This window comes from Geomonas anaerohicana (assembly GCF_016458305.1).
Taxonomy (GTDB): domain Bacteria; phylum Desulfobacterota; class Desulfuromonadia; order Geobacterales; family Geobacteraceae; genus Geomonas; species Geomonas anaerohicana.
Window position 1 is genome coordinate 1 of sequence record NZ_JAEMHL010000012.1, and the last position, 55,451, is coordinate 55,451.

Consider the following 55,451-nt stretch of genomic DNA (forward strand, 5'->3'; position numbering starts at 1 on the left):
CTCTCCAGTTTAAAATGAAACCGGAAAATCCGATTCTAGTTTGAAACAACTGACTTGTTACATTTTGAAACTCGCAAATGCTGTTTCGTCTACTATTTAGTTTTCAAAGACCAAGCCGCCGTTTGCGACAGACTCAGCACCCTACCTGAACCGTTGCCGCCTGTCAAGATTTTCTTTCAAAAATTTTTCGAGGCATTTTGCAGTGGCCTGATCCAGTGATCGTGCCCGAAGGACTGTCATAGCACCTCAAGGTGCTACTGTGGCCCTTCTTCCTGCCGGCTCATCTATTCGGTTGCAAAGAACGTCGTTGCTGCGGAGTCCAGCTTTATAGCAAAGCACATCCCGAGCGTCAAACAATTAATGAATAAATTTCTCTAACCTTGCCGAACTCCACACAACTACTAACGGAAAATCTGAAAGCAGTAGCAGCCTGCCAGAGAAGAGTCAAAAGGAGACGACACACCATTCAGTTTGGATGAGGGAGCGATGCGGGAAGTATCAAGTTGTCACAGGTGGATGGGGAGACTGGATCAAAGGATAGCCGCCGGATGTGGCATTGTCAAACTTAAAAAAGCGTAACCTCAAGCGCCAGCGTCGAAAAGTGAAACGGGCCGGCTATTGCGGTTACGCTTTTTCTTTGTCCCAAAAGGGACAGCCCAGTACCTAGCTCTTGGTATAAAGAACGGCTACCGCGCGGGCCCGAATCTCACCGACCGAGACATAGCCGTGCGGCTCGGAAGATTCATAGTAAATGCTGTCCCCCGGGTAGAGTCGCATGACTTCGTCGGCGTAGTGGAATTCCAGCTCGCCATCGAGCAGGTAGAGGAACTCGACCCCTTCATGACTATAGAATAGACTGGTATCCCATTCGCGCTGCTCGAACTCGATCAGGAAGGGCTCCACCTTCTTCTGGCGCATGCCCGGCGCGAGGGGCTTATACATATACCCTTGCTGCACGGCGTCCTTGCCGGGGCGGCGCTGGCTGCCCAGCGGAGACTGATCACCGCGGGTCAGCATGAACTTCTGCCGGTCGCCCGCCTCTTCGAAGAAGTAATGGATGCCGACCTTGAGCCCCTTGGCGATCTTCAGCAGCGTGGCAATGGGAGGGGTGACCTGGTCGTTCTCGATCTGCGACAGGAGCGGCTTGGACAGTCCGGTCATGTCAGCCAGGGCCTGGAGGGTGAGCCGTTGTTCCTGGCGCAGTCCACGCACCTTCTCACCCAGCTTCATCTCTCTTATTTCCTGCTTGATCTTCTCTTGCACGCGGCACCCCCGTTTCTGCATATATATTCAAATACCCATCAGCCGTCAAGGGGTATTTACATAACAGTGACAGAGTTGCTGAATCTGCCGAAGGGGTTGACATCAATCCGGTTTTTGGCTACGCTTTTTCCTTCCTTCTAAGCCTTTCATTTAAAGGAGCGACAAATGAAAAGCGTCCGACTGCTCGTTGTCTTCCTGATCCTTTCCACAATACTTTCTGCCTGCAAAAAGAAAGAAGGCGCTCTTCTCTATGAATCGGACCGTAAAGAATCTGTACCAGCTCCGGTCCAGGAAGTCCCCAAAGACATATTGAACACCCAGCAAGCCTTCACAAGCCTGGTGAAGAAGGTCACTCCTTCAGTAGTGAACATATCCACCATCGGCAAGAAGAAACTGGTCCGTCCGTTCTTCGAGGGCTCGCCCTTCTTCGAAGACTTCTTCGGGGACATGGGGCGCCCGCAGTACCGCAGGGAGAGCAGCCTCGGCTCCGGCTTCATCCTGAACAAGGAAGGGTATATCGTCACCAACGACCACGTGGTCAGGGACGCGGAGACGATCCAGGTGAAGCTTTCCAACGAAAGCGTCTACACCGGCAAGGTGATCGGCTCCGACCCCAAGACGGACATCGCCGTGATCAAGATCAGCGCCAAGGAGCCGCTACCGGCGGCGGTCCTTGGTGATTCCAGCAAGCTGCAGGTGGGACAGTGGGCGGTGGCCATCGGCAACCCCTTCGGTCTGGACCGCACCGTCACCGTCGGCGTCGTCTCCGCGACCGGCAGGTCCAACATGGGCATCGAGACCTACGAGGACTTCATCCAGACCGACGCGTCCATCAACCCCGGCAACTCCGGCGGTCCTCTGCTCAACATCTACGGCGAGGTGATCGGCATCAACACCGCCATCGTCGCCGCCGGACAGGGGATCGGTTTTGCCATCCCGGTCAATATGGCCAAGCAGGTGGTCACCCAATTGATTACCAAGGGGAACGTAAGCCGCGGCTGGCTCGGCGTCTCGATCCAGTCGGTGACCGAGGAGATGGCAAAATCGTTCGGCCTCCCCAAGACGGGCGGCGCCCTGGTCAACGACGTGGTCCCCGGCGGTCCGGCCGCCAAGGCCGGCATCATGCAGGGGGACATCATCACCGGCTTCAACGGCGAGAGCGTGAAGGACGTGCGACAACTGCAGCGCCTGGTCGGCGAGACCCCCATCGGCAAGAAGGTCGACATCACCCTGTACCGTGACGGCAAAGAGGTCAAGGCGTCGGTCACCACCGCCCCGGCAGACAGCGCCCCCGCACAGTCACAGATGCAGCGGCCGGAGCGCGAAGCAGGGATGCTCGGCCTTTCCGTCGAGGAAGTCGGCCCGGAAATGCGCCGGCGCGGCATCACCGGCGTCGTGGTCAGCGACCTCGAGCCGGGTGGCATCGCGGAGGAGAGCGGCATCCAGCGCGGCGACGTCATCGTGTCGGTGAACCAGAGGAAGGTGCGTAACCTCGCGGAGTACCAAAAGGCGATGAAGGACGCCAACAACCGGGGGGCGGTGGCACTCCTGGTGCGACGCGGAAACGCCAACATCTATTTCGCCTTAAAATTAAGATAGAATCTTGAGGCAAAACTGCGTATAGTGTGCCCTGATATTTGACCGCCAGGGAGATTTCGATGAGTCTCATAGAAAACCAGGATCAGGCTAGACGGCTGGCCAGGGCCATCGTATCGGACGTAGCCCTTTACAACCGCGAGAAGGTCGAGCAGGGGATCAAGGAAGACAACATCTTCGAACTGCTCAACGAGCAACTGGCAGAAGGACGGGAGCATTTCCAGTCCCGGGTCAGCAAAGAGCTGGCGGAATCAAACATCTTCGACATCGCCGTGGTCGATGTACTGATCAAGCGGGCGGGGAAGATAGAATCCAATATCTGGTAGGCAGTACAACTTCAACACTGACAGGTCCCGGGCGCGCTTCCATTCAGAAACGCGCCCGCGCTTTTTTACGGGAGTCATTCTCCCAGGAGAAACTAAACGAAGATGGAACCGATTGAACTCACCTTCCCCTGCGACGCTGATCCCGAACGACTGGACAGCTTCATCGCCCGCAGCGTCCCCGAAATCACCCGCTCCGCCGCGCTGAGGCTCATCGAGACCGGACAGGCCACGGTGAACGGCCAGCCGCAAAAGCCCTCCCTCAAGCTAAAGGGTGGCGAAGCGGTGACGGTAACCATCCCGCCGCCGGCGCCGGCCCAACCGCAACCGGAGGAGATCCCGCTCGAGATCCTGTACGAAGACAGCGACGTGGTGGTGGTCAACAAGGGAGCGGGCATGGTGGTACACCCCGGGGCGGGCAACGCCGAGGGAACCCTGGTGAACGCGCTCCTCGCCCACTGCAAGGATCTGTCCGGCATCGGCGGGGAATTGCGGCCGGGCATCGTGCACCGCATCGACAAGGACACCTCGGGAACCCTGGTGATCGCCAAGAGCGACCGTGCCCACAACGGGCTTGCCGAGCAGTTCAAGGTGCACTCCATCAAGCGGATCTACCTCGCGCTGGTGTACGGCAGCCCCAAGGAGGACCGGGGACGCATCGAGTCCGTGATCGGGCGCCATCCGGTGGAGCGCAAGAAAATGTCGGGCAAGGCGCGGCACGGCAAGAACGCCATCACCCACTGGCGCGTCGAGGCACGCTACCCGGGCATCTCCCTGGTGCGCCTGAAGCTTGAGACGGGGCGCACGCACCAGATCAGGGTGCACCTCTCCGAGGCGGGACACCCGCTTTTGGCGGATGAGGTCTACGGCGGCGGCAGCCGGCTGGCCCAGTTGAAGGACCCGGTCCTCAAGCAGATGATCAAGACCATGGGGCGCCAGGCGCTGCACGCCAAGACCCTCGGCTTCCTGCACCCGGTCAGCGGCGAGTACCTGGAGTTCGACACGGAACTGCCCGCCGACATGGCCGGCATCATCGCCTACCTGGAAGAGAAAAACAGGGGCTAGGGGCCGGGGACTAGGGGCTGGCAAAACCAGTCTTCTCCTCCCCCGCTCGCTTAGGCTTGGTCCTTATACAAATAACAAGAGGTGTCATACATGGAAATGCAGAAAGCAGGAAAAATCCAGTACCTGAAGCCGCGGCTCGCCGCCGGCGCCGTTGCCGGCTTCACCACGCGCCACGAAGGGGTATCGCGCCCCCCGTACAACTCGCTGAACCTGGGGAGCAACACCCTGGACTCCTCGCACAACGTCGAGGGGAACCGCAGCCTGCTCGCCCGCAGCCTGGGCGCGACCTTGGACCGCTTCCTTACCGTGAGCCAGGTGCACGGCACCGACCTCCTGGTGATCGACGCGCCCAACCCGGAACTGTCCCATTTCCTGAAACTCGAGTGCGACGGCATCGTCACCAACCAGCCCGGCATCATGATCGCCGTCTGCGTCGCCGACTGCGTTCCCGTCCTCTTGCACGATCCGGTGCAGAAGGTGGTGGCCGCGCTGCATGCCGGCTGGCAGGGGACCGCGGGCAACATCGCAGCCAAAGGGGTGGAGGCACTGGTGAACCTGTTCGGCTGCGCCAAGAAGGACATCCGTGCCGCCATCGGCCCCCACATCGGCGCCTGCTGCTACGAGGTGGACGCCCCGGTGCGTGACGCCTTCAAACAGGCGGGCATGGCCTGGGACCTCTGCGCCACCGCGCAGGGCGAAGGGAAATGGATGCTCGACCTGGGCAAGGCCAACCGCCAGCTGCTTCTGGACGCCGGCCTTGCCGCCGACCAGGTCCAGGTCAGCGAGCACTGCGTCAGTTGCAACCAGGAACTCTTCTTCTCCTACCGCCGTGACGAAGGTGACACCGGCAGGCAGGTGGGCTTCATCATGCTGGAAGGCGAGCAATAAGCTGTAGCGCTCCGGCTAAGCTTCTGATATAAGACGGCGGAGAGTTAGAATCCTTTACAGGAGGCGTCATCAGATGAGGATCTTGTTCAGATTTGCCCTGCTCATGGTGGTCACCGGCGCGCTGTTCGGCTGCGCCCACAACTACTACAACATCCCCCAGGAAACCCTGGAGAAGAAGGTACGCACCATCGGCGTGGCTCCGTTTTTCACCGACGCCGATAGCGACATCAAGCACCCGGAGAAGGCTGCCATCCTCTCCATCGTGCGCGGCTACAACCTCAGGAACGAAAAGGAACTGGTGGCGAGGATCAGGAACACCGGCATCTTTTACGCTGTGCGCCCGGTAACCGCTGATCCTGACCGGCTCTTCAGCAGCCTGGTCTGGAATCGCGAGAAACGCGATGACGCCCGCATCGTCTACAACAAGTACTTCTTCAAGAAGGACGACCTGAAACAGCTCATGACCGAAAACGGCCTCGATGCGGTCCTCTTCGTGACGGTGGGCGGCCTGACCCAGCCGGGCAAGGTCTATTCCAGCAACTTCCTTTCCTACCTGGAAACCGACTACAACTACCTCGCCATGTCCGCGGTGATGCTGGACCGCGAGGGGAACACCATCTGGGAGTACCCGAACTTCCGCCGCGACAAGCCGTCGTACCCGATGTTCTTCTCGCTGCAGTACCCCGACTTCGACGAGGCGGCGGCGAACCTGACCGAGAAGGTCGACGTGAAGTTCAAGACGGTGGCGGGGGTCAACGCCGCCTTCGCCAAGAGCGAACCGTCCACGGTCGCCAACGGTCCCGAGGTTTCCACCCTTTACGTGAAGCAGTTCGACGAGATGCTCGCGCTGATGAAGACCTACAAGCCGCTCTTCGCCAAGGAGAAGGAAAAGGAGGCGCAGCCGGCCCCGGCGAGCGCCCCGGTCTACTACACACCGCCTGCGGCACCGGCGACCCCGGCGGCACCTGCACCGGCGGCACCAGCCCCGGCAACTCCCCAGGCCGTGGCACCGGCGGCTCCGGCTCCCCAGCCCGCCGCGGCAGCGGCAGCGGCACCGGCGGGTCCGGCCCCGATCACCTCGGTGGACATCGTACCGGAACAGCCGGCGGCGAAGTAGTGGCGGCAGCTTACCCCACCCCCTAGCCCCCTCCCGCAAGGGGCGGGGGGATTTGCCTCTCCGACCACAAGCAAATCCCCCTAAATCCCCCTTTGCGAAAGGGGGACTTTTACCAGCGGGAGGTAGTTACTAATCGGTAAAACAAAAGGCGGCGCCGAGATCAGTTCTCGGCGCCGCCTTCTTTATTCAACAGCCGCACGGTTTTAGTTACAACTCCTCGAACTCCTCAGGATCCTCCGGAGTCTCCTCCTCGCCGTCCGCCTCATCCTCGTCGTCGTAATCCTCCTCGACCACGCGCTTTAGAAATTCCTTGTTGCTTTCGATGAGCCTCCGGATCTCACCGGCCAGTTCGTCGAGATCTTCGTGTTCCACAGCTTACGCCTCCCCTCCCTTGCGCAGCAAGGCCTTGCGATACAACTCCAGATACTTGTGCACCGAGTTCTGCCAGGAATAATCACTGCTCATGCCGCGGCGCATCAGCTTCTTCCAGAACGCCTTGTCCTGGTAGGCGGTCAGGGCACGGTCGATGGCCTCCCAGAGCGCCTCGGCGCTGTACTCGTCGAAGACGATGCCGTTGGGCGTCTTGTCGTTGTCCCGGGGGTCGAAGACGCTGTCGGCGAGCCCGCCGGTCCTGCGCACCACGGGGACCGTGCCGTAGCGCATGGCGATCAGCTGTCCCAGCCCGCACGGCTCGAAGAAGGACGGCATCAGGAACATGTCGCTGCCGGCGTAGATCTTGGGCGCCAGGGAATGGTCAAACCCGCTGGCGAAGGCGATGTTGCGCGCACCGGCGGCCTTGATGTCGTTGAAGGCTTTGAGGTAGCGCTCCTCGCCGTTGCCCAGCAGCACCAGCTGCATGGGGGCCTTGGCGATCATGGGCAGGAGCTCCGCGATCAGGTCGAACCCTTTCTGGGCCACCATGCGCGAGACCATGCCGAAGACCGGGATCTCCGGGGCGCTGGCCAGCCCCATCAGCCGCTGCAGCCCGATCTTGTCCACCATCTTGCCGGACAGGGAGGCATGGCTGTAGTTCTTCATGATCTCCCGGTCCATGGCCGGGTTCCATTCTTCGTAGTCGAGCCCGTTCAGTATGCCGACCAGGTCGTCCTTCCTGGTCTGCAGCACCCCGTGCAGTCCGCATCCCATCTCGGGGGTGCGGATCTCGCGGCAGTAGGCCTCGGAGACGGTGGTCACCAGGTCGGCGGTGAGGATGCCTCCCTTGAGGAGGTTCACCTTGCCGTAGAATTCCAGCCCGTCGATGGTGAAGCACTCCTTGGAGAGCCCCATCGTGGCCAGCTCCTCTTTCGGGAACAGCCCCTGGTAGGCGAGGTTATGAATGGTGAAGATGACACCGGTTTTGGCGAAGAAGGGATCGTTTTTGCGTTCGTGCTTCAGGTAATGCGGGATCAGCGCGGTCTGCCAGTCGTGGCAGTGGATGATGTCCGGCCTGAAGTCCATCTTCTTCAAGAGCTCCAGGACGCAGCGGCAGAAGAAGGAGAAACGCTGGGCGTTGTCGGGGTAGTCGCCGCTGGGGGTGCCGTAGAGCTCTTCGCGGGCGAAGTATTCCTTGTTCTCGATGAGGTAAACCGGGATCTCCCCGAGCGAAGCCTGGCGCAGGAACCCTTTCTTCTCGACGCCGTCCACCATGACCGAGGCGCTCTTGCGTCCTTTGCGGACCGCCATCCCCCCCCTCTCGACCACGGAGTAGAAAGGCATCATGATCCTCACGTCGTGACCGAGCGTCTTGAGGGTCTTCGGGAGCGCGCTGGCAACATCCGCCAGACCTCCGGTCTTGGCGAAGGGAGTGACCTCCGACGCAACAAACAAAATCTTCATGTAAAACCTCTAACACCCTGGAATTATAGGCATATTCTAGATTAAGACTGCCCACGGGTAAAGTTTTTTTGTAAAAGAAAAATTTAAGATGAACCCGGCTCCAGGGGGGTGAGTTCCTTGAGCGCCCCCGGCTCCACCCCCAGGCATGGCCCCGCGTAGGCGAGGGCGAGCGGCGCCTCGGTGGGCCAGCGGCCGAGCAGGTTCGCCCCACGGGAGTGGGTCAGGTAGCAGCAGAGCCGGTCCCCTGCGTCGAGCCGCAGCGCCGGGAGCGGGATGCGCAGCTGTGCGCTGCGGCCGACCCAGTAGCGCGCCACCCCGCCGGAGGGCTGCCACCTCCCCTCCTGCAGGAGTTGCAACTCCCCCTCCCCGTCGCCGGGCTGCATCTCGATGCGGTACTCGCCCCCTCCCATGAGGTGCAGCGACAGGAGGTCCCCCGGCTGCAGCAGCTTTTCCAGCGGCTGGGCCCCGTCGATCCTGAAGTAGAAATAGTCCAGGTCGTAGCCGTAGAAAAAGGACTGCAGCCCCGTCTCCGCGGCATGCATCGCCGCCCCCTGCCTGGTCAGGTCGTACAATCCCGCGGCCAGCCACTCGAAGTAGTCCTCCCCCGCGGCACCCAGGGAAGGGGTGATCAGCCGCGCCGGCCCACGGACGAAGCCGGCGGGGCGCTGCTTCTTGATCGGCTCGTGCAGCTCCCCCGGGACCTCCAGCGCCAGCAGCCGGTATACGTTGATCAGGTGGCTGCGGAACAACAGGTCGAAACTGCCGGAATGGGGGGAGAAGTGGTCGTCGCCGTACCACCAGAACCAGTCGCTCCCCTGGGCGGCGTAGAGGGCCTTGCAGGCACGCCGGGCGGCTTCGTCGCTGCTGCTCCCCCCCGAGAGGAGCTGGGCCACCTCGGAACTGTTGTGCACCGCGGCCTGGCGCGCCTTGGCCAGGTACTCCCACCCCAGGTTCTCCTCGGGATGGCCGATCCAGATGCCGTAGTCGGCGTTGATCCAGGAGCCCGGGTGCACGTGGCGCAGCACACGGCGCTCCGGGACCCGCTCCAGCACCTCCGAGAAGGTGGCCGGCTCCACACCCGGCATCTGCGCCAGCGCGGCGTAGAGCCTGGAAAGGAAGGGGAGCCCGTTGTCGTGGTAGTGCTCCCAGGCGTTCTCCCCGTCCAGGATCACGGGGATCACCCGGGGGGCGCGGCACTGCTGCCGGATCTCCTTGACCCGCCCGACGAAGTCCGCGACGGCCCGCTCCGCCTCCCACTGGGAATAGGTGAAGCCGATCTGGTCCGAAAGCACCTGGTCCCGGAAGAAGAGGGCGATCTCCTCCCCCCCCTGCTGGAACAGGTAGGGGTGGTAGAGCGCCTCCCGCTCGTGGTCGAGCCCGCCGGGCAGGGTCTGGGCCAGCACCCGCTCGTCGGAGGCGGTCCAGCGCAGCCCCTCCCCGGCCATGATGGCGAGCGCCTCGTCGCTCACCGACCCCTCGGCGGGCCACATGCCGTGCGGCCTGAAGCCGAACAGCTTCTCGAAGCTCTCGATGCCGTGCGCCACCTGCCCCCGCGCGTCCTCCGGGTAGCGGATGTCGACCTTGGGGAGGCTTGCGCCGGGAAGCGCCACCCGCGCGATGCGCGAGTCGCACAAAAGCGGCAGGATCGGGTGGAAGTAGGGGGTCACCGAAAGCTCGACCTTCCCCTCCAGGTGCAGGCGGCGGTACAGCGGGATGATCTCGGAGATCAGCTCGCGCTGGGTGTCGAAGAGCAGCGCCTTGTCCGCAGCGTCGAAGCCCCGTCCCTTGCGGATCAACTCGCCGAAGACCGGGAAGCGCCGCCTGGCCGCCTCACCGGTCCAGGCCAGGTAGAACCAGACCTGCAGGTCGAGCAGGTCGCGCTCCGTGAAGAGCGGCGCCCGCGACGCGGCCGTCCCGGGTACGCCGTCACCCGCCATCCGGTACAGCTCCAGGTAGCGCGGGTAGGGTTCGATCATGCGCCGCTTGTTGGCGGAGAAAAAGTTCTCCAGGAGAAAGAGCCGCTCCGACTGGTCCAGCTCGGCCGGTGCCTTGCGCGCGAGGCTCAGGTAGGGGTCCACCGCCTCGCCGGAGGCGTAGTCGAGGATCTGCTCCAAAAGCGAGGGGACCAGGTTGAAGACCACCTTGGCGCCGGGGCTCTCAGCGACGATGGCGGGCATGTCGTAGTAGTCCTTCACCGCATGGAGGTAGACCCAGGGGAGCAGGTACTCCCCCCGGACCGGATCCTTGTAGAAGGGCTGGTGCATGTGCCAAAGCAGCGTGAGGTACAGTGGTTCGCTCATCCTATCCCCTTGATGCGGCGCAGGCCGCGCCGCCCTTTACTGGGCGAGCTCCTTTTTCCAGCGTTCCACCTTCTGGATGTACTCCTCCAGCAGCCGCTGCGCCGTCTTGGGATCCTTGGCCTCGGCCACCACGTGGATCACGGGCTGGTACTGGTCGGGGAGCACCAGTACCCAGTCGTTGCCGAAGGAGACCTTGATGCCGTCGATGAAGGAGGCCTCTTTGTCCAGACTGTCCTCGCTCATCTTGCGCATGATGCCACCCTTCTTCTCCCAGACGCAGGGGACCTTCCCCTGCAGGAAGGAACTCTTGGCCACCTCTTTCAAGACGCGCGACAGCGGCACCCCGGCCGCGCTGCAAAGCTCGATGGTCTTGGCGATGGTGAACATGCCGTCGAAGGCGGCCTGGAACTTCGGGAAGGCGAAACGCCCGGACATGGAGCCGGCCATGACCACCTCCGGCGAGATGGCCGCCTCGATCATGGCGCGGTCCGCGCTCTTGGTACGGCGCACCGAGGAGCCGTTCTCCTGGGCGATCTCCTCGATCACCGACGGGGCCGACACCGGGACCGCGAAAGCGCCCCTGGCACCGCTTTTCAGCATGAGCGTGGTCATGAGCGCGAGGAACTCCTCGGGCTGATAGATCCTGCCGGTCTCGTCCACCAGCACCACCTCCTCGACCGTGGGGTCGAGCCAGAAGCCCGCGCGCGCCTCCAGCGTCATCACGATCTTGGAGAGCTGCTGCAGGGAGTTGGGCTTCTCGTCCACCGTCTTCGAGCCGCGCTGTTCGTCCAGGTAGGTGTTGAGGCCGATCACCTCGCAGCCGAGGTCGTTCAGGATCTGCGGGAGGATCTGGCCGGCCGGGGAGTGGTTGAAGTCGACCACCACCTTGGTCTTGGAGTTCCTGATCAGCTGTTGGTCCAGCCCCCTGAAGAACCCCTCGCGGTAGAAGTCCATCACCTGCGGCAGCTCGGTGATCCCACCCGGCTCCATGTGGTGCGCGCGCCGGAAGTTCTCCTTGTAAAAGATGCGCTCGATGTTCTTGCCCATGGAGGAGGAGAAGTCGAGGCCGTCGGCGTCGAGAAAGACGATCTCCGTGGTGGCCGGGTCCTCGAGCGACTGGCGGAAATGCACGCCCCCCACCTCGCCGAAGGTGCGCAGCTTGTAGCGCAGGACCGGCAGCGACACCATCCTGATGTCGCGCACGTTGACGCCGGCGGAGAGGATCCCCCCCAGGAAGCTTCGCTTCAGCATGCGCGAGGAGAGGGTCGTGTCGCGCCCGACCAGGACGTGGCTCCCCTTGGGGAGCGAGGTGCCGTAGGCGCAGCCCAGCTTGGCCACGAACTCAGGCGTGAGCTCGATGTTGGTGAGCCCCTTGATCATCTCCCCCTCGAACAGGGATTTCTTCCAGCGCTCGCCCCAGATCAGGTTGCCGGTGACCGTGGAACCCGCCTCGATCAACTTCCGGGGCCAGATCTTCACGTCCCGCTTGATGTAGCTCTCCTCGCCGATGGCGGTGTCGTCGGCCACCACCCCCCCCTCTTCCATCACGGTCGCGGCCCCCACGCTCACGTTGTTGCAGATGACGCAGTCGTTGATCTTGGCGCTCTTCTTGATATAGACGTTGTCCCAGACCACGGCCCGGGTCAGCTTCACCCCCGGCTCGATGATGCAGTTGCGGCCGATCACCGAGTCCTTGATCTCCGCCCCCCCCTGGACCTGGGAGTTGTCCCCCACCACGACCGTCCCTTCCACCACGGTTCCCTCGCCCAGCCGTACGTCCACGCCGACCCTCAGGTCGACGCCGGCCATCTCGCGGCGCGGCTCGTCCACCTTGACCCCGACCTTCCCTTTGAGGATGTCGTGGTGCGCCTCGCGGTAGGAATCGGTGTTGCCGATGTCCCGCCAGTACCCCTTGACCGGGAAGCCGAACAGCGCCGACTTCTTCTTCAAAAGAAGCGGGAAGAGATCCTGGGAGAAGTCGAAGTTCTCCCCCTCCGGGATGAACTTGAAGATCTCCGGCTCCAGGACGTAGATGCCGGTATTGATGGTGTCGGAGATCACCTCGCCCCAGCCGGGCTTCTCCAGGAACTGGGTGATGCGCTTCTCCTTGTCGGTGATCACGACGCCGAACTGGAGCGGGTCCTTGACCGAGGTGAGGGTGATGGTGGCCAGCGCCTTGTTGGACTCGTGAAAGTCGATCACCTTCTGCAGGTTGAAATCGGTCAGGAGGTCACCGCTGATGATCAGGAAGCGCTCGTCCAGGTACTTCTCGGCGCACTTCACCGCCCCGGCGGTGCCCATGTCCTCCAGCGGCGTCACGTAGGTGATGCGTACCCCCAGGTCGGCGCCGTCGCGGAAGAAATTCTTGATCACGCTGGGCTGATGGTACAGCAGCATGACCAGGTCGGTGACGCCGTGCTTCTTCAAGAGTTCGACGATGTGCAGCATGATGGGACGGTTCATGAGCGGAACCATCGGCTTGGGGATGTTGCAGGTGAGCGGTTGCATCCGGGTACCAAAGCCACCTGCCATAATTACTGCCTTCATAGGTGCAAGCCTCCGAGAATCAGATTTAGATTAAGATTAAGAGTTAGATTAAGAGCAAGGAAAGACGAAGGTTAAGACGGAGTTTCGACTGCAAAACTTAGTCTTAATCTTTATCTTTATCTGCTTCTCACACGTACGCCCCCCGCTGCCTCTTGGCGAGGACGCGGGCGATCTCGTCTTTGAGCTCCTGCAGGTCGCTCGACTTGACCACGTAGCCGTCGGCGAGCCAGGCCGAGAAGTCGTCCTTGTAACAGGAGAAGGCAGTGCACAGGATCACCGGGATGGTGTGGCGCTCCTTGACGATGCGCTGCAACAACTCGATGCCGCTCTCGTTCTTCAGCTTTATGTCGATCACGGCCAGGTCGAAGCTCTCCGACTCGAGCTTCTCCACCGCCTCCAGGGCGCTCCCCGCCGTCACCACCTGGTACCCCTCGTCGCTCAACTCCTGCGAGTACAAAAGCCTGATATTCGCCTCGTCGTCTACCACCAACAGTTTCGCCATCTCAGATGTTCTCCTTTCGGGTCAAAAGCCTGATGCTGTACGTGTTGCCACCGCCGGGGCGGCTGATTATGGTCAAAGAGTTCCCCTGCCGCTCCAGGATCGACTTGCACAGCGAAAGCCCCACCCCCTCGCCGAGTTCCTGGGTCTGGAAGAAGGGGGCGATGAGCGCCTCCTGCGCGGTCTGGGTGAGCGACTTGCCGTCGTCGCTGATGCGCAACAGCACCCCGTCCCCGTCCAGGACACTCTCGATGCGCAACTCCCCGCCGGGTTCCATGGTGGCCAGCGCCGTGGCGGTGATGGTCTTCAGGCAGTAGCTGATCTGCTTGTAGTCGATGCGCACCATGGGGAGCTCCGGGGCCAGTTCCAGGCGGCAGTGCACCCCCGCCTGCTCCAGCGCCCCCTCCAATTCCCCCATCGCCTTCCCCACCAGTTCGTTCAGATCCCAGAAATCGGTGACCGGGAAGAGCGATTCCGAGTAGTCCAGCACCTCGCTCAGCACGTCCTCGAGCTGCCGGGTCTCGCGCACGATGGATTCCAAGTAGCCCCGTTTGTCGTCATCGTCCGGGGCCCCCTTGAGCAGGGTCCGGGCAAAGCCGCCGATCACCATGAGCGGGTTGCGGATGGAGTGGGCGATGCTGGAGGTGATCTTCCCCACCAGCGCCATCTTCTCCATCTTCACGATCAACTCCTGCTGTTCGCGCAGCTTCACGTTGGCCGACTTCTGCTTGGCCACCTCCTCCTGCAGGCGCTCGTACAGCGAGGCGCGCTCCAGGGCGAAGGCAACCGGGAAGGCGAAGGTCTCCAGCGACTGCATGTCCTGCAGGGTGATCGGCTTATGGGTGATGCAGTTGTCGGCGATGATGACGCCGATGCGGCGGTTCCTGGAGATGAGCGGCATGACCAGGAAGGTGTCGACGCCGAGGATGCGGGCCAGCCCCCGGTCCAGGTCCGGGTTGTTGAGCGCGTTTTCCACCAGGATCGGCTTCTTGCCGGTGAGGGCCCGGTTGAAGATGTGCCCCTGGTCGGCCAGCGGGACGGTGAGCTGGTTCAGGATGTCGTGAAACTTCACCTTCTCCGAGGTCAGCTTGGTCTTCTGGAAATCCCGGGCCAGCTGCCTCAGGGTGAAGTTGCTGCGCCCGATGTCCTCCCAGGTGCGCCACGCCTCCTCGTAATCCCTGGGGCCGACGCCGAGGTAGCCGCGGATGTGGCGCCGGTCCTTGTCGGTCATGAGCAGGAAGGCCCGGTTCATGCCGAAACCCTTGCCGGCGGTGATGGCGGTCATGGCGATGGAGAGGACCTCGTCCAGGTCCAGCGAGGTCTGCAGCACGAGGCCCACCTCGCGCAGGAACTTGATCTCGCGCGTCTTGCTGTTCAAGAAGCTCAGCATGGCGCCCATCTGGGCCTTTTGTTCCTGGAACTCGGTCAGTATGTACGGGAGTACGTCCGAAAGCGGGTAACCCGCCCCCTTCATCCGGGCCAGGTCGTTCTTGAAGCGGGGACACTCAACGCACTTCTCGACGATTCTGCGGCGCTGGGAGACCAGAAGGTCCTCTTCTCCCTCGCCTATGTACGGGCAACTCTCGGGCTCGATCTGCTCCCTACTCCAACAGCATTCCCAATCCAAGCTCCCTCCGGGTGCGGCACAGTAAATGACAGGACGAAACGTGCCAAAGTATAGCAGCCACTTCTGCCATAGCAAGTGCAAATTAAGTTTTTAAATGAAAATATTAATTAATAATTTAGTTTCAAACGGTTGCGCGGCCCGACAGCCCCGGCTAAAGTACAGGCGCTGCAAGGCTTGGCGTGATGCGATGCCCAAAGGGGTGGGAAAAAGGGAAACGAGGCAGGGGAAAAACGAGGTAAAACGACATTAACGCAAAGGGCCCCACGGTTCTAACCGGGGGCCCTTCCAGTACCATCCATCTGTGCGCCGGGCGCACTACTTGCCGGCGATCATCTTCAGCTTTTCCATCTGCATGATGGTTATCTTGTTGCCATCCAGTTCGATGACCCCCTCGTCCTTCATCTTCTTGAAGGTGCGGGACAGGGTCTCGCTGACCGTGCCCAGGCGCGAGGCGAGCTCACCCTTGCGCATGTCGAGCTCCAGGTAGGTCTTGCCCTGGTAGCTGGTGCTCTTACGCGCGGCCAGGTCCAGGAGGTACGAGGCGAGCCGGGACGGTGCATCGGCGAAGGAGAGCTCCTCGATCTGCCGGGCGAAGCGGCGCAGCAACAAGGACAGCGAGGCGATCAGGTTCATGGAGAAGCGCGGGTTGCGCTCCAAAAGCCCCATGAAGGCGCCGCGCGGGAAGAAGAGCACCTCTCCCCGCTCCACCCCGCGCGCCTCGGCGGGGTACTTGCCGTCCCCGAAGAAGGCGGCCTCGGCGAAGGTCTCCACCGGGTGCACCATGTGCAGCACCTTCTCGCGGCCGTCCGGGGAGATCTTGCACAGCTTGAGCGCCCCGGCGGCGAGCAGGTAGAAGCCTTCCGCCTTCTCCCCCTCGGTAAACAGGGTCTCCCCCTTGGCGAAGGGGCGCCGCACCGCGATCTCGGCGAGTTCGACCAGGTATTCGTCTTCCAGGCCCGAAAACAGCAGGGCTTTCCTGATGATGTCCTTGTTTTCCATGCCCACCTTTTTACCCAAAATGAAAACCGAGGTCAAGGAGTAGTTGAACCGTGTCCCTCCTTTACTTCCCCGGCCATCTCATGTAAGATCGGCAGTTCATGAAAAAGACCCTGTACCGCTACATTTTCAACGAGATACCGCCCCCTTTCCTGGTAGGCATGGTCACCTTCACCTTCGTCCTGCTCATGGGGCGCTTCCTGAAGCTGGCCGAGATGGTGGTCGAGAAGGGGGTGCCTTTCGGCGACGTCGTGCGCATGGTCTCCTACCTGCTCCCCTCGTTCTGGCTCTTCACCATCCCCATGGCGCTGCTGCTCTCCATACTGCTCGCCTTCGGGCGCCTCTCCGGCGACAGCGAGGTGACCGCCATGAAAAGCTGCGGCATCAGCCTGTACGGGCTGTTCCCTCCGCCGCTGCTCTTCTCGGTGCTGGCCGCCCTGGCCTGCCTGTGGGTCCAGGTGTACGCGGTCCCCTGGGGCAACAGTTCCTTCAAGAAGCTGATGCTGGACATCGCCCAGAGCAGCGCCGGCGTCTCCATCAAGGAGAAGGTGTTCAACAACGCCTTTCCCGACATGGTGATCTACGCCGACGGCCTTACCCCCAAGGGGGAAAGCATGACCGGGGTGATCGTCCACGACGAGCGCGACCCCAAGGCACCCACCACCATCTTCGCGGCCGCCGGCACGCTCTTCTCCGACCCGCGCAGCCACTCCATGGAGTTCCAGCTCAAAAACGGTTCCATCCACCGCAACGAGGCCGGCGCCGGCTACCGGATGGTCCAGTTCCAGGAGTACATCCTGCGGGTGGCACTGACCGACCCCACGCCCAAGGGGCCCAAAAAGACCAGCGAAATGACCATGGACGAACTGCGCCACCCGCCTGCCGGCACCCCCAAGAAGGAGGTGAAGTTGCGCCGCCAGGAGCTGCACAGCAGGCTCGCCCTCCCCTTCTCCTGCATCGTGTTCGCCTTCGTGGGGGTGCCGCTGGGGATCCAGAACCGCCGTTCGGGCAAGGCCTCCGGTTTCTCGCTCAGCATCGCCGTCATCCTCTGCTACTACATCGCCCTCTCCGGCTTCGACACGCTCGGCGAGAAAGGTATCCTGCCGCCGCTACTCTCCGCGTGGGGGCCCAACCTGCTGTTCCTGCTGGGCGGGGGCTACCTGTTCATGAAGACTGCGGCGGAGGAGCCCCTGCCGCTCACCGCGCTGTACCAGCGCGTTAAGGAAGCGGTGCGGACCCGCACCCGGAAGGGGGCCAAGGCATGAGGATCCTGACCCGCTACGTGGCCAAGGCGTACCTGAGGATGCTGGGGCTGTGCCTTGGTTCCTTCGTCACCATCTACCTCGTGGTCGACTTCATGGAGAAGATCGGCCGCTTCAGCCGCACGGGCGCCTCCTGGAAGTACGTGGCCCTGTTCTTCATCACCAAGATCCCGGAGATGATCAACGATTCCGCGCCGCTGGCCGTGCTCATGGCGACCCTGCTCACCCTGGGTGCCTTCTCGCTCAGCTCGGAGCTCACCGCCATGCGCAGCTGCGGCGTCAGCCTGGTCCGCATCAGCGCCCCCATCCTTGCCATCTCGCTCATGATGAGCCTGGTGGTCCTGATGCTGGGGGAGTTCGTCATCCCGAAGAGCTACGCCCAGCGCCTGTACATCCAGGAGGTGCTGATCCAGAAGAAGAGCCCGTCCATGTACTTCCGGCAGCACAACATCTGGTATCGGGAGGGGGAGACCGTGCTGCGGGCGAGCCTGTTCGAGCCGAGCCAGAACCAGCTCAAGGGGGTGACGCTCTGGGAGGTGCAGCCGAAAACGGGCCTGCCGCTTAGGCGTTCGGACGCAAGCCTCGGGGAGCTGGGGAGCGGCGGCTGGGTCTTCAAGGATGTGGCGGTGCGGGACTTCCAGAACGGCGAGGTGGTAGCAACCAGGAAGTACCCGCTCCTGGCGCTCCCCCTGAAACTGAAGCCGGCCGACCTGAAGGTGCTGGGCAAATACTCGGACAGCATGACCCTCAGGCAGCTCAACAGCTACTGCAAGAAGATCCAGGCCGGGGGGTACGACGCCACCCGCTACATCACCCAGTTCCACAGCAGGATCTCGCTCCCCTTCGGTTGCGCCGTCATGGCCTTCCTGGGGATCCCCTTCGCGCTGCGCGGCGGGAGGTCGAGCGGCATCGCCTTCGGGGTGGGCCTTTCCATCGGGGTGGGCTTTCTCTACGTCATCATCAACTCGGTGATCATCTCGGTGGGGCAGGTCGGCCTGCTCCCCCCCATGGTCGCCGCCTGGGCCACCAACTTCATCTTCCTGGCCGCAGGGGGATGGCTCGCTCTTACCATTGACAATTGACCGGCGCGGGCCGAAAATGGCCGGGCCTGCAGGTACTGATATCACATCGAGATTTACGGAGGGACAGCCATGATCCGCAACTTGACCATAACCGTACTGCTTCTGCTCATCTGCGCCGCGGTCGCACCCGCGCAGCAGACGCCCCCGCCGCCGGCCGACACCGCCCGACAGGCGCAACTGGGTGTACTCAGCATCCTGCCCGCCCAGGGGGAGCCGGGAACGACCATTACCCTCAACGGCACCGGGTTCACCACCGCCACTACCGTCATGCTGGGGAGCCGGGAACTCCCGGCCCAGGTCGTAGGTGGGCGCATCATGACCTTCGAGCTCCCGGAACTGCCGCCGGGCGCCTACGCCCTCACCCTCAAACGCGAGGACGGCGCCACCACCCGCCCCTTCAACTTCGTAGTCCAGGCGCAGAAGCCGGTCGCCTCCTCCCTCATCCCCGATACGGTCACCAGCTGCGCCACCGGAAGGGAGCGCGAGGTGCTGGTCAACGGGGCCAACTTCCGCACCGGCACCCGCATCCTCCTGGACGGCGCCGTGGTCACCACCCGCTTCATCTCGCCGGTCATGCTGGCCTTCACCGCGCCGGCCCTTGCCGCCGGGGTGCACCAGGTGCAGGTGAAAAACCCCTCAGACGCTTCCTCTACCGTGCTGGCGCTCTTCATCGACGCCAAGCCCGAGATCGCCAACGTATCGGTGGGCAGGGAATTCGTGAACTACTACGAACTGATCGTGACCGGAAGGAACTTCCACCAGAATTCGGTGCTGGTCGTGGACGGCAAGAGGCTGGCGACAGGGAAGCAGTTGGTGGGCGAGCGGGAGCAACTCGTGTACGGCGGGTGCAACCAGATGACCTACCTGAGGTTCCCCTACGACCCGACCCCGAAGGAGATCACCTTGCAGGTGGTGAACCAAAACGGCGAGGAGAGCAGCCTGTTCACCATCAGCGCCCCCTGACCGGTCAATCGACCGGCTCTTCCAGAACGATCAGATAGCCGTCGGGATCGAAGCACCACAGCTCGTAGGTCCCGTACGGCTTGCGCTCCAAGGGATAGAGGATCTCCAGATCCTCTTCCTGCAGTTCCTGGTAGATATCCTCGATCCCCTCCACCACGAGATGCAGCGTCATACCCACCCCGCGCGGGAACCCCTCCAGGCGCGCCTGCAGGATGGGATGCAGCTGCGCCACCGCCGCATCCTCCACGAAGATGATCTGAATCTCCTCCGTTTCCAGAAGCAGGTGTTCCGGCGCCCCCGGCGTCGTGACCGGGCGTTGCACCGGCAGGCCCAGTATCCCCGCGTAGAAGGCCTCGGTGGTGTCGAGGTCCGACACGCAGAGCTGGATGGCAAGAGCCGCCGTCACTCGCCGAACCAGGCGCTCGTGTACCTGCTGATCAGCACCATCGAGTTGGTGAAGATCAGGATGCCGACCACCACCATGAACGCCCCGGTGATGATCTCGAAGAGCCGTATGTGCCGCTTGAAGCGGCGGAAGAAGATCAGGAACTGGTGCAGAGCGAGCGCCGCGATGAAGAACGGGATGGCGAGCCCCATGGAGTAGGACAACAAGAGCCAGACGCCGCGCCCTTCCGTGGCCGCGACCGCCAGGATGGTGGCCAGGATCGGTCCGATGCAGGGGGTCCAGCCGGCGGCGAACACGACCCCCACCACGAAGCTCCCCAGGTAGCCGGCAGGCTTTCTGTGCAGGGTCAGCTTCTTCTCGCCCAGGAGCATGGTGATGTCGAACAGTCCCGAGACGTGGATGCCGAAGATGACGATGAGGATCCCGCCCACGCGCCGGATGGCGGTTTTGTGCTCGTGCAGGAAGTCCCCGACCAGGGTCGCCGACGCACCCAGCAGCACGAAGACGCAGGTGAAGCCGGCGATGAAGAGCAGGGAGTGGATGATGGTCTGCTGCCGGACCTTGTGGCTTGGGTGCTCGGCGTTCAAGTCGGCGAAGGAAAGCCCGGTGATGTAGGTGATATAGGACGGGATAAGCGGCAGGACGCAGGGGGTGAGAAACGACAGCAGCCCCGCCACGAAAGCGCCGATCATGCTGATGTTGTTCGTTTCCATACCTTCCTCCTGGCCTTTAGCGGTTGTGCCCCCGCAAGTCGCGGGGGCGGGCTATGGTCGTTACTTGCCGTTCATCAGGTCCTGCAGTGCCTGGATCACCTCGGGGTGGCTCCAGTCCAGCCCGCCCACCACCTTCTTCCTGATCACGCCCTTGGGGTCGACCACGAAGGTCTCGGGGACGCCGGTGGTGCCGTAGCGCCTGGAGACCTGGCCGTCGGTGTCGAGCAGGGCGGGGAGCGTCACGCCGCCGCGCTTGAAGAAGTCTTCGACGGCCCCCTTGCCCCCTTCGTCGATGGAGATGGCGAGCATCTGGAAGTTCTTACCCTGCATGGCCTGGTTCAGCTTGACCATGGACGGGATCTCCTCACGACAGGGAGGGCACCAGGTGGCCCAGAAGTTGACCAGCACCAGCTTGCCCTTCAAGGTGGAGAGCTGCACCGGCTTGCCGGAGAGATCCTTCAAGGTGAAATCCGGGGCGGCGTTCCCCTCGACGGCAGGCAGTTCAGCCTGTTTCTTGGCGCACCCCGCGGCGGCCAGCGCGGCTAACAGCAGCACGGCGGCGATCAAGCGTTTCATCATTTCCTCCCCGGTTGAGTGATGTTGTACTTTTCCATCCGATAGATCAGCGTGTGGCGCGGGATGCGCAGAAAGCGCGCCGCGGCGGTCTGGTTCCAGTCGCAGCGGTTGAGTGCCTCCAGAACCACCTCCATCTCGAGCTGCTCCAGCGAGTACCCGCCGGCCGGCAGCCTGAGCACGCCGCCTTCGGGAGGAGGCGCCGCCGCGGATATCTTGGCGGGAAGCTCGTCCACCCCGATCTGGTCCCCCTCGCGCATGATGAGAAGCCGCTCCACCGTGTTCTCCAGCTCGCGCACGTTCCCCGGCCAGGCGTATTCCTTGAGCCTCGCCAGCGCCTCCTTGGTGAAGGTCACCCCTTCGGCACCGAACTTGGTGCAGAAGTAGCGGATCAATAGCGGCACGTCCTCGACCCTTTCCCGCAGCGGCGGGAGCTGGACCGGGATCACCGAAAGCCGGTAGTAGAGGTCCTCGCGGAACTTACCCTCGGCGATCCAGCGCTCGAGGTCGGCGTTGGTCGCCGCCACCACCCTGAGGTCGATCTTTTGCAGCGAGGTCCCCCCGACCGGCTCCACCACGCGCTCCTGCAGGACCCGCAACAGCTTGGGCTGCAGTTCCAGGGGAAGATCCCCCACCTCGTCCAGGAAGATGGTACCGCCGTCGGCCATCTGGAACTTCCCTTCCTTGTCCCGGATGGCGCCGGTGAAGGCACCCTTGACGTGACCGAACAGCTCGCTTTCCAGGAGGTCACGGGGGATGGCGGCGCAGTTGACCGCCACGAAGGGGGCGGCCCGGCGCGAGCTCCCGGAATGGATGGCGCGAGCCACCAGCTCCTTGCCGGTGCCGGATTCGCCGGTGATGAGGACGGTGGCCTCGGTGTCGGCCACCTTGCGCACCACGGAGAAGACGCCTTCCATGGCGCGGGAGGTCCCGACGATGCTCTTGAACTCGGTGCGGCCGGAGAGCTCCTCCTTGAGCAGGCGGTTCTCCTCGGAGAGCCCCTGCAGCTGGAGTCCCTTGAGCACGGTCACCTTCAACTCTTCCCTGTTGAAAGGTTTGGTGAGGTAATGGAAGGCGCCCAGTTTCATGGCCTCGACGGCGGTGTCGATGGCGCCGAAGGCGGTCAGGACGATGACCACGGTGGAGGGGGCGCGCTCCTTGATGGCGGAAAGCACCTCGAACCCGGTCATGCCCGGCATCTTGAGGTCGGTGATCACCAGCTGCGGCGACTTCTCCTCGAAGTACTGCAGCCCGGTCGAACCGTCAGCGGCGGTGTACACGTCGTACCCTTCCTGCTGCAGGTTGTACTCGAGCACGCGCCTGAGCGAGCTGTCATCGTCTATGATCAGTATCTTTGGGGGCATGGTTTCCCGGATGAGGATAAAAGGGGTCGTAAAGGAGACAGCTCAATTTTTAACCGATTTGCCCCCTCAGGGCAACCCTTTTTATAATGAACCTAAGCTCGCGCCAGCGCTCGCGCTGGGGCGGGGCAGCCGAAGCCACGAAGGATGCGGGGTGCGGGGACGACCGGTCAAGAAGCTGCGGCGGAAGTCACATGAGAAGTGGGATTCGATACAACGGGAACCGGTGCGGATGGGGCAAGGGGGATGCGAGGGAAAAAGAGGACGGCGACACCGCTCGAGCGAGCGGCACCAGGGTCAGCGCCCGGCTCTGTGCGGGCGGGGCAGCTACGCCACGGGACCGGGCAACGCTAGGGGCGGCGCCCCCGGGGTCTGCGTGGTCCACCGAAGTAGCTTTGGGTCAGTTCACGGGTGCCCACCGCCAGCGGCAGCAGGTCTTCGTGCCGTTTCAGCGTCTCCGGCAGCGAGGGTCCATCGGTGATGATGAAGTCGTCCTCGCCCAGACAGGTCTTGGCGAAGAAGCGCCCGGCGGCGCTGCAGAAGATGTTTATGCTAAAAACCTCTCCGTTCACTTCCAGTTCAGACGAGTGCAACAGCATCTCTTCGTCCACATCTCCCCCCCGGAACATAACATTGAATAAGAAGACAGGGATGAAACAGCAAGAACTGGACCAAGGAAAGGACTGGCGGGGCGAGCGGAGCTTCGCGCTGCGGAAAGGCGCAATCAGGCTTGAAGAAAACAAATGAGCGCCGAATAACTGGCGCTCATTAAGAGTAGGACAAAGCGACAAAACTCTGTCCTTTTCCGAAATTTTGACGTCTAAACCGCTAAATGACGGCGGGCGACGAAACTACTTGGAGCGGGTCACCACGTAGTCGGCCAACTCGGCGAGGGCGTCCCTCGCGGCCGAGGCGGGGAACTTCTCCAGGTGCTTTTTGCAGAGGGCGACGTGTTCGCCGGCGGAGGCGACGGTGTGCTCGATGCCCCCGTAGCGCTGCACCAGGGCCAGCACCTGGCCGAAGTCCTCGTCCGAGAGCAGGTCCTTCTCCACCACCGACGCGATGAAGTCGCGTTCCGCCTCGCTGCACAGCTTCAGGGTATGGATCAGCGGCAGGGTGATCTTCCCCTCCTCGAGGTCATGCCCGATGCTCTTGCCGAACTGCTCTTCGCTGGCGGTGTAGTCGAGGGTGTCGTCCATGAGCTGGAAGGCGATGCCGAGGTCCATGCCGTAGTCGGCGACCGCCTGCCGGAGCTCCGGTGCCGCGCCCCCGAGGATGGCGCCCACCTCGCAGGCCGCCGAGAGCAGGATGGCGGTCTTGCTGCGCACCACCTCGATGTAGCGCTCCACGGTGATTTCCAGATCGCTGGTGCAAACGAGCTGCAGCACCTCGCCTTCGGCGATCATGGTGGTGGCGTCAGCGAGGACTTTGAGGATGCCCAGGTCGCCGTCGGCCACCATGAGCGAGAAGGACTTGGAAAAGAGGAAGTCGCCGACGAGTACCGAGGCTTCGTTGCCCCAGAGGGTGTTGGCGGAGGCGAGGCCACGGCGCAGGTTGGCGTTGTCCACCACGTCGTCATGCAACAAGGTGGCGGTATGGATGAACTCGACCACGCTGGCCAGCGGCACGCTGCGGCTGCCGTGGTAACCGCACAGCTTGGCCGCCAGCAGCACCAGCGCGGGACGGATCCTCTTGCCGCCGCTGGAAAGCACGTACTCGCCCACCTTGCGAATCAGCGGGACATCCGACTGCAGATCCTTCTTGAACTGCAGTTCCACGTTTTTGAGATCTTCCCCGATCAGGGCAAGCGCTGCATCCATAATAAGGCCTCGGTTCTGCGACTCGCACTAGGGCAGTGTTACGCTTAGAAATTATTAACGGCACGAAATCGCGCCGTTTTTTGCACCAGCTGGAGCTGGGAATTTTAATGGGAAACGACGGAGCACTCTAGCAAATCCGTATTCATTATTCAAGGCATTTCGTCTACGCAGATGGGGGCGGCAGCGGGGGAAAGAGGGGGGACGGGGTGCTCGGAAGAGCGAGAAAAGGGCGGGGCCGCGCGGCCCCGCCCCCGGTATCAGGCGGCACACTGCTCCTGGGTTACCAGGCCGCAGAGCTTCAGTTCCTTTTCCAGCTTCGCCTTGGTCAGCCCCAAGGCACGGCACATTCTTTCGCGGTTGCAGTCGTAGCGCTCCATCGCCATGAGCAGCAACGCCTTTCGGAGCGAGACCGAGAGCTTGTCCATGACGTGCTCCTTGGAGGTCGCGGAGATCAGGGTGAAAAACGGTTGCAGGCTTTTTTCGAAAAGCTGTGCGCTCTCTTCCACGTGTATCTTGCGGTCCTTGTTCATATCCCTCACCCTCATCACGTTGGCTGCTATCTGGTCCATCTCCTCGTTCACCAGTTGCCAGACATCCGGATCGTAGGCCACGGTCAACACCACGGCTATCCGTTCAGCGCTGGGAGGCTGTTGCCGTTTGACCAGCACCACCTCCATCGCCCCGAACCCGTCCTTCGCCGTACAAGCCCCTCTATGATTGGTTACCATGCCCCACCTCCCAGTTGCGGTACGAACCAAGCGGCCAACGCGCCCCCTGTTCTTTTTGATGGCACCTTTTCCAATACAACTGCCGTACCAACTCCGCGCACCAGCCGCCACCCGCTGCAAGTCGCCGTTTTACCGCAGGTTTCCCACCAACCCGCCCGCGCCCGCGCCCTGTTGACGACGGCCGTTTTTGTTCACAAGTTGCACAGTGCGCGCCCGACTGTGCACATCACACCCAGGGAGGCTATTTTACTGCGCCGGCAGCGGGCCTGACCTAAAGACCAGGGCTTGTGCCGCCTCATACTTGAATAAAAACTAATCTATGGTATCATGCCCCGACGCACATGAGAACGAAGCGGGCAACGCCCTAATCAACGCAGGAGGCAACATGCAAAAGCTGCAGCTTTGGGAGCGCTACAAAAACCGGCTCTACCACCATGCCGAACTGGAGCTTAGCGTCGACACCAGCCGGATGAACTTTCCCGACTCCTACCTCGACCAGATGGAACCGCGTCTGCAGAAGGCCTTCGAGGAAATGGCCGAACTGGAAGCCGGAGCGATAGCGAACCCCGATGAGCAGCGCATGGTTGGGCACTACTGGCTGCGTGCGCCGGAACTGGCGCCGACGGCGGAGCTTGCCGAGCAGATCAAGGCGGCGCTCGCCTCGGTGAAGGCCTTCGCCTCGTCGGTCCACCAGGGCAACATTGCGGCACCCGACGGGCACCGCTTCGAGAACCTGCTGGTCGTGGGCATCGGCGGCTCAGCTTTGGGACCGCAATTCGTCGCGGACAGCCTGGGGAGCGCGCAGGACCGCATGAAAGTCTTCTTCTTCGACAACACCGACCCCGACGGCATGGACAAGGTGCTCGCCGAAATCGGCTCCGGGCTCAAGCGGACACTGACCGTCGTCATCTCCAAAAGCGGCGGCACCAAGGAAACCCGCAACGGGATGCTAGAGGCCCGTCAGGCCTTCGAAAAAGCGGGGCTCCACTTCGCCGCCCACGCGGTCGCCGTGACCGGCAGCGACAGCGAACTGGACCGCACCGCCTCGCAGGAGGGGTGGCTGGGAACCCTCCCCATGTGGGACTGGGTCGGCGGTCGCACCTCGGTCACCTCCGCGGTGGGCCTGCTCCCGGCAGCACTCCAGGGGATCGACGTCGACCGGCTGCTGGCCGGCGCCAGGATCTGCGACCAGGCGACCCGCAGCCGCAGCACCCGGGACAACCCCGCGGCGCTGCTAGCCCTGTCCTGGTTTCACGCCACCGCCGGCAAGGGTGAGCGCGACATGGTGCTGCTCCCCTACAAGGACCGCCTGCTCCTCTTTTCCCGCTACCTGCAGCAGCTCATCATGGAGTCGTTGGGCAAAGAACTGGACCGGGACGGCAAGAAGGTGCTGCAGGGGATCACGGTCTACGGCAACAAGGGGTCCACGGACCAGCACGCCTACGTGCAGCAGCTGCGCGAAGGGGTTCCCAACTTCTTCGTCACCTTCATCGAAGTACTTAAGGACCGCGAGGGGGCATCCATGCTGGTCGAGCCGGGAGCTACCTCCGGGGATTACCTTTCCGGCTTTTTCCAGGGCACCAGGTCAGCCCTCTATGAAAAGGATCGCGAATCGGTTACTATCACCATCCGCGAAATCTCGCCCGCCAGCATCGGCGCGCTGATTGCCCTCTACGAGCGGGCGGTCGGGCTCTACGCCTCGCTCATCAACGTGAACGCGTACCACCAGCCGGGGGTCGAGGCGGGCAAGAAGGCGGCCGGGACGGTGCTCAAGCTGCAGGGGGAAATCCTGGAGATGCTGCGCCGCCAGTCGGAGCGCGACTTCACCTGCGCGGACATGGCCATGACCCTGGCGCGTCCCGAAGAGGTGGAAACCGTCTTCATGATCCTGCGGCACCTGGCCGCCAACCCCGTTCACGGGGTGAGCGCCACCACCGAAGAAAAAGTCTGGGAGAACAGGTTCCGCGCCGCCAGGTAAAATCACCATCCTTAACGCAAAGGCGCAAGGACGCAAAGGCGCATAGCACAAACCTGATTGGCGCTATCTTTTGCTCCACCCCGTCCCCCAGGGCCAGGTTCTTCTGTAATTCCGCGGCTGCGTCCCCTCAAAAAGACGAGACGAAGCAATAACGTTCCCCCCTTGTGAAAGGGGGGACAGGGGGGATTTGCCTCTCCCCAAACAAAGCAAATCCCCCTAAATCCCCCTTCGCAAAGGGGGACTTATAAGCACGCACCTTCAAACACCGGATACAGAGGAGCAGATGAAGACAGTAGATCTGAGAAGCGACACCGTTACACGCCCTTCCGAGGCCATGCGCCGCGTGATGTCAGCCGCCGATGTGGGGGACGACGTTTACGGCGAGGACCCCACCGTTAACAGGCTGGAAGCAATGGCAGCCGAACTGCTGGGCAAGGAGAAGGCGATCTTCGTCCCCAGCGGCACCATGAGCAACCTGACCGCGCTCCTTTCCCACTGCGGGCGCGGCGACGAGTACATCGCCGGGCAGGACGCACACATCTATCGCTGGGAAGGAGGCGGCGGCGCCATCTTCGGCGGCATCCAGCCCCAGCCCCTGGACTTCGACGAAGACGGCACGCTGAACCTGGACCAGGTGCGCCGCGCCGTCAAGCCGGCGGACCACCACCACGCGGTGACCAGGCTGCTCTGCCTGGAGAACACACAGGGGGGACGGGTGCTCCCCCTCCCCTACCTCGCTGAAGCGGCGGGCGTGGCTAAAGAGTTGGGCCTCGCCCTGCACCTTGACGGCGCGCGCGTCTTCAACGCCGCCGTGTACCTCCGGGTGCCGGTGCGGGAGATCGCGCAGCACTTCGACTCGGTGTCGGTCTGCCTCTCCAAGGGACTGGGGGCGCCGGTCGGTTCGGTATTGTGCGGCAGCGCCGACCTGATCAACCGCGCGCACCGCTGGCGCAAGGTCGCCGGCGGCGGCATGAGGCAGTCGGGCCTGTTGGCCGCCGCATGCATCTATGCCCTGCAGCACAACGTGGAGCGGCTTGCCGAGGACCATGAGAACGCGGAACTCCTCTCCACCGGCCTCGGCCACATCGATGAACTCCTGGTGAGCCGGGCCCGCACCAATATCCTCTTCGTCACCCCGCCGGCCGGAACCGCACCTGCCCTGCGTGAGGCCTTGGCAGCAGAAGGGATCCTGATCGGGGGAGGCGATGTGATCCGTCTCGTTACCCATCTTGACGTGGACGGCGCCGGCGTCGAGCGCACCGTCGCCGCCTTCAAACGCTTCTTCGCGAACCGGGGCAAGTGACATGGCCGAGATAACGTGGAACGATTTCGAGCAGGTGGAGCTCAGGGTGGGGACCGTGCTGGAGGTGGAGGAGTTTCCGGAGGCGAGAAAGCCCGCCTACAAGCTGGTGGTGGATTTCGGGGAGGCCGGCGTGAGAAGGTCCAGCGCGCAGATCACCAAGCACTACACGCGTGAAGAACTGGTGGGAAGACAGGTGATCGGGGTGTGCAACTTCCCGAAGAAGCAGATCGGGCGCTTCTTCTCCGAGGTGCTCATCACCGGGTTCGCCGACGAGAACGGCGACATCGTCCTGGCCGCCCCCGAGCGCAAGGTCCCCAATGGCAGCAGGCTCTGTTGACCCCTCCGCATCCCCATACAAGTAGCAACGTCCCCTCCCCCGGAGGGGGAGGGCTAGGGAGGGGGAAGAGGCGGCTCATTGAAAGGATCCCCCCTCCCAACCTCCCCCCTCCAGGGGGAGGAGAGTTGACCGCCGGCACCAACGTCAGGTGGATTTAACCTTTAATGCGCAAAGCCTCCGCGTAGACCGCGCTCTTGTGGAGACCGGTTTCCTGAGTCACCCGCTTCACCGCATCCTTCAGCGACATCTCCCCCGATCCCAGGTATTTCTGCAGTAGCTCTTCCATTCCCGGGCCGTCGTCGGCCTCCGCTTTCTGCGCGGGGCTGACCAGTATGGCCACCTCGCCCCGCACCTCCCGTCCGCGCACCTCTTCAACCAGCACCGACAGGCTGCCGCGCAGAAACTCCTCGTACATCTTGGTCAGTTCCCGCGCCACCACCACCTCGCGGTCCCCGAGCGTCTCCAGCATATCCTCCAGCGTCGCCAAGAGCCGCTTGGGGGATTCGTAGAAGATCAGCACCGCCCGCTCGTTAGCAAGCGTCTGCAGCCGCTCCCGCCTCTTCCCCTGCTTGTTGGGGAGAAAGCCTGCGAAGCTGAAGTAGTCAGTGGGGAGTCCGGAGGCCGAGAGCGCGGTGACTGCCGCGCAGGCGCCGGGGATGGGGACCACGGCGATGCCGTCGGCCACCGCGTCGCGCACCAGTTGGTAGCCGGGGTCGGAGATGCAGGGGGTGCCCGCGTCGGTGATGAGGGCGACGCTCTGCCCTTCACGCAGGCGGTCCAGGATCTGGTCCCCCTTCAGTTCCTTGTTGTGGTCGAAGTAGGAGGTAAGCGGCTTGGAGATGCCGAAGTGGGTGAGGAGCTTGCGCGAGTGGCGCGTGTCCTCGGCGGCGACCAGGTCCACCTCCTTGAGGATGCGCAGGGCGCGCAACGTGATGTCCTCGAGGTTCCCGATCGGGGTGGCGACTATGTAGAGAGTTCCGGACATAACGACAAAACACGTTCAACGTTCAACGTTCAATGTTAAAACCAAGAATGGCTTTAAACGTCGAACGTTGAACGTTGAACGGGTTCTTATTTCCCCCAATCCCGCGCGTAGCGGAAGTCGCGGTCAATGGTGCGGTTGGAGACCTTGGCGATAATGGGAAGGCGGCGCTTGAAGTGACTTCCCTGCACCTTGCGATGCACGTTGTCGATGAAGGCGGAGTCGAAACCGGCGGAGATCAACTCCTCGCGGCTCATGCGCTGGTCCACCATGCGGTACAACAGTTCATCGGCCTCGCGGTAGGTGAAGCCAAGCTCCTGCTCATCGGTCTGCCCGGCCCAGAGATCGGCGGACGGCTTCTTCTCGATCACCTCGCTCGGCACCCCCATTGCTTCGGAGAGGGCCCAGACCTGGCTCTTGTAGATATCGCCGATGGGGTTCAAGGCACTCGCCATGTCGCCGTGCAGCGTGCCGTAACCCAGAAGGAGCTCGGTCTTGTTGCTGGTACCGAGCACCAAACCGCCGACGGCCGCGGAGTGGTCATAGAGGATGGTCATGCGCTCACGGGCCATCTTGTTGCCGCGCCGCATGTTGTCGGCATCCGGGGTCATCGTGAAATAAGCGTCGATCATCGGGGTGATCTCGATGACCTTGAAGTTGATCCCCAGGCTCTCGGCGACCAGCCTCGCGTGGGCCTCGCTCTCCGGATTGCTGGTGCGGTACGGCATGCAGTACGCGTGTACGTTCTCCGGCCCGAGCGCCTCGGCCGCGATGTAGGCGACCAGCGCGGAGTCGATGCCGCCGGAGAGGCCGAGCACACCTTTGCGCACCCCGACCTTGTAAACCTCGTCGCGCACGAACCCAACCAGGATCTGGCGCAACAGCTTCGTATTAACAGTCAACCCGCCCATTAGCAGTCTTTCTCCCTGTCGATGCGTTTCAACTCTTTCACGGTGATGGCCAGGTTCTCGTCCCGCATCATCGGGGAGAAGATCCGCTCGCGCCGGAGCGCACCGCCATCCACCTTGGCCAGCACGAAGTCCTCCTCGAGGATGACGCCGCGGTCGGTCATCTCGCCGGAAGGTGAGATCGCCTCGGAACCGCCCCAGAAGTTGATGCCGTCCTCGTAGCCGACGCGGTTGCAGTAGAAGACCCGGCAGTTGAGGAACATGGCGGTAGTGGTGGTGAGCTTCTGCCATGCCGCGGCAGAACCGAGCCCCTCGGATTCCGTGATGCCACGGCCGGGGCTGGAGGAGAGGCAGATGAGGGTCATGGCGCCGTCCATGGCCAGGATGTAAGGCGCGGAGAGGTGCCACATGTCTTCGCAGATGAGCATGCCGATGCGGCCGAAGCGGGTATCGAAGGCGCGGAAGCGCTCGCCGCGGGCCATGTAGCGCTGCTCGTCAAAAAGACCGTAGGTGGGGAGATAGACCTTGCGGTGCACGTGGCGGATCTCGCCGCCCTCGAGGTAGACCGCAGAGTTGAAGAAACGGAAGTCGGCCGAAACCTCGACAAAGCCGATGGCGATGGAGATCCGCTCGGAAAGTTTCTTCAGTCTCTCTATCTGGGGGGAGTCCAGGCGCAGTGCAACTTCGGGCACCAGGTCCTTCAGGAAGTAACCGGTCAGGGCCAACTCGGGGAAAACGACCAGGTCGGCGCCGGCTGCGATACCCTTCTCGATGGCGGCCTCGGCCAGCGCCATGTTGTCGTCCAGGCAGCCCAGCTTAGGCTTTATCTGGGCCAGGGCAACGGTAAAATCCATGAGCTTCTCCGCAATTTTTTTCTCATTACTAGCACAGCGAAAGAGCCTTTGTAAACCTCAATGCTCTGGAAAAGGCAACGGGGCTTTCCTCCTCCCCCCCGGAGGGGGGAGGCCGGGAGGGGGGCTTGCGGCTGATTCCCCCTCCCCTGCCCTCCCCCTCCGGGGGAGGGAACAAAAGCTTGCCGCTAGAGGAGTATGACCAGTGCCACCCCGCCGGCGATGACCGAGAGGTTGCAGACCGCGGAGACGCCGTGCAGCTTGGAGAACTGGCGGCGCATGGGATCTTCCTTGGGCGTGGTCTCGAAGGACGGGATCTGTTTCTTGATCTCGGCCGCCTTGGGCTCGATGTAGAAGGCCTGGATGGAGGAGAGCGTCAGCATGACCGCGATGATGACCGCAGCCGGGACCGTCCCCTTGCCGCCCATGACCACGCGGCAGACGATGGCGACGAGGCCGCAGGCGACGCCCCAGCGGAAGTAGCCGGGGAAGAAGAGCCCGACGATGCGGGCGGCGACGTCACGGCTCTCGGAGCGGAACAGGATGGGGGTGAGCACGAAGGTGAAAAGGGCGGCGCCTCCCAGCCAGAGGGAGATGGCCAGACGGTAGATTGCTGCGACAACCTGCATTACGTTTTCCTCCTTGGATCGTTCATCAGTTCATTGCATGACAAGCCATGCTGGACCACAGAAAAGGAGCTCTCCTCTCCAACGCCCCTCCCCCCGGAGGGGGGAGGCTGGGTGGGGGGAAGCCTGAATGAGCCGCTGTGCGCCCCCTCCCTACCCCTCCCCCTCCGGGGGAGGGAACGAGATTCCGTCGGTCCTTCTCACCTAGTAGGCGAGGTCGAAGGCGTTGCGGATGTGCTCGATGTCCGGCAGGTCGTGGTCGTGCAGCATGATGGCGACCACGTCGAAACGTGCCTCGGCATCATACAACTTCTTCCGGGACAGCCAGACCAGCGCGGCCTTGGAGATCTGGCGCTGCTTGAACGGCGTCACCGCGAGTTGCGGCGGTCCATAGTTGTCGTTCTTGCGGCACTTCACCTCGACAAAGACGATGGTGCGCCCGTCCCTGGCAACGATATCGATCTCCCCGCAGGTACAGCGAAAGTTGCATTCGACTATCTTGAAGCCCTGCCCTTTGAGGTAGGTCGCCGCGATGGATTCGCCGGTCCCGCCGACAGAGCCGTTGCTGTTGCTGACTGGCATAGCCGCCCCCGCAGAGATTGTGCCGTCCGGTGAACAAGACAACAGTGTAACAGCAACTCCAGTGAGCGGATAGCTGAGAATGGGAAAATAGTGGTGCTAGAAGGAGAAAAGACCGCTGGATGCGTCGGAGGCTGCACCCGGCTCGGCGGGACAGTGTTCCTTGACGCCGCTGAAGCTTCTGCGATGGATCGGGCAGGGACCGAGCTCGGCGATGGCGGCCAGGTGGGTGGCCGCGCCGTACCCCTTGTGGCTGGCGAAACCGTAGCCGGGGAACCGGGCGTCGTACTCCACCATCATCCGGTCGCGGGTGACCTTGGCGATGATGGACGCGGCAGCGATGGAAAGGCTCAGGGAATCCCCCTTCTTCACCGTGCGCTGCGGGATGTTCATGGGAACGCTGGAGATGCCGTCGATGAGGAGGAAATCGGGGGTGATGCTCAGGCCGCGCACCGCCTCGCTCATCGCGGTCAGGGTGGCCTGGAGGATGTTGATGCGGTCGATGAGGGCGTGATCGCCGATGCCGACGCCGACCGCTAAGGCCTCGCGGTAGATGACGTCGAAGAGTTCTTCCCGTTTCTCCTCGGTGAGCTGCTTGGAGTCGTTCACCCCGGGGAGGAGCATCCCCGTGGGGAGGATGACCGCCGCGGCCACCACCGGTCCCGCCAAGGGCCCGCGCCCGGCCTCGTCCACGCCGGCGATGCGCGCGTAACCGCGCCGCAGCGCCTGCCCTTCCAGGGCAAGCAAGTCGATGGGGGAATCAGGTGTGTCGAAGAGACCTGTCATAGCAATCCGTGGTGGGGACTGGCTCCGTCAGGTGCCTGTCCCCTTATTACTTAAGAACCTGGCTGAGTTGAAAGGAACGTTCCGCCGAAGTGATGCACGTGCCCCAGAGTTCCCCCCTTTGCGAAGGGGGGGCGGGGGGGATTTGCCTTGCTACCACAAACAAATCCCCCTAAATCCCCCTTCGGGGACTTTTGAGAGGGACAGGCACCTGACGGAGCCAGTCCCTTCTGCCGCACAGCAATAATAAAAAAAGCCCCGGTCGCCGGACCGGGGCTTTTACGGAATCTCGTGCCCTTACTGAGCGGCGACGTACTTCCTTTCTTTGATCCTGGAAGCCTTGCCGCGCAGCTTGCGCAGGTAGTACAGCTTCGCACGACGAACCTGGCCGCGGGTCACTACTTCGATCGCCTCGATGGACGGCGAGTGCAGCGGGAACACCCTCTCAACGCCAACGCCGTTGGAGATCTTCCTCACGGTGAAGGACTCACGGATACCGCCGTTCTGACGGCCGAGGCAAACGCCCTGGAAAGCCTGGATACGGCTCTTGTCGCCCTCGACGATCTTTACCTGCACCTTGATGGTGTCGCCCGGAACGAAAACCGGGATGTTCTTCTTCATCTGTGCCATTTCAATTGCGTCAATCTTGTTCATTTGGTACTTCCTCCCTTATCTGGAACCTCTAGTCATAAGACTTAATACTGACAGTGAACCTGCGTTACTCGACTACTAACCTATGCGTCCGGCGCCTAGCGCCCGAAAAGCCTGTCCAGCATGATCGATGCCGCGGAACGTACCGAGAGGTGGTTGTACTCACCCGCCCCCTTGATCGGCTCCAGCACCAGATCGCTCTTGTTGAACACCTGCTCGATGAGCCCCCAGCCGGTTCCCAGCAGCAGCAAGTAAGGCTGCTCGGGGTCGGCGTCGATGAGCCCCTTCAGTTCGGCGAAGCTCACGCTGTTGGGCCTGCCGGAGGCGCCGGTGACGACGACCTTGGGCCTGCGCCCGGTGCGGCTCTCGATGTCGGCGATGGTCGACTCCAGCGACTCTTCGCACTGCAGCGTTTCCAGCGCCATCTTCCGCTTGGGGTTGTAGGTGGAACCCCAACCGGTGAGCCAGTGCTCCCGCACCTTCCCAACGAGCTTTATCTGCTCCTCAACCGGGGTCACGATGTAGTAGCGGGCCAGACCGAAGGTCCGGGTCAACCGCGCCATGTCGTGGATGTCCAGGTTGGTTACCGAGGTCGCCACCACGTCCTTGTGCTTGTCGTACACCGGGAAGTGGATCAGCGCCATGCTGAAATTCGCCGCCGAGGTCATGCCGTCCCCTTGGTCAGGTGGGGATCCAGCCCCAGCTCCTTCAGAAGTTTCTTGTCCTGTTTGCTCCACTCGATCCCGTCGAGGAGTTCGGGACGTGAGGCGAGCGTTCTCCTGATCTGTTCCTTCCTGCGCCACTTGGCGATCTCGGCATGGTTGCCGGAAAGGAGGATGTCGGGAACCTTCTCGCCCCTGAATTCGGGGGGCCTGGTGTACTGCGGGTACTCCAAAAGCCCGTCTGCAAATGAATCGTACTGGGCCGACTCTTCGTGCCCCAGTACCGCCGGCACCAGCCGGGACACCGCGTCGACGATCACCATGGCGGCGATCTCTCCGCCGGTCAGGACGAAATCGCCCAGGGAGATCTCGTCATCCACGAACAGGGTCCGTACCCGCTCGTCGACCCCTTCATAGCGGCCGCAGATGATGATGAGCCCTTCCTCGCGGGAAAGCTCCTGCGCCACCTGGTGCGTGAAGGGCCGCCCCCCCGGTGTGGTGAGGATCACCTTCGAGCCGGGCCGCTTTTCCTTGACCGCCTCGATGGCGCCCGCGAGCGGCTCGACCTTCATCACCATCCCGGCGCCCCCGCCGTAAGGCGAGTCGTCGGCCGTGGCATGTTTGTCAAAGGCCCAGTCGCGGATGTTGTGCAGACCGATCTCGATGAGCCCCTTGTCGCTCGCGCGCTTCAGGATGCTCTCGGTCATCGGTCCCTCGAACATGGCCGGGAACAGGGTCAGGATGTCGAACTTCATAGATCGAGCAGCCCCTCGGGAAGAGAGACCGTCATGCGACCTGCCGCCAGGTCAACAGACAATACGACGTCCTCGAGCGCGGGGATGAGTACCTCGCGCCCGTGGTGTTTGACCACGTAGACGTCGTTGCTGCCGGTTTCAATGATATCGACCAGCTCACCCAGCTCTTCCCCGTCCGACGTTACCACCTGGAGCCCCAGGAGGTCGGACCAGTAGAACTCGTCGTCAGGGAGTTCCGGGAGCGCCACCCGGTCGGCGTAGATCTCGCTGCCGACCAGGTGCAGCACCTGGTTGATGTTGTCAAACGGCTTCAGGGTCAGGATGATCCTTTTGCCGTTGGGCTTGGCGGAAACCACGGAGAACTCTTCCATGGCCCCTTTCGGAGACTTGATGAAAACGCACGTTAACTGCGAGATACTCGAAGCATCCCCCGCAAAGGGAATGACCCGCAACTGTCCCCTGATCCCGTGTGTACCCTGGATCTTGCCAATCAATAACTTTTTACTACCAGACATCTATCACTCTACGATTTTAAGGATGGCTTTCTTGTTATCCTTTGTTGAGACAGCGTTGAGCAAAGTACGGATCGCTTTTGCCGTGCGACCCTCCTTGCCGATGATACGCCCCATGTCCTCTTTTGCGACGGTCAGCTTGATTACGTTGGTCTCTTCTTCCAACTCCTCGGTTGCTTTCACCTGGGTAGGATCGTCTACGAGTGCCCTGGCGATGGTCTCAACAAGCTCTTTCATGTCGCTATCCTCTGTAGTGTGGGATGCCGGCTGGCCGGTACTAAGAGATATTAAGCGGCAGGGGCGACGAACTTCTCCCAGATGCCGGTCTTCTTCAGGATCTGCTTGACGGTGTCGGTCGGCTGAGCGCCCTTGCCGAGCCACTCCAGAGTCTTCCCTTCTTCCAGGTTGTAAACCGCCGGGTTTTTGTTCGGGTCGTAGGTACCGACGTTCTCGATGAAGCGCCCGTCCCTGCGGCTACGGCAGTCAGCAACCACTACCTGGTAAAAGGGTTTCTTCTTAGCGCCCGCACGTGCAAGTCTGATCTTTATTGCCATTTCTTCCTCCTGGTGTTCTCGGATCCTTGAGATCCGCCATTGCGTGTATTGTGTTTACGGTTTTGGTAACTGTATCTGAGTTGATGCAATAGTCAAAGGCAACCGGCTTAAAAGGGGAGCATCCCTTTACCCATGCCTTTCATCCCTTTCATAAGACCCTTCGGTCCCATCTTCTGCAACTGCTTGACCACCTTCTGAGCTTCGGTGAAACGCTTTAAGAGCTGGTTCACTTCCTGGACGCTGGTGCCGCTACCCTTGGCGATCCTCAAACGGCGGCTGCCGTTGATGATGGTGTGGTTGGCGCGCTCCTTGGGAGTCATCGAGTCGATGATCGCCTCGATCCTTTTCAGCTCCTTCTCGGAAGGCTGGGCGCCCTGCATCTGCTTCATCGCCTTACCCATCCCCGGGATCAGGTTCATGATCGATTCGAGCGAGCCCATCTTCTTGATCTGCTGCAGCTGGTTGCGGAAGTCCTCGAGATCGAACTGCCCGCTCTTCTTCATCTTCTGCTGCAGACGCTCGGCTTCCTTCTCGTCGAAGGTGGCCTGCGCCTTCTCGATCAGGGTGAGCACGTCGCCCATGCCGAGGATGCGGGAGACCAGGCGGTCGGCGTGGAACACGTCCAGCGCGTCCAGCTTTTCACCCAAGCCTACAAACTTAACAGGTTTTCCGGTGACCGCCTTGATGGAAAGCGCCGCGCCACCCTTGGCGTCGCCGTCGAGCTTGGTCAGGATGACGCCGGTGATGCCGAGGCGGTCGTTGAAGCCCTGGGCCACGTTGACCGCTTCCTGGCCGGTCATGGCGTCGGCCACGAACAGGATCTCGCGCGGAGCCAGCTCGTCGCGGATACCTTCCAGCTCCTCCATCAGGTAATCGTCGATCTGGTGGCGGCCGGCTGTATCGAAGATGACGACGTCGAAACCGTTCAGGGTCGCGTAGCGGTGTGCATCGCGGCAGATGTCCAGCGGCTTCTGGGTGGCCTCCGAGCCGAACACCTCGATGTCGAGCTGGCGGCCGAGCACCTTCAACTGCTCGATAGCGGCCGGGCGGTACACGTCGGCCGGGACCAGGAGCGGCTTCTTCCTTTGCGCCTTGAGGTACTTGGCCAACTTGCCGCACGAAGTCGTCTTACCGGCACCCTGCAGGCCGACCAGCATGATCGCCACCGGCGGCTTGGCCGCCAGGTCCAGCGAGTTATCCTCGCTGCCGCCCATGAGGAGCACCAGCTCGTCGTGGACGATCTTGATCACCTGCTGCCCGGGGGCAAGGCTCTGCAACACCTCGGTGCCGATGGCACGGGTGCGTACCTTTTCGACAAAATCCTTGACGACCTTGAAATTAACGTCGGCTTCCAGCAGCGCAAGACGCACCTCGCGCAGCGCATCCTTGACGTTATCCTCGGTCATTACCCCCTGGCCGCGGAGCTTCTTGAAGACCAGGTCGAGTTTATCGGAAAGAGTGGCGAACATCAGTAAACCTATAAGTCTGCGAAATATCGCGTTTATTTTCTCAGAAAAAACACGCGGGCCGGCAAAAGCGCACAGGTATCCCGCGGCAAGAGAGTCACTTTAGTGGATAATGTCGCAAATTGTCAAGCGAAATTATCGGTAACAACGTCAGTTACAGCCGCACCAGCATGGCTTCCCAAGTTACCCTCTCCCTCCGGGAGTGGGGCGAGGGGAGGGACACGCTACAACCGTACCACCGAGCGTGCGGTGAGCATGGTTTCGGCGATGGTGAACATGTTGGTCACCCCTCCCGCCGCCAGGGTCTCCTTCTTCTTGAAGAAGTCGAGGCAGATGCCGCAGGAGAGCACCTCGACGCCGCGGTTGCCCAACTCGTTCAGGGTCTCCACCACCTCGGACCCCTCGGCGGCAAGGAGGACGCCGGTATTGACGAAGAAGATCCGGTCCGGCAGCTCGCTCATGTCGAGAAGCGTCATGATGAAGTTTTTCATCAGAAGGCGCCCCAACTCCTCCGGGCCGTCTCCCATCCGGTCGGAACCGATCAGCATCACGGTCGGACCGGCGGCAGCGGCAGGGGCGGGTGCCGACTCGCGCGCGGCGGTGGCACCCGGGCCGGTGATGGTGAAGGCGAAGCCGTCTTCGAGCTGTTCCTCGTGCACCTGGTAGCCGCGCCCCTGCGCGAAGCGCTTCACGTTCTCGCGCGGTGCGCCGTCATCGAGCAGCACGTGCAGTTCCCCCTGCGCCGACTCAAGCGCCCGTTTCACCTGCACCACCGGCAGCGGGCAGGCCATCCCCCTCACGTCAAGCTTGTTCATGGTCGTCTCCTATCTTTACGAAGCTGTCTCCGTTTTTTCTGTACAGGTCGCCCGGCAAAAGTCCCGCCGCGGCAAGCGCCCCCTCCACCTCGCCCCTGATGTCCTCCGCGTACCTGATAGCCAGGCCGCAGTCGGCGGCGAGCGCGCGCGGCGCCGGGATGAGTTGTATTTTGAGCTGCTTATCCTTCAAGAGCCGTTCCGCCTCCATCACGCGGTGGATGGAATTGAAGATGGCCACGAAATCTCCGTCTTTTATCACAGCAACTCCTTATCCTGGTTGAAAAGCAAAGCCATAGAAGCACATTGACAAAGAGAGGTCAAACCCATACTATTACCGACCCGAGAGGTAAACATGGAAACAGTGCTTTACGCAGCGGCACTCGTAGTTGTGGCCACGTTGATCAACATCCCGCTGGGGTACCAGAGACAGTCCTACCCGAAGTTCTCCTTCGGCTGGTATTTCTACGTCCACATCTCCATCCCCGCCATCATCTACTTCAGGATCAAGACCGGGCTGGGCTGGGGATTCATTCCCTTCAGCATATCCAGCGCCGTATTGGGCCAGATCATCGGCGGCAGGATGTACCGCAAGAGACACCCGATTGACGAAGAATAAGCGTCCCAAGATGAAAAGGCCGGCGCCGGTCACCGACCTTCTCACCGCCCTTTTGCGCGGCACCCCGGCCGAGCTGAGGCTCAAGGAGGGGCGCATCTGGGAAGTCTGGGACGAAGCCGTCGGCGACAAGATCGCGGCGCATGCCCAGCCTGCCACCTTCCGCGAAGGCACCCTCACCCTCCACGTCGACAGTCCTCCCTGGCTGCAGCAACTCACCTACCTGAAGAAAGAGTTGATCACCAAGGTGAACGAAGCCCTCGACCAGGAACTCGTCAAAGAGATCCAGCTCAAGAGCGGCAAAGTCAGAAAACCCGCCGCCACCGTCATCAAGAAACCCGCCCGGCGCGAACTGAGTGCGGAGGAGCAAGCTTGGGCCAAGGAGCAGGCCGAGTCCGCCGCCGACCCCGAACTGCGCGCCATCTTCGAGAGCCTGATCCGCAGGGACCGGGAACACAGGGGCTAGGGACTAGGGGCTGGGGACTAGCAAAACCTGTCATCCTAACCTACGCCTTTGCCTGCAGTGAACGTTGCAGTGAACGCAGCATTCTTCCCAGTTCATCGCACTGTCGCAGGAGATTCCCGATCATGAGCTGCGTTTCCAGTTCGGCCAGCGAGCCCAAGCTAATCGTAAGAAAATGCAGAAATTCCTTCCTGGAGCCGCGGGCATGCCCTTCTGCTATATTCGAGGGGACAGAGACTGCAGCCCTCTGTATCTGGCTGGTTAAACCAAAGATTTCAGTCTTCGGAAACGACCCTGTCAATGCATAAACTTGCCCAACCAGTTCCACCCCAACCTGCCACACTTTCAAGTCACGGTAGCTGCGAACATCCATGGTCCGCCTCCTGGTTTTGCCTTTACTAGCCCCTAGCCCCTAGCCCCTGCCTCTATAGATTCTTTTTTTCTCCTCAGAGTAACCACCGGCCTCGCCTCTGACCATCAGCGGCGGTTCCACCTTCAGCTCTCCCGTTCTCCCTTTCGCCAACTCGATCATGAACATCCTGGCATCCATCGAGCTGTTGCCGTGCACCATGCGCAATCGCAGGGGCGCGAGCTTTTGCTGGGCGGCCTGCGCCATCAACTCCGCCAGACGGCAGGTATGGTAGATGAGGCAGATGCGACCGGAAGGTTTCACCAGGTACTTCGCCGCCGCCAGAAAATCGGCCAACGTCGCGCTCGTTTCATGGCGGGCCTCGTCGCGCCCGGCGCGGGGGCTGATCTTTCCCGTCCCCGGTCGGCGGTAGGGAGGATTGGAGACCACGAGGTCAAAGCTGTCCACGGGAAAATGCGTCTTCAGTGACAGGACGTCATCCTCGACGATGCGTACCCGGTCCGTGAGGCTGTTCAGCGCGACGTTGCGGTTAGCGATGTCCGCCATCACCTGTTGGAACTCGATCGCGGTCACCGAGGAATTTTGAGCCAGGCGTGCCAGGAGCAGTGCGATCACCCCGCACCCGGTCCCGAGGTCCGCGCATGACTCGCCGTCGCGGACCTTTGAGAAGTCCGCCAAAAGCAGCGGGTCCACCGAGAACCGGTACCCATGCCGCGGCTGAATGATGCGCAAGTCATACCCGGACAACTCATCCAGGGTTTCAAGTTCAGTTGTTACGACCATAAAAACCCAAGCACAAACATCAAAACCAATTTTCTAACGCAAAGCCGCAAAGACGCAAAGAAACACCTGTAAATCTAAGAGCTTTAGGTTTACCCAGAAATTCTTAGTGTCTTTGCGTCTTTGCATTAATAAATGGTTTTGTTTTTTTCAAAAGCTTGAAGGTCAAAGCCTTTGTTTTTCCCAAAAGAAGTTCTTAGCGCCTTTGCGTCTTTGCGTTAATAAATGTTTTTATGTCTTGTTTGTAGTCACAGACCATTTACTACCCTATGAATCCCATCCTTGACAAGCTTTTCACCAAAGTTGATGACCATCCCCAACTTCAGGTTCAGCATGCGCAGGTAAGTGAGGGTCTGTGATTCAAAGATGGAGTTGTACTGGCTGACGGCCTTCACTTCGACCACCACCAACTCTCCCACCAAAAGATCCAGCCTGAGCGGGACTGCCAATTCGTGACCTTTGTAAGTAACCGGCACCTCTAACTGCCGCCCCACTGGGAACCCACGTTGTTTCAACTCCCAGGCGAGGGCCTCCTCGTACACACATTCGAGAAGGCCAGGTCCACCCAGGTTTCGGTGAACCTCTACAGCACAAGCGAGGATATGGTTGCTCAACTCATTTTCCGTCATCTCGCACCTCCAGGGCATGAAGCGCAAAAGAGGAGCATATCGGGAAAAACAAGTTAATCAAAATTCATGCACGCGAAACCGGGCAACGCAAAGAAGCCCCTAGCCATGAGGAAAGTTTTTGGTTTTCCCCCAAAAAAGGTTTTCCTAGCGCCTTTGCGTCTTTGCGTTAAAAATAAAGGTTCTGCCTTTAAGCTTTTAGCTCTCCCTCTTTTTTCCTCACCCAAACCTCCCGCCCGAGGAAGAGGGCGAAGATGGCAAAGGAGACCAGGGTGAGATACTTGCCGATTTTGAACGGCGTCGGATCGAATACCATCTCGACCTTGTGCATCCCCGGGGTGAGATATATGCCGCGCAGCACGTGGTTGACCGGATAAATCTCGGCAATCTTGCCGTCAACGGTCGCCTTCCACCCCTTGTAGTATTTCTCCCCCAACACCAGCATGGAGTTCATCGTCACCGCGGCATCGAGATCTATCTTCTCCGCCTCGTACTTGTTGACGCGCACCTGCCCGGGGCCGTTAGCCGGCACGGTGGCGCCGGGACCCAACATCGGTATCGGCGGGGCCGACTCGACGATGGCAATGACACTGGCCTGGAACTGCGGATTCTGCAGCGCGCCCAAAACGTCTGCCGGATTCTGAACCTGCACCGCCACCGGTGCGAGCCACGCCTTGGGCAGCACCGTCCTGTTCTCCAACACCACCATGGCGCCGTTGGGAGAATAGAAGACCGGGACATACTTGTTCGCCAAAGCAGCCTTGTCCTGCTCGTACTGCTCCTTGGTCGCCACCAGGTAGCGCACGTTCAGGATGTCGGGCATGCTGGAGCCAAGGTTGAAGTTGTCCAGAAACTCCTGCCAGCGCCGCTGCTGCACCGCGTTGGAGGTGAACATGACCGGAATACCGGCCGCGGCGTAGGGCATCGGGTCGCCGTTCAGCGGCAGGGTGCGGAATTCCTTGGGCTGCTTGGCCAGAAACGCAATATCCGGCGGCTGGGTCGCGGCGGCCTTGTGCGGCTCATCGACCAGGAACATGAACTTCGCGTTGACCCGACCGGTGTCGACCAGGAACAACCCGATCAGCACGAAGGGGAGCAGCTTGGCCGCCAGCTTGCCGCGCTGGTACATGACGAAAACTATGGCGAAGATGGAGGCAAGACCGGCGGCGACCCAGGTCTCGTTGACCAGGTTGGTCCAGCGCTGCAGCACGAGCTTCTCGCTCTGCGGCTCGTAGCGGGTCGGCTGGGCGATGACGTCGATGAACTTGTTCACCCAGAAGTTGCCGGTGGTCACCTCCACGCCGACCAGCACCAGCAGCAGCACCGGAAGGGCTACTGCGCCGATGACGTAGCGCTTGAAGGCGCGGCTGGCACGGACCGCCGGATCGAGCAGCAGGTCGATGCCGAACGCAGAGAGAACCCCGAGCCCGAGCACCGGGATGAACATGATCATCTTGGGGACGCGGAAACGGTTGATGCCGGGGAAGTAATCGAAGAGGAGGTTGTAGAAGGGGGTGTATTTTCCCATGGAGAACAGAATCCCCACCACGACCGCCGAGAGCGCGAGCCACGTGTAGCGGTCGCGCCGGAAGATGAGCGGCAGCGGGAGCAGCAGCCACGGGAGCAAGCCCATGTAGCTCACCGTCTGGGTGAAGTTCATCCGTCCCCAGTAGTACGAATCGATGTTGCCGGGGTTGGGACCTGCCTCCTGACGGGAGAACCCGAACATGCCGGGAATGATGAACGCCGCTGTCTCTTCCGGCGGCAGGGACCACGACATCGCCTCTTCCCGTGCCAGCCCCCCCTTCGCCTCGCTCTGTCCTGCGGATGCGGTGACGTTGGCCCCGCTGTTCACCCCGCGGTTGGTCTCCTTGGACCAGTTGGCCAGGGGGACCAGCGAAATGGCGACCGTGGTGAGAAAGAAGACCAGCAGGGTCAGGTTCAAGGCCAGCAGTCGGCCGAACTCCTTTTTCCCTCCCTCGTCGGCCAGCACGATGCACAACGAGCGCGCGACACCGTAGACGCCTATGGCAAGACAGGTATAGTAGGCGACCTGCCAGTGCCCGTGGAAAAACTGCACCGCGAGGATGAAGGCCGCACTCAGGAAGAAGATGACCCGCCGCGACCGGAACCCTTTTTCCAGGAAGTAAAAGGCCCAGGGGGTGATCGAGATGGTGGCGATCTTCATGACGTGCCCGGCGTTGATCAACGAGGCATTTTCCGGAGCGATGGCGAACACCAGGCCGGCCAGGAGAGACCCGATCCGGCTGCAGCCGATGGTACGGCAGAACCAGTAGGTGCCGGCCGCGCCGACAAAAAAGTGGAAGACGATATACCAGGCCACGTTCGCCGGGGACGGGAAAAGCCAGAAGATCAGCTTCTGCGTGAACAGGAACTGCCCCGCGACCCCGCCCCCCTCGTTGGTAAAGCCGGAGTTGACGTACATATCCCAGCCGGCGCTGGAGAGGTTTACATTGAAGAGCTTCCAAAACGGCTGCGAGGCGAGGCTTTTTACGCCCCAGTAGAACTCGTTGATGATGTCAGGGGCACGGATGATCTTGTCCGTGAAAAGGATCTTGGAAAAGAGGACGATGAGCAGAGCGAGCAGTGCTCCCTGAAACAGCAATTCCTTCTTACGATCTGTCATACATGCTCTCCGGAAAAAACCCCACACAGCTGCTGCAGCGTGATTTCATTTTGTCGAGGTGAAGTGAAGCCGATGAGGTGGGCACCTTCGGGGATTCCAACAGCGGCCTTGGCAGCGGGGAAACCAACGGGACCTAGCGGCTAATCGGATATTTTATAAAACAATTCAAGTTTCTCGGCAAACATATTCCACCGGAACTGCTCCAGCAGGTAGCGCCGCCCCTCCTTGCCAAGGGCCTCCCGGCGGGTGGGATCGTTGAGAAGCCCCACGGTCCGCTCCACCATCCCCTGCCAGTCGTCCGCGTCGCACAGCACTCCGCCACGTTCCGGCACGATGTACTCCTTGATCTGGCCCACGGCGTCGGCCACCACCGGCACGCCGGCCCGCAAAAGTTCGGTCAGCTTCGCCGGGCACTTGCAGCGGTTCAAAAGCGTGTCGGCAAAAGGGTAGATGGCGAGATCGGCCGCGGCCAGGTAATCGGGGAGTTCCGCCGGTTCGACCCAGCCGGCCATTACCAGCGCATCCTCGAAGCCGTCCTCTTTGGCCGCCGTCAACAACTCCGCTTCTTCCCCATGCCGCCCTTTCCCCACCACCAGGAACCTGACGCCAGGGACCCGGCGCCGGGCCTCGGCGAAGATGAAGTGCAGCTTCTCCTGGCTGAATTCGAAGAAGCGGGTATAGAGCAGCAGCACCGGCGCCTCGGGCCCGATGCCGAGTCTGCGCCGGATCCTTTCGCCGTCACCGGCAGGACTGTCGTCGACACAGTTGGGGAGGTAGAGCAGACGCTGCCGCGCAATGCCCATCTGCAGGTGCAGTTCCTCCAGCATACGGCTGGCGACGGTCACCCCGCGCACGCGCGGCGGCAGCCACTGCTCCTGGAAGGCGTACAGCTGCCGCTCGGCTGCAGAGTACTGCAGTTGGTCGTTCATGCCCCCCTTCCCTTCCCAGTCGTCGGTATCGAGGAAAAGGGGGGGCATGCGAATGCCGAGGCGCTCGCAGCAAAGCTGCAGCATGGCGCTCAGCCCGCCGTACCCCTTTGGTTTGAACAGGTGCACCAGGTCCGGCTTCTCGTCGAGTGCCGCCCGGAACAGGCGCCAAGCCAGGAAAGGGGCGGCCAGCGCCTTGTGCTTCGGCCCCAAGACGATGTTCTTCACCGGCACGCCGCGCACCACCTCGACGACGCCGGAACTTTCCGGGTTGGTGTAAGGGGGGGCCACGATGACCGCCTCGTGGCCGCGCCGCTGCAACTCCACGGCCAGCGGCACCATGCGGGCGAGCACCGTCCCCTTGGGACGGATACCGAACGGTGCGATCAGGACGATTTTCACGCGCTCCCTCCCTTGGCGGACCGTTTCCCCTTGATGACCCGGTCGTACAGCTGTTGCGCCGCCACCAGGATGCCGGAGCCGAAAAGCCCGGCAGCGAGACCGAACGCGACGAAAATCCTGCGGTGCGGGAACGGGACCCGCACCGCTTCGCGGATCAGTGCCCGACCTTCCGCGCACCGGCCCGCCAGCACCAGGATCCTGCCGTAGTCGGCTTTGTGAAAGGCGACCAGCCCGCGGACATCGACCGAGCGCCGGGCGAGTTCAGCAGCGTAGACCTCCACGATCCGCTCAGCTACCCGCAGTTTCGCCTCGAACATCTTTACCTGGTCCCCGATGGTGTTGCCCGGATGCAGCCGGACCCTGGCATGCAGACGGTCCTGGAAACCGAACCTGGCGCCGGTGAGCGCGAGGCGCAGCAGGAAGTCCCAGTCCTCGTAGCGGTTGCGCGCGGGGTCGAAGCCGCCGGCGCGCTCTGCGGCATCGCGTCGGATGAGCGGCGAGTGGATGGTGATGAAGTTGCCGTACAACAGTTCCGCCACGATGTCGCCGCTGGGAGTCCTGCGCTGCGGCGTGAAGCTGGAGCCGTCGATTTCATCGAAATAGCTGACCCGGGAGTAGACCACGGCGTACTCGGGATGCTGCGCCAGGAAGGCCGCCTGCTCGGCCAACTTCTCCGGTGCCAAGAGGTCGTCGGCGTCGAGGAACGAGATCAGATCCCCGCGTGCCTCACGCATACCGTTATTGCGCGCGGCGGAACGCTCCGCATTGGCCTGGTACAGGTAGCGCACCTTGCTGCCGTACCCCCTGACGATGGCGGCGGTCCCGTCGGTGGAGCCGTCGTCGACGACGATACACTCGACGCAGGGATGGCTCTGCGCCAGGACGCTGTCGATCGCCTGGGCTATGTACCTCTCCGCGTTGTAGGCCGCGATAATCACGGAAACCGTGGCGGCAGTCTGCCTCTCCGTCATCCCTTGACTCCCTTGACGCGCTTCAGCAGTTCGTCCGCCTTTATCTTCGCCTTCTTGATGCCCAGGAACAGCCGGCCGGCAATGTCATCGCTCACAAAGCTGGTGATGGGGACGTCGCGGTCGGTCCACTCGTACTTGTACTCCTCGGGACCGATGCAGAAGTCGAAGAACTCCACGCCCTGGTCGAAGCAGTGCCGGATCAGGTAATAGGTCAGCACCCGCCCCGGAGAGTACTTGCCGTAGCGGTGGTCGTAGGTCGGCATTACGAAGTAGAGCCTGTTCTTGTAGAGGTAACCCAGGTGCGTCGCGATGACCTCGCCGTTAAGCGTCAGGCAGCAGAGGTGAACATTCGGGTTGCCGCGCACCTCCTCCCGGTAGAACTCCTCGTAGCCGGGCTTGAACAACACTCCGTGTACGCCCGAGACCTGGAAGCGCCAGCGCTTCTGCTCCAGGAACGCTTCCAGTACCTCTTGGGAGCGCGGCTCCGCGCCCGGCACAACGGTGAAAGCAAGCTCGCCCAACTCCTCCAGCCGCTTGATCTGGCGCAGCGTGTCCGATTTCTGCTTCTTGCGAAACCGCTTCAGCGAATCGAGATAGGGTTCGAAGTCCCCCTGCAGTTCGATGAAAGGCGCGACGTCGCCGCGGAAGAGCCTGAACTCGCGGCTGAAATAGGGATACGCCACGGCATCGTGGCGCATGTTGTGGAAGTAGCCGACGTGGTAGCCGGAGTGTTTCTTGAGCAGACGCAGCGCCTCGCGCAGAAACTCCACGACCGGCGCGGAACAAGCCGGGTCGAAAAGCACGTCGCCGTAGTCAACGATAAAGAAACCGCCCAGCCAGGTCAGGATGCGCACGCCCCCCTTGGCAATGATGCAACCGGGGAAGACGGCGCGCAGTTCACCCGCCTCGCGACCGACCACCACGGCGGGGACTGCCCCGCTCACCTTGCCGGCACACAGATACCAGTCCACCAGCAGACGGTGGTTTTGGAACAGGTGCACCGGCGATCTCCGCTCCAGCGCCTCCCACTCCGGCCCCAGTTCAAGGAGCCTTTTCTCGTTGTCGATCACTTCAAACTGCATCGAGCACCTTTTGCAGTAGCGGCAGATAGATCTCCGGCTCCACCCCTTGGTGCAGCGGGAGGTAGAGCATCCGCCGCCACAAGTCGGCAGCGCCGCAAATATTGTGGTCCAGCACCGCCTCCGGGAGCGAGGGCCAGGTGTGCAGGTCGAGACCGTGGCGGCGGGCCCGGTTCAGGAGATCAAGCCAGGCGCGGTGATCCCTGGTAACAACGGGCAGCACCAGCGGCGAGTTACCCTCGCGCAAGAGCCTGGGGACAGGCAGCATCTCTTTGCATCCGGCCCCCAGGAGGAACAGCTCCACTGCCTGGTACAGCCGACGCCGGTGCAGGCGGATGGTGTCCCGGTCGCTCGCAGCCAGCTGCTTCAACGCCAGCAGATCGGCCTGATGCGCCTTCATGTCGTCATCACCAAAGCCACGCGGGTCGGAGAAGTCCGGCAGGGCGCGCAGCCTTATGCCGAGAGTCCGCAGGCCGGCAGCGGCCACGAAGCGCCGGCGCGGCTCCGGCGGCGCAGCCCCGTTCAACCGGTCCAGTTCCCCCTTGAGCGGCAGGAAGCGGTCGTTGTTGATCCTGACCCGGGCGCCGTTCACGGACCCGAGCACCTTACGGAACGAGGTGAAGGAGAAGTCGCCGAACTCCTCCAGGCTGGTGTTCCCAAGCGAACTGGCGAAGCCATGGGCGTTGTCGTTGAGCCAGACCAGGTCGTGGCTGGCACAGTAGTCGGCGATGGCGGTATAGTTCTGGCTCACCCCGAAGTAGCTCACCGAGATGAAGGCGCGGCTGCCCGGCTGTACCTCGACGCTGTCCCAATCCACCTGGAAATCCGAGGTCACGCGATAATAGACCGGCTCGATCCCCAACTCGGCCAGCGGCAGCAGCACCACGTCGCAGATGTAGGCGGGGAGCAGAATGCGGTCGCCGCGCCCCATCCCCAGCACCTTCAGCAGGTTCAAAAGCGCGAAGCGGGCGTAGCCGGTGTAACTGGTCCGCTCATCATTGGTGCAGGCTGCGCTGCCCAGGAAAAGCTGCACCAGTCCCGGCAGTTTTATTTCAGGCGTCCGTTTGATCAATAGGTGACGACCTTTCTGAACCCGTTGGTGACGGCGCTGTACATCCCGGAGAGAAAGATCTCGCTCAGCTTCCCATTCTTCCCCCCCTCATAGAGCGGGATGCGGGGCAGCATGAGCAGGTGATCGCGGTGCCCGGGGTGGAGATTGCCGACGCGCGTGGTGACGGCGCTTTGAAAACCTGCCTCCCGCGCCAGGTCCTCTTCCCGCGGGCCGGCATCGACCGCCTTGCCGTACGGGTAGGCAAGGTGCCGCACCGGACGTCCCACCTCACGCTCCAGTTCCGCGCGCGAATCGATAAGCTCCCGGCAGGCCTCCTCCCGCGGCAGGGGGGCGAGGCTGCGGTGGCTCACCGTATGGCAGCCGATAGTGCAAAGCTCGTCCGCGGCCAAGTCCCGGACTTCAGCCCAGGTCATGGCCAGCCGCTCCTGCGCCGCAGCGAGCGGGTAACGCTCCTGCAGCCGCGCCATCAGCTCAGCCTGCTCCTGCGCCGGAAGAGGCTGGTAGATCCCCTTGAAGGCAATGAAAGCGCCCTTGGGCTCGGCAAGATCCAGCGTCGCACGCTGTTCGCCGTGCTGCAGCTCGATGCGGCGGTGCGCCAGGAGCATCTCCTCGAGGGTGTACCACCAGAAATCAGCCGTACCCGCGGGAAAAGAGTTGGCGACATAAACGATGAAGGGGACTTCGTGGCTGCCGAAGACGTGCCGGGCATGGTCGAAGTTGTCGCGATAACCGTCGTCCAGCGTCATCACCATGTTGCGGCCGTGAGCGACGCAGTCGTCGAAGTCCTGCACCAGGTGGTCCAGCGAGACGAAGCGCCACCCCGCCTTCTTTCTGGCGCTGATGAAGCGGTCCAGGAACTCCGGCGTCACCCTCAGGTTGTCCGACGGAAGCCCCCGCTGCGCCCCCGGCAGCACCCGGTGCAGGAGCAGCACCGACGTGTGGCCACCGTAAAAGGGGGCGAAGCAGGCGGGGAGACCACTAGCCCACACGATATCTGTCACGATCCGCTTCAGCATCCTTCCTACCGTCAGCGCCCCAGCCAGGCGCGCACCTTCATCTTGAGCATATGAACTAAAATTGTTGCTTTAGTGGAGCACGACACCTGTGGATGAAAAATGTACGTCCTGTAAACCGCCAACATTTCGTCATTTTTCTTTTTGTTGGTTTTTGTCGCCTGGGCCTGATGAATCCGCCAAGCAGCAAGCTTTTTATCAGTTCCACAAAACTTGCAAGAAAAACCAGCGCGAATGAAGAAGTCGTAGTCACAAACGTAGGAATATCGTTCTACCAATGGTCCCAATGCAGTGATAGCGGATTTCCTCATAAAAAAGGCTTCTGAGTCGATAAAGCATCCTTCTTTCAGCAGCAAGTTCGCCGCCTGCTGCGGCTCCAGTTGCAAGGAAGGCAGATCAAAATGCGCCAGATGCTCCCCTATCACCTCACTCCGTTCATCGATGTAATCGGTATTGCAGAAGATGAGATCTGCATCGGGGTTTGCCCGAGCTATGCGAAGCTGCTCTTCGATCCTGTTCGGATAGCAGAGGTCATCCTGATCAATGATGGCTATCCAATCGCCAGTGGCTTCCATAAACGCCCGGTTCCGTGCACTGGCCAAGCCGCCATTCTCCTTGAAAACTGGTCGAACCCTCGGATCGGAGGCAGCGGCATTTTTTATAATTTCGCGAGTCCCATCACGAGAACCATCGTCGACGATGATTATTTCAATATGACGATAGGTTTGGGCAAGAACGCTATCAAGTGTTTGCTGGAGGTAACCTTCACCGTTATAGGTACAGATCGTTATTGAAACAAGCGGTCCATGTGATAACGATTCAGGTATTTCAGTGTTGCTCATCGCTTACTTCCTTAAATGGCCGTAATAATCATGAAGGTACTCCGCAAGTGCAGGCTGCCAGTGCCGCATTACATTACTCCCACGAAGGTCGAGCTTCTTATTGATCAGCCTTTCGGAGGGAGGACGTGGAGCAAAATAATCAGCTTTAAAAAAGTCTGACTGGACTTCAGTTATTTTTACGTCGTCTGTAAGGCCTAACAGTGACACGATTTCGGTAGCGACCTCCAGCCGACTGGTCAGCCCACCGCAAACCATGTTGTAGAGTCCCCAGTATTCCTTTTCAACAAGCAGTCTCACGTTTCGAGCAAAATCGTGCGTATAAGTGGGTGTCCCCATCTTGTCGTTTACTACGAAAAGCTCTCGCTTTCCCTGTTCAATCTGTTTGATTATCTTTTGTACGAATTTTTTGTCTTTTTGGGGGCCGCCTCCCATCATCCAGCCAGCCCGGCACACCAAGTGCTTTCTCACGTTGTTCTGAACAAATAATTCACCTGCATATTTGGATCTTGCGTAATGGCACAGAGGATTAGGAACGTCCCAGTCATCGTACTCCTCTTTTTTCCCGTCAAAGATACCTGCGGTGCTGATATACAGAAGTGGGATGTTGAGCTCGTTTGCTATATATACGGCATTTTCAACAGACGTAGTGTTTGTGAGATAAGTGTCATCAACATTCATTTCACAATATTCAAGATCTGTATGGGCACCAAGGTGGAACAAGTAGTCCGGCCTGAAACTAATTACGTCTTCTTTATAATGATCGTAGTCACGGAAATCGCAAAAAGACAACCACTCTGCATTCACGTCCTTATCCGTGCATTTCAGGTTGTAATCTCCCCCGAACTGCTTATAAAATGCCTCTCCCAGCATTCCTCCACTTCCCGCTAAATAAATCTTCTTCATACATTCTCCCTTTCACCTGATTTCGATTCACGGTCAACGCGTAAAAACATTCCTGAACTGTCTAGCCATCTTTTCAACGCTGAATGAGTTTATAACCCTGCGAGCATTGTTACTCCTTTCACGCCAGGGGGCCGGTTCACTGGCAAATTCAGCGAGCGCAGCGGTGACGTGCATCGGCGAGGCAGGAGGGATCAAGACACCGCAGTTTGAGTCTATGAACTCTGGAATCGCTCCAACGGATGTAGCAAGCACGGGGACATCTACTGCCATCGCTTCGCCCAGAGTCAAACCGAACCCTTCGAAGTCTCGAGTTAATACAACAAGAAGGTCCAACTGGGAGATGAGCGACTTAGGATCACCGTTCAAGAAGCCCGTGAAATGTATTCGATCTATGATCCCCAATGTTGCCGCTAAAGAGCGGAGTCGTTCCACTTCGGTGTCGGCTCCGCCGCCGATTATGACTACTGCCATTTTGTCTCTTAAAGCGGGAGGGACATCAGCAAAGCCCTTGATAAGATCTTCTTGCCCCTTATACTGCTCGACACGCCCCACCATTCCAATGAGAAATTCGGCATCAATGCCATACGCCCTGCGCAGATTGATATCCGAATCAGTATTGGCGTTACTCGCAAGGGAGACGCTATTGTAGATAACTTGTATGGCAGCTTCGCGACTGGCAATTCTGCGATGACGGATCAAAGTTTCCCGAGTAGCCTTAGAAACAGCCACAATATCGGTACACGCTCTGGCCACAGCATGGTCTACAGCCCGCTCAAAGCCCCCCCATAACCTTCTAGGCGGATCGGCGGCATGATGCACAAGAAGAGTGCGTCTTTTAATGCGAAGATTTCTTGCTGCAATTATCGATGCGAGAACTCCCCAACCGCCTGGATAGCCCCCGTTGTCGGCCAACAGAACATCGTAAGATTTATCACGCAGGAGCTTCTTAGCCTGGAGATATTGAAGGCAGAAAAAGAAGGGAAAAAATGGATACAATAAAAACCTAAGCGGTTTGGGTAACTTTCTTTTGACACAGTCGTAGGCAACCGAATCATAGGTCACAATACACGCCCGACCGGTAGACTGCTCGGTAATAAGACCTAAGCCTTTATGTTCACGGTTGCAGTAAATATCAAAAGAGTCCTCCGCCGCCTCCCAACCCGTAATTAGATTGAGCAGGTGTGTGTCAACTCCCCCCTTCTCATACTGCTCTAAAAATACGGCTAACCTCATTATTTCTCCTAAGCAATAGCAACCTTGTACCGCTCACTTATCCAGGTCATTGAACGCCGTGCGTCGCGCGTATTTTTTTGGCCGGCACTCCCCCCCACAGCTCATTGGCCGGGATCTTTTTTGTCACGACAGCCCCTGCGGCGACCACCGAATCACTCCCGACTTCAGCCCCCGGTGTGAGTACTGCACGTGCTCCTATCCAGACTCCATTGCCAACAATCACGGGCAGGGCCACGTCGCCTTCTTCAGTGTGATTGACATTTTCAAAGCAGCAAAAAGGACCGATCTGACAATGATCACCAATTATGGTAGTGGCCGTACCTTCAAACCTGCATCCCATGTTTATGAAAATACCGTTGCCAAACCTGATGTGGCGCAGGTCCGAGCACCAAAGCGGAGAGCGGATATACGCATTGAAAATATCAATCTTCGCCCCCCCGAGCCTGAGAAAAACATTGCGCAAAGGTGAAAGAGTTAAAAGATCCGGGACAAGATTAAATAAAAACAAAAAAAATCTAGGCCTAAAGCACATCAGATCATAAGACACCATACCCGGGACACGATTAGTTAAATATCTTAGTATTCTTCCCACAAGAACTCCATTTCGGTTTTACCTGCCTAGCCGTGATAGCAAGTTCAGATCTACGTCTTTACGGGAGAGGCCGGCAATCGCCGGCAAAAGATAGACAAGAACGAGCAACAGTACACAGTACGCCAACCCGGAGCCGACAAAAGCAATACCATTTGCGACGACATCGTGGCTCAACTCTGCAAAAAAACGCTTCAAAATCTCGTCTGCGAGCAGCGATACCGCCTGCGCGGCCAGATAAACCAGTGGGATCATGCAGAACTGAAACCCCAGCCACTTCAGGTAGGAAATCTTAAGGTAGCGAGTGTTACAGAATAACTGAATATTGGTCGCAAAAAGCTGCACTACTACCATCTTTAAAGCCAACCCGCCCGCGCCGAGTCCCAAGCCCGGTACAGCATAGGTCGCTGGAGCGAGGAGAAAATAGGTGATTGGCACACTGCCGACAAGCATGGATAGGCCGATCTTGGAATAGAGGCGGGTTTGGCCGGTAGCCATTAGCAAAGCACCACTTAGCTGGCCAAAAGTCTGATGTATCGGGTACAGTGCCATTATTGCTATTGGGAGCACTGCTCCTTTAAATTTTTCACCCCCAACTAGCTTAATAATGGTCGCACTTTGGGCCGACATAAAACAACTAATCATTGCTGCGATAAACAAGAACAATTTAATCCTTTCAAACAGCCGGACCAGCCGCTCCATATTCCTTTCCTCATGGGCAAAGGCAAACTCACGTGTCAACAATGGCGTCATGGCGCTGGTGAAAACGAAGGCGATGGCACCTAGGCGATCCGAAAGCCCGAAATAGCCTTGCTGCACCGATCCACCGATCAATTGCAGAAACCAGCGGTCGAAATAAAGGAACAGGAATCCGCCGGCCATGAGGATGGTCAGCGGCTTCGCATAATGCCAGGCGAAAGACCAGTAGTCCCGAATCTCGCTCCGCGTGAATCGCCATACCGCGAGGGTCCGTTCCGAGCACGCGCTCTGCTTCCTGAGCCAGAGGGCGGAGAGCAAAACACTGAGAGCCACAACCGCAACCTGACCGAAGAAATAGCTATGCAGGTTCATAACCCCCGCAAAGACGAGCCCAAGTAAAATTGCAGCCTTCAACAAGTTTTGTAACAACCTTATCCGCTCCAAGCCGACAGTGAGCGACTTTCCGTCAGCCAGGAAGACCAGCAACTGGTAGAGGAACACTACTAGGGTGAACAGCAACGCCTCCCATAGGAAGGGCACGTCGATCCCAGGCCAGAGCAACGAGTGGGTCCCCGTCAGAATGGTTCCAGCTATGAATACCGCAAAGAGCGCTGCAGCAATCAGCGAGAAGTGCAGTGTCACACCCGAGGCTACGTCGGTGTCTTCCTTATGCCCCTTGCGCGAAACCCAGTTGAAGAAGGCGACCGGCACCTGGAGCGTTAGGGTATCAAAGATGAGCTTGAAGTTGTTGGTGATGAACTCGAACTTGCCGAAATTCTCCGGCCCCAGTGCACGCGGGACGAAAGCCATAGTGATAAGCCCAAGCAGTACCGCCGCGACATTGCTGAATAGTTTAAACTTAAATCTGGACTGAAGAGATGTCTCGCTCACGCTATCCCTATGCATTCATCTTGGTGGCCACATTGAAGAAGGAAAGGAACTCGCGGCTCCAGGCGCCGACGGCGTCCGACGCGGTTCTGCCGTAGGCGCTGCAGAACTCCTGACGTGCCCGCTGTCGCTCAGGTTGGTTCCACCAACTTTCCACGTCATCGTAGACTTTGTTCACCACACGAGCTGCCTGATGCGGCGTGTCGTGTAGGATCCCAACCTTCCGCAGCAGGTCAAGATGACGCTGTGCCTCGTCCCCAACCGCGTACGTCTCCCGATTGAAGAACATGACCGTTGGCTTGTCTGCCGAAAGGGCCTCTATGTACGTCGTGGAAACATGGTCAGCGACGAAGAGCCGACATGCTGCCAAACTCTCATAAAAGTTAGCACCGGTGCCTTCCTCCTCGATGCCCACCTCCGGAAAAGCATCGCACCAACGCTCCTTCAAGTCCCATCCCAGATTTTCCGCCAGCAACCTGACGGAAAGTTTGGCGCGCCTATCGTCGTCGAGCGCGGCACTGAAGGCATGCTGCCATGCTAGATAGTCATCAAAGTACTCTGGTAAAAACGGGAACTGGACCAGATATCTAAAATTCGCAGTGGAGGCA

The 55,451-nt window shown here is 60.8% G+C and carries 58 protein-coding genes (1 of these 58 running past the window's edge); 13 read left to right on the forward strand and 45 right to left on the reverse strand.

Annotated features, from left to right (window positions below; translation table 11 throughout):
- Positions 1-663: 663 nt before the first annotated feature.
- Complete coding sequence (locus tag JFN91_RS18125; protein ID WP_199390564.1) at positions 664-1,284, reverse strand: helix-turn-helix domain-containing protein; 621 nt, start codon at positions 1,282-1,284, stop codon at positions 664-666.
- Between the two features lie 144 nt (positions 1,285-1,428).
- On the opposite strand from JFN91_RS18125, the gene JFN91_RS18130 reads away from it, so the two are divergent.
- The 5 genes from JFN91_RS18130 (at position 1,429) to JFN91_RS18150 (ending at position 6,252) form a co-directional block, all read left to right on the forward strand.
- Positions 1,429-2,862: a DegQ family serine endoprotease gene (locus tag JFN91_RS18130; RefSeq protein ID WP_199390565.1), complete on the forward strand. Its 1,434-nt coding sequence runs from the start codon at positions 1,429-1,431 to the stop codon at positions 2,860-2,862.
- Between the two features lie 59 nt (positions 2,863-2,921).
- Complete coding sequence (locus JFN91_RS18135; protein WP_183351032.1) at positions 2,922-3,185, forward strand: hypothetical protein; 264 nt, start codon at positions 2,922-2,924, stop codon at positions 3,183-3,185.
- A gap of 102 nt (positions 3,186-3,287) precedes the next feature.
- Positions 3,288-4,247, forward strand: a complete 960-nt coding sequence (locus tag JFN91_RS18140) for an RluA family pseudouridine synthase (RefSeq protein WP_199390566.1) — start codon at positions 3,288-3,290, stop codon at positions 4,245-4,247.
- Positions 4,248-4,337: 90 nt separating this feature from the next.
- Positions 4,338-5,135, forward strand: a complete 798-nt coding sequence (gene pgeF / locus JFN91_RS18145) for a peptidoglycan editing factor PgeF (protein WP_183351037.1) — start codon at positions 4,338-4,340, stop codon at positions 5,133-5,135.
- Between the two features lie 73 nt (positions 5,136-5,208).
- Entirely contained in the window at positions 5,209-6,252 is a 1,044-nt protein-coding gene (locus JFN91_RS18150) for a hypothetical protein (RefSeq protein WP_199390567.1), read from the forward strand.
- A gap of 207 nt (positions 6,253-6,459) precedes the next feature.
- Here JFN91_RS18150 and JFN91_RS18155 read toward each other — a convergent pair whose 3' ends face one another.
- The 7 genes from JFN91_RS18155 to JFN91_RS18185 all read right to left on the reverse strand — a co-directional run bounded on the left by JFN91_RS18155 (position 6,460) and on the right by JFN91_RS18185 (position 16,060).
- Entirely contained in the window at positions 6,460-6,624 is a 165-nt protein-coding gene (locus JFN91_RS18155) for a hypothetical protein (protein ID WP_199390568.1), read from the reverse strand.
- A gap of 3 nt (positions 6,625-6,627) precedes the next feature.
- Positions 6,628-8,088 (reverse strand): glycogen synthase GlgA, encoded by a 1,461-nt coding sequence (gene glgA, locus JFN91_RS18160; RefSeq protein WP_199390569.1) that lies wholly within the window; start codon positions 8,086-8,088, stop codon positions 6,628-6,630.
- A gap of 83 nt (positions 8,089-8,171) precedes the next feature.
- Positions 8,172-10,388: a glycoside hydrolase family 57 protein gene (locus tag JFN91_RS18165; RefSeq protein ID WP_199390570.1), complete on the reverse strand. Its 2,217-nt coding sequence runs from the start codon at positions 10,386-10,388 to the stop codon at positions 8,172-8,174.
- A gap of 36 nt (positions 10,389-10,424) precedes the next feature.
- A complete protein-coding gene (locus JFN91_RS18170; RefSeq protein WP_199390571.1) occupies positions 10,425-12,935 on the reverse strand; it encodes a mannose-1-phosphate guanyltransferase in 2,511 nt (836 codons plus the stop codon).
- A 127-nt stretch (positions 12,936-13,062) separates the two neighbouring features.
- A complete protein-coding gene (locus JFN91_RS18175) occupies positions 13,063-13,437 on the reverse strand; it encodes a response regulator (RefSeq protein WP_183351052.1) in 375 nt (124 codons plus the stop codon).
- Position 13,438: 1 nt separating this feature from the next.
- On the reverse strand, positions 13,439-15,061 hold the full coding sequence (locus JFN91_RS18180; RefSeq protein WP_199390572.1) for a GAF domain-containing sensor histidine kinase: 1,623 nt from the start codon (positions 15,059-15,061) through the stop codon (positions 13,439-13,441).
- Between the two features lie 315 nt (positions 15,062-15,376).
- Positions 15,377-16,060 carry a Crp/Fnr family transcriptional regulator gene (locus JFN91_RS18185; protein WP_199390573.1) on the reverse strand — a complete coding sequence of 228 codons (684 nt, stop codon included), beginning with the start codon at positions 16,058-16,060 and terminating at the stop codon, positions 15,377-15,379.
- Positions 16,061-16,158: 98 nt separating this feature from the next.
- Here JFN91_RS18185 and lptF point away from each other — a divergent pair, with 98 nt between their 5' ends.
- The 3 genes from lptF to JFN91_RS18200 all read left to right on the forward strand — a co-directional run bounded on the left by lptF (position 16,159) and on the right by JFN91_RS18200 (position 19,364).
- Positions 16,159-17,322: an LPS export ABC transporter permease LptF gene (lptF, locus tag JFN91_RS18190; protein WP_199390574.1), complete on the forward strand. Its 1,164-nt coding sequence runs from the start codon at positions 16,159-16,161 to the stop codon at positions 17,320-17,322.
- Positions 17,319-18,401, forward strand: a complete 1,083-nt coding sequence (lptG, locus tag JFN91_RS18195) for an LPS export ABC transporter permease LptG (RefSeq protein ID WP_199390575.1) — start codon at positions 17,319-17,321, stop codon at positions 18,399-18,401. The genes lptF and lptG overlap by 4 nt, the downstream gene beginning before the upstream one ends.
- Positions 18,402-18,470: 69 nt before the next feature.
- Positions 18,471-19,364 carry an IPT/TIG domain-containing protein gene (locus JFN91_RS18200; protein ID WP_199390576.1) on the forward strand — a complete coding sequence of 298 codons (894 nt, stop codon included), beginning with the start codon at positions 18,471-18,473 and terminating at the stop codon, positions 19,362-19,364.
- 4 nt (positions 19,365-19,368) lie between these two features.
- Here JFN91_RS18200 and JFN91_RS18205 read toward each other — a convergent pair whose 3' ends face one another.
- The 7 genes from JFN91_RS18205 to JFN91_RS18235 form a co-directional block, all read right to left on the reverse strand.
- A complete protein-coding gene (locus tag JFN91_RS18205) occupies positions 19,369-19,770 on the reverse strand; it encodes a VOC family protein (RefSeq protein WP_199390577.1) in 402 nt (133 codons plus the stop codon).
- Positions 19,767-20,483, reverse strand: a complete 717-nt coding sequence (locus JFN91_RS18210; RefSeq protein ID WP_199390578.1) for a cytochrome c biogenesis CcdA family protein — start codon at positions 20,481-20,483, stop codon at positions 19,767-19,769. Before JFN91_RS18210 ends, JFN91_RS18205 begins: the two co-directional genes overlap by 4 nt.
- 60 nt (positions 20,484-20,543) lie before the next feature.
- Complete coding sequence (locus JFN91_RS18215; RefSeq protein WP_199390579.1) at positions 20,544-21,059, reverse strand: TlpA disulfide reductase family protein; 516 nt, start codon at positions 21,057-21,059, stop codon at positions 20,544-20,546.
- Positions 21,059-22,420, reverse strand: a complete 1,362-nt coding sequence (locus JFN91_RS18220) for a sigma-54-dependent transcriptional regulator (protein WP_199390580.1) — start codon at positions 22,418-22,420, stop codon at positions 21,059-21,061. Before JFN91_RS18220 ends, JFN91_RS18215 begins: the two co-directional genes overlap by 1 nt.
- Before the next feature lie 347 nt (positions 22,421-22,767).
- Positions 22,768-23,028 (reverse strand): hypothetical protein, encoded by a 261-nt coding sequence (locus tag JFN91_RS18225; protein ID WP_246405045.1) that lies wholly within the window; start codon positions 23,026-23,028, stop codon positions 22,768-22,770.
- Between the two features lie 240 nt (positions 23,029-23,268).
- Positions 23,269-24,237 (reverse strand): polyprenyl synthetase family protein, encoded by a 969-nt coding sequence (locus tag JFN91_RS18230; RefSeq protein ID WP_199390581.1) that lies wholly within the window; start codon positions 24,235-24,237, stop codon positions 23,269-23,271.
- A gap of 257 nt (positions 24,238-24,494) precedes the next feature.
- Positions 24,495-24,965, reverse strand: coding sequence for a hypothetical protein (locus JFN91_RS18235; RefSeq protein WP_199390582.1), 471 nt, complete (start codon positions 24,963-24,965; stop codon positions 24,495-24,497).
- 385 nt (positions 24,966-25,350) lie between these two features.
- Here JFN91_RS18235 and JFN91_RS18240 point away from each other — a divergent pair, with 385 nt between their 5' ends.
- The 3 genes from JFN91_RS18240 (at position 25,351) to JFN91_RS18250 (ending at position 28,583) form a co-directional block, all read left to right on the forward strand.
- Entirely contained in the window at positions 25,351-26,943 is a 1,593-nt protein-coding gene (locus JFN91_RS18240) for a glucose-6-phosphate isomerase (protein ID WP_199390583.1), read from the forward strand.
- A gap of 283 nt (positions 26,944-27,226) precedes the next feature.
- The gene (gene ltaE / locus JFN91_RS18245; RefSeq protein WP_199390584.1) at positions 27,227-28,246 is read left to right on the forward strand and encodes a low-specificity L-threonine aldolase; all 1,020 of its coding nucleotides are present in this window, start codon (positions 27,227-27,229) and stop codon (positions 28,244-28,246) included.
- Position 28,247: 1 nt separating this feature from the next.
- Positions 28,248-28,583: a tRNA-binding protein gene (locus JFN91_RS18250; RefSeq protein ID WP_199390585.1), complete on the forward strand. Its 336-nt coding sequence runs from the start codon at positions 28,248-28,250 to the stop codon at positions 28,581-28,583.
- Between the two features lie 154 nt (positions 28,584-28,737).
- Here the strand turns inward: JFN91_RS18250 and rsmI are convergent, their stop codons facing one another.
- The 15 genes from rsmI to JFN91_RS18325 all read right to left on the reverse strand — a co-directional run bounded on the left by rsmI (position 28,738) and on the right by JFN91_RS18325 (position 38,986).
- Positions 28,738-29,568, reverse strand: coding sequence for a 16S rRNA (cytidine(1402)-2'-O)-methyltransferase (gene rsmI, locus JFN91_RS18255; RefSeq protein WP_199390586.1), 831 nt, complete (start codon positions 29,566-29,568; stop codon positions 28,738-28,740).
- Between the two features lie 86 nt (positions 29,569-29,654).
- On the reverse strand, positions 29,655-30,476 hold the full coding sequence (locus tag JFN91_RS18260) for an NAD+ synthase (RefSeq protein WP_199390587.1): 822 nt from the start codon (positions 30,474-30,476) through the stop codon (positions 29,655-29,657).
- Entirely contained in the window at positions 30,476-31,327 is an 852-nt protein-coding gene (locus tag JFN91_RS18265; protein ID WP_199390588.1) for a nitrilase-related carbon-nitrogen hydrolase, read from the reverse strand. The genes JFN91_RS18260 and JFN91_RS18265 overlap by 1 nt, the downstream gene beginning before the upstream one ends.
- Positions 31,328-31,512: 185 nt before the next feature.
- Positions 31,513-31,953, reverse strand: coding sequence for a DUF4149 domain-containing protein (locus JFN91_RS18270; protein WP_199390589.1), 441 nt, complete (start codon positions 31,951-31,953; stop codon positions 31,513-31,515).
- 201 nt (positions 31,954-32,154) lie between these two features.
- On the reverse strand, positions 32,155-32,532 hold the full coding sequence (locus JFN91_RS18275; protein ID WP_199390590.1) for a YraN family protein: 378 nt from the start codon (positions 32,530-32,532) through the stop codon (positions 32,155-32,157).
- Between the two features lie 96 nt (positions 32,533-32,628).
- The gene (locus tag JFN91_RS18280) at positions 32,629-33,315 is read right to left on the reverse strand and encodes a ribonuclease HII (protein ID WP_199390591.1); all 687 of its coding nucleotides are present in this window, start codon (positions 33,313-33,315) and stop codon (positions 32,629-32,631) included.
- Positions 33,316-33,609: 294 nt separating this feature from the next.
- The gene (gene rplS, locus JFN91_RS18285; protein WP_183351097.1) at positions 33,610-33,966 is read right to left on the reverse strand and encodes a 50S ribosomal protein L19; all 357 of its coding nucleotides are present in this window, start codon (positions 33,964-33,966) and stop codon (positions 33,610-33,612) included.
- A gap of 95 nt (positions 33,967-34,061) precedes the next feature.
- Positions 34,062-34,631 carry an RNA methyltransferase gene (locus tag JFN91_RS18290; RefSeq protein WP_199390592.1) on the reverse strand — a complete coding sequence of 190 codons (570 nt, stop codon included), beginning with the start codon at positions 34,629-34,631 and terminating at the stop codon, positions 34,062-34,064.
- Positions 34,628-35,380 carry a tRNA (guanosine(37)-N1)-methyltransferase TrmD gene (gene trmD, locus JFN91_RS18295; RefSeq protein WP_199390593.1) on the reverse strand — a complete coding sequence of 251 codons (753 nt, stop codon included), beginning with the start codon at positions 35,378-35,380 and terminating at the stop codon, positions 34,628-34,630. The genes JFN91_RS18290 and trmD overlap by 4 nt, the downstream gene beginning before the upstream one ends.
- Positions 35,377-35,895 carry a ribosome maturation factor RimM gene (gene rimM, locus JFN91_RS18300; protein WP_199390594.1) on the reverse strand — a complete coding sequence of 173 codons (519 nt, stop codon included), beginning with the start codon at positions 35,893-35,895 and terminating at the stop codon, positions 35,377-35,379. Before rimM ends, trmD begins: the two co-directional genes overlap by 4 nt.
- A 3-nt stretch (positions 35,896-35,898) precedes the next feature.
- Complete coding sequence (locus tag JFN91_RS18305; RefSeq protein WP_129124527.1) at positions 35,899-36,129, reverse strand: KH domain-containing protein; 231 nt, start codon at positions 36,127-36,129, stop codon at positions 35,899-35,901.
- 50 nt (positions 36,130-36,179) lie between these two features.
- Complete coding sequence (rpsP, locus tag JFN91_RS18310; protein WP_135869506.1) at positions 36,180-36,446, reverse strand: 30S ribosomal protein S16; 267 nt, start codon at positions 36,444-36,446, stop codon at positions 36,180-36,182.
- Positions 36,447-36,553: 107 nt separating this feature from the next.
- Positions 36,554-37,915 carry a signal recognition particle protein gene (ffh, locus tag JFN91_RS18315; protein ID WP_199390595.1) on the reverse strand — a complete coding sequence of 454 codons (1,362 nt, stop codon included), beginning with the start codon at positions 37,913-37,915 and terminating at the stop codon, positions 36,554-36,556.
- A 221-nt stretch (positions 37,916-38,136) separates the two neighbouring features.
- Positions 38,137-38,727 carry a sulfurtransferase-like selenium metabolism protein YedF gene (yedF, locus tag JFN91_RS18320; RefSeq protein ID WP_199390596.1) on the reverse strand — a complete coding sequence of 197 codons (591 nt, stop codon included), beginning with the start codon at positions 38,725-38,727 and terminating at the stop codon, positions 38,137-38,139.
- Positions 38,714-38,986 carry a DUF3343 domain-containing protein gene (locus JFN91_RS18325; RefSeq protein WP_199390597.1) on the reverse strand — a complete coding sequence of 91 codons (273 nt, stop codon included), beginning with the start codon at positions 38,984-38,986 and terminating at the stop codon, positions 38,714-38,716. The genes yedF and JFN91_RS18325 overlap by 14 nt, the downstream gene beginning before the upstream one ends.
- Before the next feature lie 93 nt (positions 38,987-39,079).
- Between JFN91_RS18325 and JFN91_RS18330 the strand changes: the two genes are divergently transcribed.
- Both JFN91_RS18330 and JFN91_RS18335 read left to right on the forward strand, forming a co-directional pair.
- Complete coding sequence (locus JFN91_RS18330; protein WP_199390598.1) at positions 39,080-39,343, forward strand: hypothetical protein; 264 nt, start codon at positions 39,080-39,082, stop codon at positions 39,341-39,343.
- Positions 39,330-39,806 (forward strand): DUF721 domain-containing protein, encoded by a 477-nt coding sequence (locus JFN91_RS18335; RefSeq protein ID WP_236015238.1) that lies wholly within the window; start codon positions 39,330-39,332, stop codon positions 39,804-39,806. Before JFN91_RS18330 ends, JFN91_RS18335 begins: the two co-directional genes overlap by 14 nt.
- 40 nt (positions 39,807-39,846) lie before the next feature.
- On the opposite strand, the gene JFN91_RS18340 is transcribed toward JFN91_RS18335, so the two are convergent.
- The 15 genes from JFN91_RS18340 to JFN91_RS18410 all read right to left on the reverse strand — a co-directional run.
- A complete protein-coding gene (locus tag JFN91_RS18340; RefSeq protein ID WP_199390599.1) occupies positions 39,847-40,176 on the reverse strand; it encodes a four helix bundle protein in 330 nt (109 codons plus the stop codon).
- Between the two features lie 39 nt (positions 40,177-40,215).
- Positions 40,216-40,956, reverse strand: coding sequence for a tRNA1(Val) (adenine(37)-N6)-methyltransferase (locus tag JFN91_RS18345; protein WP_199390600.1), 741 nt, complete (start codon positions 40,954-40,956; stop codon positions 40,216-40,218).
- Positions 40,957-41,201: 245 nt separating this feature from the next.
- Positions 41,202-41,582 (reverse strand): GxxExxY protein, encoded by a 381-nt coding sequence (locus JFN91_RS18350; RefSeq protein WP_199390601.1) that lies wholly within the window; start codon positions 41,580-41,582, stop codon positions 41,202-41,204.
- 187 nt (positions 41,583-41,769) lie between these two features.
- A complete protein-coding gene (locus JFN91_RS18355; protein ID WP_199390602.1) occupies positions 41,770-44,226 on the reverse strand; it encodes a YfhO family protein in 2,457 nt (818 codons plus the stop codon).
- Positions 44,227-44,366: 140 nt separating this feature from the next.
- Positions 44,367-45,554 (reverse strand): glycosyltransferase family 4 protein, encoded by a 1,188-nt coding sequence (locus tag JFN91_RS18360; protein ID WP_199390603.1) that lies wholly within the window; start codon positions 45,552-45,554, stop codon positions 44,367-44,369.
- Positions 45,551-46,525: a glycosyltransferase gene (locus JFN91_RS18365; RefSeq protein ID WP_199390604.1), complete on the reverse strand. Its 975-nt coding sequence runs from the start codon at positions 46,523-46,525 to the stop codon at positions 45,551-45,553. The genes JFN91_RS18360 and JFN91_RS18365 overlap by 4 nt, the downstream gene beginning before the upstream one ends.
- Positions 46,522-47,607: a GNAT family N-acetyltransferase gene (locus JFN91_RS18370; protein WP_199390605.1), complete on the reverse strand. Its 1,086-nt coding sequence runs from the start codon at positions 47,605-47,607 to the stop codon at positions 46,522-46,524. The genes JFN91_RS18365 and JFN91_RS18370 overlap by 4 nt, the downstream gene beginning before the upstream one ends.
- Positions 47,597-48,676 carry a DegT/DnrJ/EryC1/StrS family aminotransferase gene (locus tag JFN91_RS18375; RefSeq protein WP_199390606.1) on the reverse strand — a complete coding sequence of 360 codons (1,080 nt, stop codon included), beginning with the start codon at positions 48,674-48,676 and terminating at the stop codon, positions 47,597-47,599. Before JFN91_RS18375 ends, JFN91_RS18370 begins: the two co-directional genes overlap by 11 nt.
- Positions 48,673-49,677, reverse strand: coding sequence for a polysaccharide deacetylase family protein (locus JFN91_RS18380; RefSeq protein ID WP_199390607.1), 1,005 nt, complete (start codon positions 49,675-49,677; stop codon positions 48,673-48,675). Before JFN91_RS18380 ends, JFN91_RS18375 begins: the two co-directional genes overlap by 4 nt.
- 26 nt (positions 49,678-49,703) lie before the next feature.
- The gene (locus JFN91_RS18385; RefSeq protein ID WP_199390608.1) at positions 49,704-50,531 is read right to left on the reverse strand and encodes a glycosyltransferase family 2 protein; all 828 of its coding nucleotides are present in this window, start codon (positions 50,529-50,531) and stop codon (positions 49,704-49,706) included.
- A gap of 3 nt (positions 50,532-50,534) precedes the next feature.
- Positions 50,535-51,434, reverse strand: a complete 900-nt coding sequence (locus JFN91_RS18390) for an SDR family oxidoreductase (protein WP_199390609.1) — start codon at positions 51,432-51,434, stop codon at positions 50,535-50,537.
- Between the two features lie 33 nt (positions 51,435-51,467).
- Entirely contained in the window at positions 51,468-52,667 is a 1,200-nt protein-coding gene (locus JFN91_RS18395; RefSeq protein WP_199390610.1) for a glycosyltransferase family 4 protein, read from the reverse strand.
- A gap of 46 nt (positions 52,668-52,713) precedes the next feature.
- Positions 52,714-53,259 (reverse strand): acyltransferase, encoded by a 546-nt coding sequence (locus JFN91_RS22410; RefSeq protein ID WP_199390611.1) that lies wholly within the window; start codon positions 53,257-53,259, stop codon positions 52,714-52,716.
- Positions 53,260-53,277: 18 nt separating this feature from the next.
- Positions 53,278-54,846: a lipopolysaccharide biosynthesis protein gene (locus JFN91_RS18405; protein ID WP_199390612.1), complete on the reverse strand. Its 1,569-nt coding sequence runs from the start codon at positions 54,844-54,846 to the stop codon at positions 53,278-53,280.
- A gap of 7 nt (positions 54,847-54,853) precedes the next feature.
- Positions 54,854-55,451, reverse strand: the final stretch of a protein-coding gene (locus JFN91_RS18410) for an LIC12162 family transferase (RefSeq protein WP_199390613.1). Its footprint extends 1,229 nt past the window's final position; 598 of the gene's 1,827 nt are visible here — the last part of the coding sequence; the start codon falls outside the window, past its right edge — the gene reads right to left on this strand; it ends in the stop codon at positions 54,854-54,856.

What these genes read in the sequence shown, in the direction of transcription:
- JFN91_RS18125 (WP_199390564.1), bottom strand. Translation starts at nt 1,284, where the DNA reads ATGCAGAAACGGGGGTGCCGCGTGCAAGAGAAGATCAAGCAGGAAATA.
- JFN91_RS18130 (WP_199390565.1), top strand. Translation starts at nt 1,429, where the DNA reads ATGAAAAGCGTCCGACTGCTCGTTGTCTTCCTGATCCTTTCCACAATA.
- JFN91_RS18135 (WP_183351032.1), top strand. Translation starts at nt 2,922, where the DNA reads ATGAGTCTCATAGAAAACCAGGATCAGGCTAGACGGCTGGCCAGGGCC.
- JFN91_RS18140 (WP_199390566.1), top strand. Translation starts at nt 3,288, where the DNA reads ATGGAACCGATTGAACTCACCTTCCCCTGCGACGCTGATCCCGAACGA.
- pgeF (WP_183351037.1), top strand. Translation starts at nt 4,338, where the DNA reads ATGGAAATGCAGAAAGCAGGAAAAATCCAGTACCTGAAGCCGCGGCTC.
- JFN91_RS18150 (WP_199390567.1), top strand. Translation starts at nt 5,209, where the DNA reads ATGAGGATCTTGTTCAGATTTGCCCTGCTCATGGTGGTCACCGGCGCG.
- glgA (WP_199390569.1), bottom strand. Translation starts at nt 8,088, where the DNA reads ATGAAGATTTTGTTTGTTGCGTCGGAGGTCACTCCCTTCGCCAAGACC.
- JFN91_RS18165 (WP_199390570.1), bottom strand. Translation starts at nt 10,388, where the DNA reads ATGAGCGAACCACTGTACCTCACGCTGCTTTGGCACATGCACCAGCCC.
- JFN91_RS18170 (WP_199390571.1), bottom strand. Translation starts at nt 12,935, where the DNA reads ATGAAGGCAGTAATTATGGCAGGTGGCTTTGGTACCCGGATGCAACCG.
- JFN91_RS18175 (WP_183351052.1), bottom strand. Translation starts at nt 13,437, where the DNA reads ATGGCGAAACTGTTGGTGGTAGACGACGAGGCGAATATCAGGCTTTTG.
- JFN91_RS18185 (WP_199390573.1), bottom strand. Translation starts at nt 16,060, where the DNA reads ATGGAAAACAAGGACATCATCAGGAAAGCCCTGCTGTTTTCGGGCCTG.
- lptF (WP_199390574.1), top strand. Translation starts at nt 16,159, where the DNA reads ATGAAAAAGACCCTGTACCGCTACATTTTCAACGAGATACCGCCCCCT.
- lptG (WP_199390575.1), top strand. Translation starts at nt 17,319, where the DNA reads ATGAGGATCCTGACCCGCTACGTGGCCAAGGCGTACCTGAGGATGCTG.
- JFN91_RS18200 (WP_199390576.1), top strand. Translation starts at nt 18,471, where the DNA reads ATGATCCGCAACTTGACCATAACCGTACTGCTTCTGCTCATCTGCGCC.
- JFN91_RS18210 (WP_199390578.1), bottom strand. Translation starts at nt 20,483, where the DNA reads ATGGAAACGAACAACATCAGCATGATCGGCGCTTTCGTGGCGGGGCTG.
- JFN91_RS18215 (WP_199390579.1), bottom strand. Translation starts at nt 21,059, where the DNA reads ATGAAACGCTTGATCGCCGCCGTGCTGCTGTTAGCCGCGCTGGCCGCC.
- JFN91_RS18220 (WP_199390580.1), bottom strand. Translation starts at nt 22,420, where the DNA reads ATGCCCCCAAAGATACTGATCATAGACGATGACAGCTCGCTCAGGCGC.
- JFN91_RS18230 (WP_199390581.1), bottom strand. Translation starts at nt 24,237, where the DNA reads ATGGATGCAGCGCTTGCCCTGATCGGGGAAGATCTCAAAAACGTGGAA.
- JFN91_RS18235 (WP_199390582.1), bottom strand. Translation starts at nt 24,965, where the DNA reads ATGGTAACCAATCATAGAGGGGCTTGTACGGCGAAGGACGGGTTCGGG.
- JFN91_RS18240 (WP_199390583.1), top strand. Translation starts at nt 25,351, where the DNA reads ATGCAAAAGCTGCAGCTTTGGGAGCGCTACAAAAACCGGCTCTACCAC.
- ltaE (WP_199390584.1), top strand. Translation starts at nt 27,227, where the DNA reads ATGAAGACAGTAGATCTGAGAAGCGACACCGTTACACGCCCTTCCGAG.
- JFN91_RS18250 (WP_199390585.1), top strand. Translation starts at nt 28,248, where the DNA reads ATGGCCGAGATAACGTGGAACGATTTCGAGCAGGTGGAGCTCAGGGTG.
- rsmI (WP_199390586.1), bottom strand. Translation starts at nt 29,568, where the DNA reads ATGTCCGGAACTCTCTACATAGTCGCCACCCCGATCGGGAACCTCGAG.
- JFN91_RS18260 (WP_199390587.1), bottom strand. Translation starts at nt 30,476, where the DNA reads ATGGGCGGGTTGACTGTTAATACGAAGCTGTTGCGCCAGATCCTGGTT.
- JFN91_RS18265 (WP_199390588.1), bottom strand. Translation starts at nt 31,327, where the DNA reads ATGGATTTTACCGTTGCCCTGGCCCAGATAAAGCCTAAGCTGGGCTGC.
- JFN91_RS18270 (WP_199390589.1), bottom strand. Translation starts at nt 31,953, where the DNA reads ATGCAGGTTGTCGCAGCAATCTACCGTCTGGCCATCTCCCTCTGGCTG.
- JFN91_RS18275 (WP_199390590.1), bottom strand. Translation starts at nt 32,532, where the DNA reads ATGCCAGTCAGCAACAGCAACGGCTCTGTCGGCGGGACCGGCGAATCC.
- JFN91_RS18280 (WP_199390591.1), bottom strand. Translation starts at nt 33,315, where the DNA reads ATGACAGGTCTCTTCGACACACCTGATTCCCCCATCGACTTGCTTGCC.
- rplS (WP_183351097.1), bottom strand. Translation starts at nt 33,966, where the DNA reads ATGAACAAGATTGACGCAATTGAAATGGCACAGATGAAGAAGAACATC.
- JFN91_RS18290 (WP_199390592.1), bottom strand. Translation starts at nt 34,631, where the DNA reads ATGACCTCGGCGGCGAATTTCAGCATGGCGCTGATCCACTTCCCGGTG.
- trmD (WP_199390593.1), bottom strand. Translation starts at nt 35,380, where the DNA reads ATGAAGTTCGACATCCTGACCCTGTTCCCGGCCATGTTCGAGGGACCG.
- rimM (WP_199390594.1), bottom strand. Translation starts at nt 35,895, where the DNA reads ATGTCTGGTAGTAAAAAGTTATTGATTGGCAAGATCCAGGGTACACAC.
- JFN91_RS18305 (WP_129124527.1), bottom strand. Translation starts at nt 36,129, where the DNA reads ATGAAAGAGCTTGTTGAGACCATCGCCAGGGCACTCGTAGACGATCCT.
- rpsP (WP_135869506.1), bottom strand. Translation starts at nt 36,446, where the DNA reads ATGGCAATAAAGATCAGACTTGCACGTGCGGGCGCTAAGAAGAAACCC.
- ffh (WP_199390595.1), bottom strand. Translation starts at nt 37,915, where the DNA reads ATGTTCGCCACTCTTTCCGATAAACTCGACCTGGTCTTCAAGAAGCTC.
- yedF (WP_199390596.1), bottom strand. Translation starts at nt 38,727, where the DNA reads ATGAACAAGCTTGACGTGAGGGGGATGGCCTGCCCGCTGCCGGTGGTG.
- JFN91_RS18330 (WP_199390598.1), top strand. Translation starts at nt 39,080, where the DNA reads ATGGAAACAGTGCTTTACGCAGCGGCACTCGTAGTTGTGGCCACGTTG.
- JFN91_RS18340 (WP_199390599.1), bottom strand. Translation starts at nt 40,176, where the DNA reads ATGGATGTTCGCAGCTACCGTGACTTGAAAGTGTGGCAGGTTGGGGTG.
- JFN91_RS18345 (WP_199390600.1), bottom strand. Translation starts at nt 40,956, where the DNA reads ATGGTCGTAACAACTGAACTTGAAACCCTGGATGAGTTGTCCGGGTAT.
- JFN91_RS18350 (WP_199390601.1), bottom strand. Translation starts at nt 41,582, where the DNA reads ATGACGGAAAATGAGTTGAGCAACCATATCCTCGCTTGTGCTGTAGAG.
- JFN91_RS18355 (WP_199390602.1), bottom strand. Translation starts at nt 44,226, where the DNA reads ATGACAGATCGTAAGAAGGAATTGCTGTTTCAGGGAGCACTGCTCGCT.
- JFN91_RS18365 (WP_199390604.1), bottom strand. Translation starts at nt 46,525, where the DNA reads ATGACGGAGAGGCAGACTGCCGCCACGGTTTCCGTGATTATCGCGGCC.
- JFN91_RS18370 (WP_199390605.1), bottom strand. Translation starts at nt 47,607, where the DNA reads ATGCAGTTTGAAGTGATCGACAACGAGAAAAGGCTCCTTGAACTGGGG.
- JFN91_RS18385 (WP_199390608.1), bottom strand. Translation starts at nt 50,531, where the DNA reads ATGAGCAACACTGAAATACCTGAATCGTTATCACATGGACCGCTTGTT.
- JFN91_RS18390 (WP_199390609.1), bottom strand. Translation starts at nt 51,434, where the DNA reads ATGAAGAAGATTTATTTAGCGGGAAGTGGAGGAATGCTGGGAGAGGCA.
- JFN91_RS18395 (WP_199390610.1), bottom strand. Translation starts at nt 52,667, where the DNA reads ATGAGGTTAGCCGTATTTTTAGAGCAGTATGAGAAGGGGGGAGTTGAC.